The 57218-nt window shown below is 47.6% G+C and carries 57 protein-coding genes (1 of these 57 running past the window's edge); 30 read left to right on the forward strand and 27 right to left on the reverse strand.

Annotated features, from left to right (window positions below; genetic code table 11):
• The 5 genes from HMPREF2872_RS06990 to nagZ all read left to right on the forward strand — a co-directional run.
• Positions 1–126, forward strand: a 126-nt coding sequence (locus tag HMPREF2872_RS06990) for an IS3 family transposase (RefSeq protein ID WP_070632459.1), incomplete at its 5' end; no start/stop codon positions are given.
• Positions 127–286: 160 nt separating this feature from the next.
• The gene (gene hemA / locus HMPREF2872_RS06995; RefSeq protein WP_003684306.1) at positions 287–1540 is read left to right on the forward strand and encodes a glutamyl-tRNA reductase; all 1254 of its coding nucleotides are present in this window, start codon (positions 287–289) and stop codon (positions 1538–1540) included.
• Between the two features lie 245 nt (positions 1541–1785).
• Positions 1786–3285, forward strand: coding sequence for a DegQ family serine endoprotease (locus HMPREF2872_RS07000; protein WP_070632462.1), 1500 nt, complete (start codon positions 1786–1788; stop codon positions 3283–3285).
• 133 nt (positions 3286–3418) lie between these two features.
• Positions 3419–4939 carry a Na+/H+ antiporter NhaC family protein gene (locus HMPREF2872_RS07005; RefSeq protein ID WP_070632465.1) on the forward strand — a complete coding sequence of 507 codons (1521 nt, stop codon included), beginning with the start codon at positions 3419–3421 and terminating at the stop codon, positions 4937–4939.
• Positions 4940–5036: 97 nt separating this feature from the next.
• Positions 5037–6122 carry a beta-N-acetylhexosaminidase gene (gene nagZ / locus HMPREF2872_RS07010; RefSeq protein WP_070632468.1) on the forward strand — a complete coding sequence of 362 codons (1086 nt, stop codon included), beginning with the start codon at positions 5037–5039 and terminating at the stop codon, positions 6120–6122.
• A 75-nt stretch (positions 6123–6197) separates the two neighbouring features.
• On the opposite strand, the gene HMPREF2872_RS07015 is transcribed toward nagZ, so the two are convergent.
• Positions 6198–6944 carry an amino acid ABC transporter permease gene (locus tag HMPREF2872_RS07015; RefSeq protein ID WP_070632471.1) on the reverse strand — a complete coding sequence of 249 codons (747 nt, stop codon included), beginning with the start codon at positions 6942–6944 and terminating at the stop codon, positions 6198–6200.
• Between the two features lie 326 nt (positions 6945–7270).
• Here HMPREF2872_RS07015 and yegQ point away from each other — a divergent pair, with 326 nt between their 5' ends.
• Positions 7271–8626 carry a prephenate-dependent tRNA uridine(34) hydroxylase TrhP gene (yegQ, locus tag HMPREF2872_RS07020; protein ID WP_003679384.1) on the forward strand — a complete coding sequence of 452 codons (1356 nt, stop codon included), beginning with the start codon at positions 7271–7273 and terminating at the stop codon, positions 8624–8626.
• 63 nt (positions 8627–8689) lie between these two features.
• Here the strand turns inward: yegQ and hemC are convergent, their stop codons facing one another.
• Positions 8690–9625: a hydroxymethylbilane synthase gene (gene hemC / locus HMPREF2872_RS07025; protein ID WP_141752857.1), complete on the reverse strand. Its 936-nt coding sequence runs from the start codon at positions 9623–9625 to the stop codon at positions 8690–8692.
• Between the two features lie 256 nt (positions 9626–9881).
• Between hemC and HMPREF2872_RS07030 the strand changes: the two genes are divergently transcribed.
• From HMPREF2872_RS07030 to HMPREF2872_RS07055, 6 genes are all read left to right on the forward strand, one after another.
• Positions 9882–11189: a YadA family autotransporter adhesin gene (locus HMPREF2872_RS07030; protein ID WP_283119005.1), complete on the forward strand. Its 1308-nt coding sequence runs from the start codon at positions 9882–9884 to the stop codon at positions 11187–11189.
• Between the two features lie 297 nt (positions 11190–11486).
• The gene (gene ybeY / locus HMPREF2872_RS07035; protein ID WP_070632480.1) at positions 11487–12002 is read left to right on the forward strand and encodes an rRNA maturation RNase YbeY; all 516 of its coding nucleotides are present in this window, start codon (positions 11487–11489) and stop codon (positions 12000–12002) included.
• 1 nt (position 12003) lies between these two features.
• Positions 12004–12846 (forward strand): HlyC/CorC family transporter, encoded by an 843-nt coding sequence (locus HMPREF2872_RS07040; protein WP_049329553.1) that lies wholly within the window; start codon positions 12004–12006, stop codon positions 12844–12846.
• A complete protein-coding gene (locus tag HMPREF2872_RS07045) occupies positions 12843–13580 on the forward strand; it encodes a methionine ABC transporter ATP-binding protein (RefSeq protein WP_049329552.1) in 738 nt (245 codons plus the stop codon). Before HMPREF2872_RS07040 ends, HMPREF2872_RS07045 begins: the two co-directional genes overlap by 4 nt.
• Before the next feature lies 1 nt (position 13581).
• Positions 13582–14268 carry a methionine ABC transporter permease gene (locus HMPREF2872_RS07050; RefSeq protein WP_070632483.1) on the forward strand — a complete coding sequence of 229 codons (687 nt, stop codon included), beginning with the start codon at positions 13582–13584 and terminating at the stop codon, positions 14266–14268.
• 199 nt (positions 14269–14467) lie between these two features.
• Complete coding sequence (locus tag HMPREF2872_RS07055; RefSeq protein ID WP_070632485.1) at positions 14468–15379, forward strand: MetQ/NlpA family ABC transporter substrate-binding protein; 912 nt, start codon at positions 14468–14470, stop codon at positions 15377–15379.
• 591 nt (positions 15380–15970) lie between these two features.
• Here HMPREF2872_RS07055 and HMPREF2872_RS07060 read toward each other — a convergent pair.
• From HMPREF2872_RS07060 to HMPREF2872_RS07105, 10 genes are all read right to left on the reverse strand, one after another.
• On the reverse strand, positions 15971–16996 hold the full coding sequence (locus HMPREF2872_RS07060; RefSeq protein ID WP_070632488.1) for an FAD:protein FMN transferase: 1026 nt from the start codon (positions 16994–16996) through the stop codon (positions 15971–15973).
• A gap of 119 nt (positions 16997–17115) precedes the next feature.
• Positions 17116–17610: a nitrous oxide reductase accessory protein NosL gene (locus HMPREF2872_RS07065; protein ID WP_070632491.1), complete on the reverse strand. Its 495-nt coding sequence runs from the start codon at positions 17608–17610 to the stop codon at positions 17116–17118.
• Positions 17607–18437, reverse strand: a complete 831-nt coding sequence (locus HMPREF2872_RS07070; protein ID WP_070459269.1) for an ABC transporter permease — start codon at positions 18435–18437, stop codon at positions 17607–17609. The genes HMPREF2872_RS07065 and HMPREF2872_RS07070 overlap by 4 nt, the downstream gene beginning before the upstream one ends.
• Positions 18434–19327 carry an ABC transporter ATP-binding protein gene (locus tag HMPREF2872_RS07075; RefSeq protein ID WP_049329549.1) on the reverse strand — a complete coding sequence of 298 codons (894 nt, stop codon included), beginning with the start codon at positions 19325–19327 and terminating at the stop codon, positions 18434–18436. The genes HMPREF2872_RS07070 and HMPREF2872_RS07075 overlap by 4 nt, the downstream gene beginning before the upstream one ends.
• Positions 19328–19386: 59 nt before the next feature.
• Positions 19387–20754 (reverse strand): nitrous oxide reductase family maturation protein NosD, encoded by a 1368-nt coding sequence (locus tag HMPREF2872_RS07080; RefSeq protein WP_049350969.1) that lies wholly within the window; start codon positions 20752–20754, stop codon positions 19387–19389.
• 192 nt (positions 20755–20946) lie between these two features.
• Positions 20947–22914 carry a TAT-dependent nitrous-oxide reductase gene (gene nosZ, locus HMPREF2872_RS07085; protein ID WP_049350970.1) on the reverse strand — a complete coding sequence of 656 codons (1968 nt, stop codon included), beginning with the start codon at positions 22912–22914 and terminating at the stop codon, positions 20947–20949.
• Between the two features lie 106 nt (positions 22915–23020).
• Positions 23021–25297 (reverse strand): 4Fe-4S binding protein, encoded by a 2277-nt coding sequence (locus HMPREF2872_RS07090; RefSeq protein ID WP_283119006.1) that lies wholly within the window; start codon positions 25295–25297, stop codon positions 23021–23023.
• 487 nt (positions 25298–25784) lie between these two features.
• A complete protein-coding gene (porB, locus tag HMPREF2872_RS07095; protein ID WP_070632495.1) occupies positions 25785–26846 on the reverse strand; it encodes a trimeric porin PorB in 1062 nt (353 codons plus the stop codon).
• Positions 26847–27158: 312 nt separating this feature from the next.
• Positions 27159–28004 (reverse strand): tRNA pseudouridine(38-40) synthase TruA, encoded by an 846-nt coding sequence (truA, locus tag HMPREF2872_RS07100; RefSeq protein ID WP_070632498.1) that lies wholly within the window; start codon positions 28002–28004, stop codon positions 27159–27161.
• Positions 28005–28229: 225 nt separating this feature from the next.
• The gene (locus HMPREF2872_RS07105; RefSeq protein WP_083311760.1) at positions 28230–30224 is read right to left on the reverse strand and encodes a motility hub landmark protein FimV; all 1995 of its coding nucleotides are present in this window, start codon (positions 30222–30224) and stop codon (positions 28230–28232) included.
• Between the two features lie 353 nt (positions 30225–30577).
• Here HMPREF2872_RS07105 and HMPREF2872_RS07110 point away from each other — a divergent pair, with 353 nt between their 5' ends.
• From HMPREF2872_RS07110 to dtd, 6 genes are all read left to right on the forward strand, one after another.
• The gene (locus tag HMPREF2872_RS07110) at positions 30578–31111 is read left to right on the forward strand and encodes a septation protein A (protein WP_049329543.1); all 534 of its coding nucleotides are present in this window, start codon (positions 30578–30580) and stop codon (positions 31109–31111) included.
• Complete coding sequence (locus HMPREF2872_RS07115; protein ID WP_004519663.1) at positions 31111–31401, forward strand: YciI family protein; 291 nt, start codon at positions 31111–31113, stop codon at positions 31399–31401. Before HMPREF2872_RS07110 ends, HMPREF2872_RS07115 begins: the two co-directional genes overlap by 1 nt.
• Complete coding sequence (locus HMPREF2872_RS07120) at positions 31398–31670, forward strand: BolA family protein (RefSeq protein WP_070632504.1); 273 nt, start codon at positions 31398–31400, stop codon at positions 31668–31670. Before HMPREF2872_RS07115 ends, HMPREF2872_RS07120 begins: the two co-directional genes overlap by 4 nt.
• A 51-nt stretch (positions 31671–31721) precedes the next feature.
• Positions 31722–32594, forward strand: coding sequence for a peptidylprolyl isomerase (locus HMPREF2872_RS07125; RefSeq protein WP_070632507.1), 873 nt, complete (start codon positions 31722–31724; stop codon positions 32592–32594).
• 44 nt (positions 32595–32638) lie between these two features.
• Positions 32639–33403: a peptidyl-prolyl cis-trans isomerase gene (locus HMPREF2872_RS07130; RefSeq protein ID WP_070632510.1), complete on the forward strand. Its 765-nt coding sequence runs from the start codon at positions 32639–32641 to the stop codon at positions 33401–33403.
• Between the two features lie 96 nt (positions 33404–33499).
• On the forward strand, positions 33500–33961 hold the full coding sequence (gene dtd / locus HMPREF2872_RS07135) for a D-aminoacyl-tRNA deacylase (RefSeq protein WP_070632688.1): 462 nt from the start codon (positions 33500–33502) through the stop codon (positions 33959–33961).
• Positions 33962–34101: 140 nt separating this feature from the next.
• On the opposite strand, the gene tatC is transcribed toward dtd, so the two are convergent.
• From tatC to hisC, 12 genes are all read right to left on the reverse strand, one after another.
• Positions 34102–34878, reverse strand: a complete 777-nt coding sequence (tatC, locus tag HMPREF2872_RS07140) for a twin-arginine translocase subunit TatC (RefSeq protein ID WP_070632512.1) — start codon at positions 34876–34878, stop codon at positions 34102–34104.
• A 15-nt stretch (positions 34879–34893) separates the two neighbouring features.
• Entirely contained in the window at positions 34894–35562 is a 669-nt protein-coding gene (tatB, locus tag HMPREF2872_RS07145) for a Sec-independent protein translocase protein TatB (RefSeq protein WP_070632514.1), read from the reverse strand.
• A 3-nt stretch (positions 35563–35565) separates the two neighbouring features.
• A complete protein-coding gene (gene tatA / locus HMPREF2872_RS07150; protein ID WP_003679438.1) occupies positions 35566–35769 on the reverse strand; it encodes a Sec-independent protein translocase subunit TatA in 204 nt (67 codons plus the stop codon).
• A 35-nt stretch (positions 35770–35804) separates the two neighbouring features.
• Positions 35805–36128: a histidine triad nucleotide-binding protein gene (locus HMPREF2872_RS07155; RefSeq protein WP_049329536.1), complete on the reverse strand. Its 324-nt coding sequence runs from the start codon at positions 36126–36128 to the stop codon at positions 35805–35807.
• A gap of 118 nt (positions 36129–36246) precedes the next feature.
• Positions 36247–36570 (reverse strand): phosphoribosyl-ATP diphosphatase, encoded by a 324-nt coding sequence (locus HMPREF2872_RS07160; protein WP_003679440.1) that lies wholly within the window; start codon positions 36568–36570, stop codon positions 36247–36249.
• A gap of 32 nt (positions 36571–36602) precedes the next feature.
• The gene (gene hisI / locus HMPREF2872_RS07165) at positions 36603–37001 is read right to left on the reverse strand and encodes a phosphoribosyl-AMP cyclohydrolase (RefSeq protein WP_141752859.1); all 399 of its coding nucleotides are present in this window, start codon (positions 36999–37001) and stop codon (positions 36603–36605) included.
• 53 nt (positions 37002–37054) lie between these two features.
• Positions 37055–37822: an imidazole glycerol phosphate synthase subunit HisF gene (gene hisF / locus HMPREF2872_RS07170; protein WP_036472644.1), complete on the reverse strand. Its 768-nt coding sequence runs from the start codon at positions 37820–37822 to the stop codon at positions 37055–37057.
• A 40-nt stretch (positions 37823–37862) separates the two neighbouring features.
• Complete coding sequence (locus tag HMPREF2872_RS07175) at positions 37863–38180, reverse strand: hypothetical protein (protein ID WP_003684447.1); 318 nt, start codon at positions 38178–38180, stop codon at positions 37863–37865.
• 177 nt (positions 38181–38357) lie between these two features.
• Entirely contained in the window at positions 38358–39095 is a 738-nt protein-coding gene (hisA, locus tag HMPREF2872_RS07180) for a 1-(5-phosphoribosyl)-5-[(5-phosphoribosylamino)methylideneamino]imidazole-4-carboxamide isomerase (RefSeq protein WP_070589522.1), read from the reverse strand.
• Positions 39096–39167: 72 nt separating this feature from the next.
• On the reverse strand, positions 39168–39812 hold the full coding sequence (gene hisH, locus HMPREF2872_RS07185) for an imidazole glycerol phosphate synthase subunit HisH (protein ID WP_070632520.1): 645 nt from the start codon (positions 39810–39812) through the stop codon (positions 39168–39170).
• A gap of 169 nt (positions 39813–39981) precedes the next feature.
• Positions 39982–40938, reverse strand: a complete 957-nt coding sequence (gene hisB / locus HMPREF2872_RS07190; RefSeq protein ID WP_070632525.1) for an imidazoleglycerol-phosphate dehydratase HisB — start codon at positions 40936–40938, stop codon at positions 39982–39984.
• A gap of 19 nt (positions 40939–40957) precedes the next feature.
• Positions 40958–42043 carry a histidinol-phosphate transaminase gene (gene hisC, locus HMPREF2872_RS07195; protein WP_070632528.1) on the reverse strand — a complete coding sequence of 362 codons (1086 nt, stop codon included), beginning with the start codon at positions 42041–42043 and terminating at the stop codon, positions 40958–40960.
• A 218-nt stretch (positions 42044–42261) separates the two neighbouring features.
• Here hisC and HMPREF2872_RS07200 point away from each other — a divergent pair, with 218 nt between their 5' ends.
• The 9 genes from HMPREF2872_RS07200 to rplS all read left to right on the forward strand — a co-directional run bounded on the left by HMPREF2872_RS07200 (position 42262) and on the right by rplS (position 51169).
• Entirely contained in the window at positions 42262–42618 is a 357-nt protein-coding gene (locus tag HMPREF2872_RS07200) for a DUF2069 domain-containing protein (RefSeq protein ID WP_070632531.1), read from the forward strand.
• The gene (locus HMPREF2872_RS07205; protein WP_070632534.1) at positions 42615–44447 is read left to right on the forward strand and encodes a PglL family O-oligosaccharyltransferase; all 1833 of its coding nucleotides are present in this window, start codon (positions 42615–42617) and stop codon (positions 44445–44447) included. Before HMPREF2872_RS07200 ends, HMPREF2872_RS07205 begins: the two co-directional genes overlap by 4 nt.
• Positions 44448–44654: 207 nt before the next feature.
• A complete protein-coding gene (gene misR, locus HMPREF2872_RS07210; RefSeq protein ID WP_070632537.1) occupies positions 44655–45332 on the forward strand; it encodes a two-component system response regulator MisR in 678 nt (225 codons plus the stop codon).
• Between the two features lie 15 nt (positions 45333–45347).
• Positions 45348–46745: a HAMP domain-containing sensor histidine kinase gene (locus tag HMPREF2872_RS07215; RefSeq protein WP_070632540.1), complete on the forward strand. Its 1398-nt coding sequence runs from the start codon at positions 45348–45350 to the stop codon at positions 46743–46745.
• Between the two features lie 55 nt (positions 46746–46800).
• Positions 46801–49191, forward strand: a complete 2391-nt coding sequence (locus HMPREF2872_RS07220) for a bifunctional acetate--CoA ligase family protein/GNAT family N-acetyltransferase (RefSeq protein ID WP_070632543.1) — start codon at positions 46801–46803, stop codon at positions 49189–49191.
• Positions 49192–49266: 75 nt separating this feature from the next.
• Positions 49267–49515, forward strand: coding sequence for a 30S ribosomal protein S16 (gene rpsP / locus HMPREF2872_RS07225; protein ID WP_003684452.1), 249 nt, complete (start codon positions 49267–49269; stop codon positions 49513–49515).
• 15 nt (positions 49516–49530) lie between these two features.
• Positions 49531–50040, forward strand: coding sequence for a ribosome maturation factor RimM (gene rimM, locus HMPREF2872_RS07230; RefSeq protein WP_049329569.1), 510 nt, complete (start codon positions 49531–49533; stop codon positions 50038–50040).
• Entirely contained in the window at positions 50040–50789 is a 750-nt protein-coding gene (trmD, locus tag HMPREF2872_RS07235; protein ID WP_070632546.1) for a tRNA (guanosine(37)-N1)-methyltransferase TrmD, read from the forward strand. The genes rimM and trmD overlap by 1 nt, the downstream gene beginning before the upstream one ends.
• Before the next feature lie 14 nt (positions 50790–50803).
• Positions 50804–51169, forward strand: a complete 366-nt coding sequence (gene rplS / locus HMPREF2872_RS07240) for a 50S ribosomal protein L19 (RefSeq protein WP_003679470.1) — start codon at positions 50804–50806, stop codon at positions 51167–51169.
• Between the two features lie 211 nt (positions 51170–51380).
• On the opposite strand, the gene HMPREF2872_RS07245 is transcribed toward rplS, so the two are convergent.
• Positions 51381–52790 carry a PepSY-associated TM helix domain-containing protein gene (locus HMPREF2872_RS07245; RefSeq protein ID WP_070632549.1) on the reverse strand — a complete coding sequence of 470 codons (1410 nt, stop codon included), beginning with the start codon at positions 52788–52790 and terminating at the stop codon, positions 51381–51383.
• Positions 52791–53133: 343 nt separating this feature from the next.
• On the opposite strand from HMPREF2872_RS07245, the gene greA reads away from it, so the two are divergent.
• Together greA and HMPREF2872_RS07255 are read left to right on the forward strand one after the other, a co-directional pair.
• Positions 53134–53610 carry a transcription elongation factor GreA gene (greA, locus tag HMPREF2872_RS07250; RefSeq protein ID WP_003684304.1) on the forward strand — a complete coding sequence of 159 codons (477 nt, stop codon included), beginning with the start codon at positions 53134–53136 and terminating at the stop codon, positions 53608–53610.
• Positions 53611–53705: 95 nt separating this feature from the next.
• Positions 53706–54134 carry a DUF4149 domain-containing protein gene (locus HMPREF2872_RS07255; protein WP_003684397.1) on the forward strand — a complete coding sequence of 143 codons (429 nt, stop codon included), beginning with the start codon at positions 53706–53708 and terminating at the stop codon, positions 54132–54134.
• Positions 54135–54269: 135 nt separating this feature from the next.
• Here HMPREF2872_RS07255 and HMPREF2872_RS07260 read toward each other — a convergent pair whose 3' ends face one another.
• Complete coding sequence (locus tag HMPREF2872_RS07260; protein WP_070632551.1) at positions 54270–55031, reverse strand: OmpA family protein; 762 nt, start codon at positions 55029–55031, stop codon at positions 54270–54272.
• A gap of 443 nt (positions 55032–55474) precedes the next feature.
• On the opposite strand from HMPREF2872_RS07260, the gene HMPREF2872_RS07265 reads away from it, so the two are divergent.
• The gene (locus HMPREF2872_RS07265) at positions 55475–56425 is read left to right on the forward strand and encodes a CysB family HTH-type transcriptional regulator (RefSeq protein WP_070632690.1); all 951 of its coding nucleotides are present in this window, start codon (positions 55475–55477) and stop codon (positions 56423–56425) included.
• A gap of 86 nt (positions 56426–56511) precedes the next feature.
• On the opposite strand, the gene fnr is transcribed toward HMPREF2872_RS07265, so the two are convergent.
• Positions 56512–57218 carry the 3' portion of a fumarate/nitrate reduction transcriptional regulator Fnr gene (gene fnr, locus HMPREF2872_RS07270; RefSeq protein ID WP_039862092.1) on the reverse strand. It continues 28 nt past the right edge of the window, so 707 of the gene's 735 nt are visible here — the last part of the coding sequence; its start codon lies beyond the right edge, outside the window — the gene reads right to left on this strand; the stop codon is at positions 56512–56514.

The following is a 57218-nucleotide window of genomic DNA, read 5'->3' on the forward strand; positions in this document are numbered from 1 at the left end:
ACGGCGGACGAATTGATGAAACAGATAGATGATTATATAGACTACTACAACCGGGAGCGTTGCAGTCTGAAATTGAAAAAGCTGAGTCCTGTCGCATACAGAACCCAGCTTGCACAGAGTGCCTGAATAGGCTTTTATGAGTGTCCAAGATTTGGGGGCCAGTTCATCTTTTCAGACGGCCTTCTCGATGGTAAACCTCATTGTATCTTCATCCCCAACACATTCATTTTAAAGCCCACTTAAGCTATAATACCCACCACACACACTACCCAGTCATACCATAACCATGCAACTTACCGTCGTCGGACTCAATCACCAAACCGCGCCCTTGAGCATACGCGAAAAACTGGCATTTGCAGCTGCAAATCTGCCGGATGCCGTGTCCAACCTTGCGCGCAGTGAGGCGGCGGAAGAAGCAGTCATTCTTTCTACCTGCAACCGCACCGAGCTTTACTGCGTCGGTGAAACCGAAAAAATCATCGACTGGTTGGCGCAATATCACGACCTGCCTGCCGAAGAAATCCGCCCTTACCTCTATACCTTGGATAATAATGAAACCGTCCGCCACGCCTTCCGTGTCGCCTGCGGTTTGGACTCCATGGTCTTGGGCGAACCGCAAATTCTCGGTCAAATCAAAGATGCCGTCCGCGTTGCGCAAGAACAGGAAAGCATCAATACCCACTTAAACGCCCTGTTTCAAAAAACCTTTGCCGTTGCCAAAGAAGTGCGTACTGACACTGCTGTCGGCGAAAACTCCGTCTCCATGGCTTCTGCATCGGTCAAAATGGCAGAGCAAATCTTCCCTTCCATTTCCGATCTGAACGTTCTCTTTATTGGCGCAGGCGAAATGATTGAACTGGTGGCCACTTATTTTGCCGCCAAAAATCCCAAGCTCATTACCGTTGCCAACCGTACACACCAGCGCGCGCAGGAATTGTGCGACAAACTCGGCGTCAACGCCGAAGCCTGCCTGTTGAATGAATTGCCCGATATTTTGCACGATTACGACGTGGTCGTTTCTTCCACCGCCAGCCAACTTCCCCTCGTCGGCAAAGGCATGGTTGAGCGCGCATTGAAAAAACGCCACAACATGCCTGTTTTCCTTCTGGATTTGGCCGTTCCGCGCGACATCGAAGCCGAAGTCGGCGAATTGGAAGACGCATATCTCTATACCGTAGACGACATGATGGACATCGTCCAAAGCGGTAAAGATGCGCGCAAAAAAGCAGCGGCGGCGGCTGAAAGCATGGTGGAAGAAAAAGTCAGCGAATTTATCCGCCTGCAGAAAAACCGTCAAAGCGTTCCGCTTATCCGCGCCTTGCGCGACGAAGGCGAACGTGCGCGCCGCCAAGTATTGGAAAATGCCATGAAGCAACTGGCAAAAGGCGTATCCGCCGAGGATGTCCTCGAACGCCTCTCCATCCAGTTGACCAACAAACTGCTCCACTCTCCGACACGCACGCTCAATAAAGCCGGCTCGGACAACAGCGAATTAATCGATGCCGTGGCGCAGATCTACCATTTGGATCAACACGACTGACCACAATTTAAAGGCCGTCTGAAAGAAGCGAACCGACCGGCAGGTCATATTCCAAAGCTTTCAGACGGCCTTAAAACAATAAAATCCCAATCATCATTTTTTCATTTAAAATGAAATGCTTGAAAAAAAACTGTTAAAGTGTAAAAATCCTACCTTATACATTTAAACAGCATTCAAACAATAAAACTACCTGCCGGCTCAAACGCATACCGACAATACGATAGGCACCGGCAAAAGGAACTTTCGTGAATATTAAAACAAACACATATCTGGCTCTTGCTGTTCTCTCAGCTTCCCTTCTTTCAGGTTGCGACAAAGTCAGCACCTTTTTCGGTAAAGACGAAAACAAAGAACTCGTCCAACGCATAGAAACCAATACCAATGACGGAAAAATCGGTATGTTGCTGCCCGACTTCGCCCAACTGGTGCAAAACGAAGGACAGGCCGTCGTCAATATTCAAGCGACACCGGCGAAACGCACTGCGACACCGGATGACGACCACAGCATGGACCTGAGTCAATTCCCCGACAACGATCCGTTTTACGAGTTCTTCAAACGCCTCGTTCCCAATATGCCCGACATGCCGCAAGAAGATACCGAAAGCGACGCTTTGAATTTCGGCTCCGGCTTCATCATCAGCAAAGACGGCTATATCCTGACCAATACCCACGTGGTTGCCGGCATGGGCAATATCAAAGTCCTGCTCAACGACAAACGCGAATACACAGCCAAACTGGTCGGCTCAGACGCCCAATCCGACGTCGCCCTCTTAAAAATTGAGCCGCAAGAAGACTTGCCGGTTGTCAAAATCGGCAATCCGAAAGATTTGAAACCGGGCGAATGGGTAGCCGCCATCGGCGCACCTTTCGGCTTTGACAACAGCGTAACCTCCGGCATCGTCTCCGCCAAAGGTCGCAGCCTGCCGAATGAAAACTACACGCCGTTCATCCAAACCGACGTTGCCATCAACCCAGGCAACTCTGGTGGCCCGTTATTCAACCTCCGCGGCCAAGTAGTCGGCATCAACTCACAAATTTACAGCCGCAGCGGCGGTTTCATGGGCATTTCGTTTGCTATTCCGATTGATGTTGCCATGAATGTGGCCGATCAATTAAAAGCCAATGGCAAAGTCCAACGCGGTCAATTAGGCGTGGTTATTCAAGAAGTTTCTTACGATTTGGCCAAATCTTTCGGTTTGGACAAAGCAAGCGGTGCGCTGATTGCCAAAATCATGCCGAACAGCGCGGCACAACAAGCCGGTTTGCAGGTTGGCGACATCGTACGCAAAGTTAACGGCGAAGAAGTCCGCGCTTCCAGCGATTTGCCTGTTATGGTCGGCTCGATTATGCCGGGTAAAGAAGTGACTTTGAGCATTTGGCGCGGCGGCAAACAAACCGATGTCAAAGTAAAACTTGGCAGCGCAGCCGAGCAAACGGAAACTTCTGCAAAAGAAGCCGAGCATCCGCAACATGAAGGCGGCCATGACGGATTCACCGTTGAAAATGCAGGCGTTACCCTGCAGGTTGAAAACGCAGACGGTAAACAACGCTTAATCGTTCTGCGCGTTAGCGGTGCGGCCGAACGTGCCGGCCTCAAACGCGGCGACGAAATCATTGCCGTCAGCCAAATCAGCGTCAATGATGAATCCACTTTCCGTAGCGCATTGGAAAGCTCAGGCAAAAACGTACCGCTTTTGGTACAACGCGATGGCAATACTTTGTTCCTTGCGCTAAATCTGCAGTAGTCCGATTTTTCAGACGGCATGATGATGTGTTAAATGATAAAATACCCATCTGTCAGAGGCGGTGGGTATTTTGTTATCCGTCTTCCAATTTAGGCCGTCTGAAAATATTTTACCGCTTATATACAATATAATTATGCAACTTATTAATTATTCAAATTCTATTTTATCTATCGTCCCGGCAGCCATTGCTCTCGCCCTGGCCATTGCCACACGCCGTGTGTTGCTGTCCCTGGGTGTCGGCATTATCGTCGGCTCATTCCTACTGGTAGGGGGTAATCCACTCGATGCTTTGGTTCACTTAAAAGACATGGCAATCAGCCTGACTTGGGCGGACGGCGATTGGTCCTTGGGCAAACCCAAAATCCTGCTCTTTTTGGTGCTTTTGGGGATTTTCACTTCCCTGCTGACGCATTCCGGCAGCAACCAAGCATTTGCCGATTGGGCAAAACAGCACATCAAAGGCCGTCGCGGTGCGAAGCTGCTGACTGCCTGTCTGGTATTCGTTACCTTTATTGACGACTATTTCCACAGCCTTGCCGTTGGTGCGATTGCCCGCCCTGTAACCGACAAATTCAAAGTTTCCCGCGCCAAACTGGCTTATATCCTAGACTCCACTGCCGCGCCGATGTGCGTTTTGATGCCGGTATCCAGCTGGGGCGCATCGATTATCGCTACTTTGGCAGGCCTTTTGGTAACTTACAACATTACAGACTACACACCGATGGGCGCATTCGTGGCCATGAGCCTGATGAATTACTACGCCGTCTTCGCATTGATTATGGTGTTTGTCGTTGCCTGGTTCTCCTTCGACATCGGCTCTATGGCCCGTTTGGAACGCGCCGCTTTGAACGAAATTCATGATGAAACCGTTGAAACAGGCCATCCCAACGGCCGTGTATTTGCACTGATTGTGCCGGTTTTGGTACTGATTGTCGCCACTGTTTCCGCCATGATTTACACTGGTGCGCAAGCTTCTGAAACCTTCTCTTTGCTCAGCGCGTTTGAAAATACCGACGTGAACACTTCCCTCGTGTTCGGCGGCACTTGCGGCGTATTGGCCGTCATCCTCTGCACCATCGGCACCATCAAAACCAGCGACTACCCTAAAGCCATTTGGCAGGGCATCATCTCTATGCGCGGCGCCATTACCATCTTGATTTTGGCATGGATTATCAGCACTGTTGTCAGCGAGATGCACACCGGCGAATACCTCTCCACTTTGGTGGCAGGCAATATCCACGCAGGCTTCCTGCCCGTGATTTTGTTTATGCTCGCAGGCGTGATGGCCTTCGCTACCGGCACAAGCTGGGGCACATTCGGCATCATGTTGCCGATTGCCGCCGCAATGGCCGTCAAAGTCGAACCATCGCTGATTATCCCTTGCATGTCTGCCGTAATGGCCGGTGCCGTATTTGGTGACCACTGTTCGCCGATTTCCGACACCACTATCCTCTCTTCTACCGGCGCACACTGTAACCACATCGACCACGTTACCTCGCAATTCCCTTACGCGCTGACCGTAGCCGCGTCTGCCGCCTCAGGCTACCTCGCACTGGGCATGACCGGCTCTGCACCTTTGGGTTTTGTGGTAACCGGCATCGTGATGGTTATATTGATTTTTATCTTGAAAGACAAGAAAAAAGCAACTGCCTAATTCAAAACCAATATTCAGACGGCCTGAGATATTCCTACACTCTCAGGCCGTCTGAACATAACGATTATCCAATATATACATTATTCAGGACAAAACAATGAATACGCCTCATCTTCCACGCGGCCCAGTCATGGCCGATGTTGCCGCCTATCATCTGACCGAAGAAGAAAAACAACGCCTGCTCGACCCTGCCGTCGGTGGCGTTATTTTGTTCCGCCGCAACTTTGAAAACGTTTCCCAGCTCAAAGCTTTGGTTCAAGAAATCAAAGCCGTCCGTACACCTGAACTCATCATTGCCGTCGACCACGAAGGCGGACGGGTTCAACGTTTTATTGACGGTTTCACCCGCCTGCCGGCCATGAACGTATTGGGCGAAATTTGGGACAACGAAGGCAAAGAAGCCGCCTGCGCCCAAGCAGAACAAGTCGGTTGGGTTTTGGCAACCGAACTCTCCGCCTGCGGCATCGACCTATCCTTTACGCCTGTATTGGATTTAGACTGGGGTCAATGCGCCGTCATCGGCAACCGCAGTTTCCACCGCGACGCCAACATCGTTACCCAGCTTGCCCTTGCCCTGCAAAAAGGCCTGAACAAAGGCGGCATGAAATCTTGCGGCAAACACTTCCCCGGCCACGGCTTTGTCGAAGGCGACAGCCATCACGTCCTGCCTTGCGATGAACGCAGCTGCGAAGAGCTGGAAGCCGCCGACCTTATCCCCTTCCGCGCATTGAGCCAAGCCGGCATGGCCGCAGTCATGCCTGCCCACGTCGTCTATCCTCAAATAGACAGCCAACCTGCAGGTTTCTCCGAAAAATGGCTGAAGCAAATCCTGCGCCAAGAAATCGGATTTAACGGCGTTATCTTTTCAGACGACCTGACCATGGAAGGCGCATGCGGTGTCGGCGGTATTAAAGAACGTGCCCGCCTTTCTTTTGAAGCAGGCTGCGATATTGTACTGGTATGCAACCGTCCTGATTTGGTAGATGAATTGCGAGACGGTTTCCACGCACCGGCAAACGCCGATTTGGCAGCACGTTGGCAATACATGGCCAACACATTGACCGTACAAGAAGCTGCCGACATCATGGCAACCGAAGAATTCCAAGCTGCCCAACAGGCAACTGCCAAACTGGCAACGCCAAAAGACATCGCAGGCGGTATCAAAGTCGGCGAAGCATTCTGATTTCAGGCCGTCTGAAACATTGACGGCAAATAAAAAAGGAAGACTTGAAAAAGTCTTCCTTTTTTGTCTTCCTAATTAATGATGTTTTACGTTATAGCGACGTTCCAAACGTAAGAATACCCATCCTAATACACTCGTCAATACAAGGTAAATCAATGCAACCGTATAAAGTGGCTCTTGGAATATCGAATACTGGCCAGTAATCGCTTTTTGAACAGACATAAGTTCAGGAACTGCAATAACAGATAGCAAAGAACTATCTTTTAAAAGCGTGATAAATTCACCTGCAAGTGGCGGCAACATACGGCGAAGAGCCTGAGGCAAAATCACATAACGCATCGCCTGAGTATAGGTCAGACCCAAAGAACGCGCAGCTTCCATCTGGCCTTTATCAATCGACTGGATACCGGCACGGAAAATCTCACAAACATATGCACCTGAGTTTGCAATCAAAGCCATTACACCCGCAATCAATGGGCCATAAGAACGACGAAAATTAATTGCAGCTTCTCCGCTGATTAATGCACCATCGGTAGGATGTACAAAAAATGGGAAAATAACAAAAGCCCAAATAATAACTTGAGCAAGCAATGGCGTACCGCGGAACAACGCAACATACCAAAAAGAAATCTTACGCAACACCCAAGCCAAGGCACGCATCGGCACACCGGCTTTTTCCGGATTAATCAAACGCGCCAATGCCAGCAGCAAACCCAAAATCGAACCGCCTGCTGTTGCAACCACTGTAATTCCCAGCGTCGCTAATACGCCGTAAAAAAACATCCAGCGGTATTCATAAATAATGTCAAAACGAAAATCCATAACCCTTCCGTCGGTCAAAATCGGTAACTAATCCGAATATTTTTTAAAATGAAGCTTGATATTTTACAAGAAAATACATTGCTTGAACGGTTTTTTGTTAAATTATTCCGCCCAACCCTGCTTTTTTACATTTCCAATGAATTACAGCCCCTTTTCACCTTTGCTAATATAAGACATTTTCCGTATAAAAAACAAAGCGCAAACCCGATACAAAATTGACCGAAACACAAAAACAGCGGATAATCCGCCCATTCTTCAAACATCTTTCAGACGGCCTTCCCTCTTCCCTTGAGGGCCGTCTGAAAACATTTTAAAAAGCATAAAACATGAAAGCACCCGAACTCTTATTACCTGCAGGCGGCCTGGAACGCATGCGCGCCGCCTACGATTACGGCGCAGATGCCGTTTACGCCGGCAGCCCGCGTTACTCCCTGCGCGCCCGCAACAACGAATTTGCCAAACTCGACGTCCTCGAGCAAGGCATTAAAGAAGCGCACGAGCGCAATAAAAAATTCTTCCTGACCGTCAATACGCTGCCGCACAACTCCAAACTCAAAACCTTCGTTTCCGATATGGAGCCCTTGATTGCCATGAAACCTGACGCGCTGATTATGGCGGATCCGGGTTTGATCATGACCGTGCGCGAAAAATGGCCGGAAATGCCGATTCACCTGTCCGTTCAGGCAAATACCACCAACTACTGGGGCGTGAAATTCTGGCAAAACATCGGTGTCGAACGCATCATCCTGTCGCGCGAATTGAGCATGGAAGAAATCGCCGAAATCCGCCAAGAATGCCCCGACATTGAACTCGAAGTCTTCATTCACGGCGCATTGTGTATCGCCTACTCAGGCCGCTGCCTGCTCTCCGGCTATTTCAACCACCGCGACCCCAACCAAGGCACCTGCACCAATTCCTGCCGTTGGGACTACAAGGTTCACAACGCCACTGAAAGCGATGCGGGCGACGCCCAGCTTCTGCAAGGTTTCAACTTTGAAAAAGCCCAAGAAGAAGCCAACCAAAACTTTGAAGGTATCAACGGTCAAAAACGCCATCCCTACGCCGACAAAGTTTTCCTGATTGAAGAGTCCAACCGCCCGGGCGAAATGATGCCGATTATGGAAGACGAACACGGCACCTACATCATGAACTCCAAAGACCTTCGCGGCATTGAAGTGGTTGAGAAACTGGCCAAAATCGGCGTGGACAGCCTCAAAGTCGAAGGCCGCACCAAATCGCTTTATTATGTTGCACGCGTGGCCCAGTCCTACCGCAAAGCGATTGATGATGCCGTTGCAGGCCGTCCGTTTGATTACAGTCTGTTGAGCGAACTCGAAGGCCTTGCCAACCGTGGCTACACCAGCGGCTTCCTCGAGCGCCACCAAACTCAGGATTACCAAAACTACCTGACCGGCCACTCCATCGCCAAACAAAGCCAATATGTCGGCCACGTTACCGAAATCGATGAAAACGGCTGGGCAACAATCGAAGTCAAAAACCGCTTTGCCATCGGCGATTCACTCGAAATCATCCACCCGAGCGGCAACCAAACCATCAAATTGGAACAAATGACCCGCAAAGGCCAGCCTGTCGATGTCGCCCCAGGCAACGGTATTCAGGTCAAAATCCCCAATATGCAGGGCAAAGAAAAAGCTTTGGTTGCGCGGATTATGAATCCTTAAGCACCAACAAAACAAAGGCCGTCTGAAAGTTTCAGACGGCCTTTTTAAATTATCTATGCTGTTTTAAGCCTGTTCTTGCAATACGGCGGCAATCAACTCTTCCGCACCATCATCTGCCAGTTTTTTGGCGACAGCGCGACCCAAGGCATCGGCGTATTCGGCAGGGGCTTGCGCGTCCGCCTGCAAAATGACCGAACCGTCAGGATGACCAACCAAGCCGCGCAAGGTCAGCAAGCCGTTTTCTTCAGTGCAATATGCGGCCAGCGGCACTTGGCAGCTTCCGCCCAGAGCGCGCGCCAAAGCGCGTTCGGCAGTAACGCAGGCGTGCGTGGTATCGTGGTTCAAAGGCTTTAAGACTTCGTACAAATCTTCGCGATGCGCTGCAATTTCAATACCCAATGCGCCTTGTCCGGCGGCAGGCAGGCTGTCGGATTCCGACAAAATCATGCGGATGCGTTCGTCCAATTCCAGACGCTGCAAACCGGCGGCAGCCAAAATAATCGCGTCGTATTCGCCGTTATCGAGTTTAGACAAACGGGTTTGCACATTGCCGCGCAAAGGTTTGATAACCAAATGCGGATAGCGCGCACGCAATTGGGCTTCACGGCGCAGGCTGGATGTGCCGACGATGGCACCTTTGGGCATTTCTTCCAATCGCGCGTATTGGTTGGACACAAACGCGTCAAACGAATTGGCGCGTTCGCCGATGGCTGCAAGCGCGAAACCTTCAGGCAAATCCATCGGCACGTCTTTAATCGAATGCACAGCCAAGTCGGCCCGACCATCATACAAAGCCTGCTCCAACTCTTTGACAAACAAGCCTTTACCGCCGACTTTTGACAAAGTTCTGTCCAAAATCTGGTCGCCGCGCGTGGTCATGCCCAAAATCTCGACTTCGCAATCGGGATACAGGGCTTTCAGACGGCCTTGGATATGTTTTGCCTGCCACATGGCAAGCAGGCTTTCGCGACTGGCGATAACGAGTTTTTTCGGGTTCATAATGGTTGCCTGAAAGATGGAAAACGGCATGAAGTCTATCATAATTCTGAAAATGAGCGCTATTGAAAAGACTGTCTTCTTTTTGTGCCATTTTTACTTCTTTTAATTGCAATGAGAAGCATAAATTTAATATGCATAAAATATCAAATGGAGTAAAAAAGTTTAATTTTTATGCTAAAATCTTAAGCGAAGTGCAAGGGTGTATTTCTTATCATTGATGATAACTAGTCTATTTTTTAACTTTATGGTACCTATTATGAAAAATGTAAGTAAGTTAAATAAAAATACAAGCATGAAATTATCTACGGCAGCGGTCGTACTTCTTTCTGCATTGGGTGTTTCTACGCTTGCTAATGCAGCAGATAATTTTATTCGTGTTAGTGATGGCACTGAAGAAGCTACAGTTGGTATTTCAAAGGATGTCGCTGTTGGTCGCAATGCTAAGGCTAATGATGGAAACACTAGCGCTGCTATTGGTGGTGCGACAACAGTAGGTGCAGACACCGTTGCAAAAGGAAACGGTGCTAGTGCATACGGTTATGGTGCTAAAGCTGATGGAGCTAATGCTTCGGCTCTTGGTAATCAAGCTAATGCTACAGGGCTAGCTACAACTGCGGTTGGGGTATCTACCCAAGCAACAGGCGCTTATTCTGTTGCTGTAGGTTCAAATGCTAAAGCTACAGGCGTAGGGGCTGTAGGTATTGGTTTGGCATCTACAGCGGGTACTGGAGCAACTAAAAATTTTACTGTATCTGTCGGGGCATATTCAGGCGCTGATGTAGAAAATGGCGTTGCATTAGGTTCATACTCTAAAGCAACTGTTAATAAAGAGGCTGTAGGATATGATCCGTCAACTCAAGCTGCTACAACTGAGACAAGTGCAGCTTGGAAAGCTTCACATGCTGCGGTTTCTGTTGGTGACGTTGACAACAATATCACCCGTCAAATCACCAGCGTTGCTGCGGGTACAAAAGATACTGATGCAGTGAACGTGGCTCAATTGAAATCTTTAGACGGTAAAGTTGAGAAAAACAAAACCGATATTGCAACTAATAAAGCCGATATCGCAACCAACAAAACCAATATTGCGACTAACACGGGTAATATTGCGACTAATACAGCTAATATTGCTGCTAACACGGGTAATATTGCGACTAATACAGCTAATATTGCTGCTAACACGGGTAAGATTACGGCTAATACAGCTAATATTGCGGCTAACACAGCTAACATTCAGACTAACGCGAATAATATTGCGGCGATTAACACTCAATTAGCGGATAATAACGATTCCATCAATGAATTGCGTGGCAATGTAAACCTCTTAAATAAAGACTTGAGAGGCGGTGTTGCGAGTGCGATTGCTCACGCTTCTGTTCCTCAATCCACCAAAGCCGGTGCTATCGGTGTGGGCGTGGGTACCGGTTTCTATGGTGGTCAATCTGCGGTTTCTCTTGGTGTGTCCGGTGTTACCCCTAATGAAAACTGGGTGTTTAAAGCCAGCGTTTCTACCAACAGTCGTGGTAACTACGGTGTGGGTGCCGGTGCGTTTTACCAATGGTAATAAACTGTTAATTCCGAGTTAATCGGAGCATAATAAAAAAGCCATTCTGAAATAGAATGGCTTTTTTATTGCGATGAGAAATTATGCTAAGATTTTGTCTAATGCTTTGCTGACATCTTCTACTTTTTGCGTGCCGTCTAAGCGGAAATATTAGGTGTTGCCCGCTTTGGCTTCTGCTTGGTAGTAATCCACTAATGGTTTGGTGGTGTTGTGATACACTTTTTTTGGGCGGTTTTTCAGACGGCATGAGGGTGAATATGTTATATTTACGCCTAAAAACCCAATTTTCCGGACAACATGAAACGCGCCAAACAATATCCTTTTTTATCCTTACAGCGGCAACGTTTTCATCTAAACTTTGAAAACGCCTCTTCCGCCGCCAACCTTCCGAGCGAACGCGACTTCTACCGCTGGGCGTGGTCTGCCTTGAAAAACGAATACTGCCGCGCAGACATCAGCCTGATTCTTCTGGACGAAGAAGAAGCCCGCGCTTACAACCGCGACTACCGCGGCAAAGATTACGCCACCAATGTATTGAGTTTCGCGCTCAACGAAGGCGAAATCCTACCCGACCAGTTTTCAGACGGCCTGTATGGCGATTTGGTGATTTGTCCGCAAGTGGTTTTGAAAGAAGCCGCCGAACAAGGCAAAACACCCGAGCAGCATTTTGCCCACCTGACCATACACGGTACTTTACACCTAATGGGCTACGACCACATCGAAGACGATGAAGCCGAAATAATGGAAGCCGAAGAAATCCGCCTGATGCTGGCGGCAGGCTTCCCCAACCCCTACCAAGAGGACGAATATTAAAATGGACGGTACGCAGTCGAAACCCAAATTTTTCGAACGCCTAATCTCCCGACTTGCCGGCGAGCCCGACTCCGCCGAAGACGTATTGACCCTGCTGCGCCAAGCACACGAGCAGGAAGTTTTTGACGCCGAGACACTGACCCGGCTGGAAAAAGTATTGGACTTTGCCGAGCTGGAAGTGCGCGATGCGATGATTACGCGCAGCCGCATGAACGTATTGAAAGAGAACGACAGCATCGAGCGCATCACGGCCTACGTCATCGAAACCGCCCATTCGCGTTTCCCTGTCATCGGCGAAGACAAAGACGAAGTTTTGGGTATTTTACACGCCAAAGACCTACTCAAATATATGTTCAACCCCGAACAGTTCCACCTGCAATCCGTCTTGCGCCCTGCCGTTTTCGTTCCCGAAGGCAAATCTTTGACCGCCCTTTTAAAAGAGTTCCGCGAACAGCGTAACCACATGGCGATTGTCATCGACGAATACGGCGGCACATCCGGCTTGGTCACCTTTGAAGACATCATCGAGCAAATCGTCGGCGAAATCGAAGACGAGTTTGACGAAGACGACAGCGCCGACAACATCCATGCCGTTTCTTCCGAACGCTGGCGCATCCACGCGGCTACCGAAATCGAAGACATCAACACCTTCTTCGGTACGGAATACAGCAGCGAAGAAGCCGACACCATCGGCGGCCTGGTCATTCAAGAGTTGGGGCATCTGCCCGTACGCGGCGAAAAAGTCATCATCGGCAGCCTGCAATTTACTGTTGCACGCGCCGACAACCGCCGTCTGCACACCCTGATGGCCACACGAATTAAAGAAAACACGGATAAACCATGATTATTCTGGATCACGTTTCCAAACACTATCAAACACGCGACAAAAAAGACTTTGTCGCCGTCGAGCCGACCAGCCTCGAAATCAAACAGGGTGAAATCTTTGGCCTGATGGGCTACTCCGGTGCAGGCAAATCCACCTTGTTGCGTCTGATTAACTTATTGGAACGTCCGGATACAGGTACCGTCAGCGTGTGCGGCCAAGAACTGACCGCGCTCAACGCCACGCAACTGCGCCACGCCCGACAAAACATCGGCATGGTGTTCCAACAGTTCAACCTATTGAGCAACCGTACCGTTGCCGAAAACGTCGCTTTTCCTTTAGAAATTGCCAAATGGCCGTCTAAAAAAATCCAAGCGCGTATTGAAGAATGTTTGAAAATCGTCGACTTGCAAGACCGTGCCAACCATTACCCGTCCCAACTTTCCGGCGGTCAAAAACAACGTGTCGGCATTGCCCGCGCGCTGGCGCCGCAACCTCAAGTCATCCTCGCCGACGAACCCACTTCCGCCCTCGACCCCGCCACCACGCGCAGCGTTTTGAAGTGTTTGGAAGACATCAACCGACGTTTCAACGTAACCATCGTCATCGTTACCCACGAAATGAGCGTTATCCGCCGCCTGTGCGACCGTGCCGCTCTCTTGGACAAAGGCCGTCTGCTGGAAATCGTTGAAGTACACGGCAACCAAATCCATGCCCAATCCGAAATCGGGCAAGAGCTGATTCGAGAGGACTAATATGGCAAATTTGACATTTGAAAGTGCTGTTGAGACCATCGTCAGCATGAAGGGCGAAATTATCCAAGCCTTGGGCGAAACCTTTATTATGGTCGGTCTATCGACTACTTTCGCCGTTATCTTCGGTACGATTTTGGGCGTATTGCTGTTTGTGACATCAAGTCATCAGTTGCACTATAATAAACAGCTGAATTTATTTTTGGACAATCTGGTCAACCTGATGCGCGCATTCCCTTTCGTCATCCTGATGATTGCCATGATTCCTGTTACACGCGCCATCATCGGCACGACCATCGGCCCGGTTGCCGCCTCATTGGTATTGAGCGTATCCGGCCTGTTCTACTTCGCCCGTCTGGTCGAGCAAAACCTGCGCGAAGTGCCCAGAGGCGTGATTGAAGCGGCCTCCGCAATGGGTGCTTCGACCATGAGCATCATCTGTAAAGTGCTTTTAAATGAGGCGCGTGCAGGTATGGTTTCCAGCATTACCGTACTGGCTATCGGCCTTCTGTCGTACAGCGCGGCAGCAGGTATGATTGGCGGCGGCGGTTTGGGCGACCTTGCCATCCGTTACGGCTACTACCGCTATCAAATGGAAGTCATCATCTTCATCGTCGCCATCCTGGTTTTACTCGTTATCCTGATTCAAGGTATCGGTAACAGCTTGGCACGCAAACTGGATAAACGTTAAACAAACCAGGCCGTCTGAAATGGACTTACTATTTTTCAGACGGCCTGTTATCTGTTTAGAACATATTAGGATATATATTCCAAATAAATTTACAAAAAACATCCTCATATTTCCAAAATAGATTTACAATCCCTCTTTATTTTGACGGCGGCAGCTTGAGGCCGTCTGAAACCGCTTTATCATCCATCAGGAGCAAAATATGCAAATCAACACATTCTTCAAAACCCTTTCAGCCGCTACGCTGGCCATCGTACTGGCTGCCTGCGGCGGTCAAAAAGACAGCACGCCTGCTGCTTCTGCCGCTTCCTCTGCCGACAACGGCACAGAGAAAAAAGAAATCGTCTTCGGTACAACCGTCGGCGACTTCGGCGATATGGTAAAAGACCAAATCCAACCGGCTTTGGAGAAAAAAGGCTATAAAGTCAAACTAATCGAGTTCACCGACTATGTGCGCCCCAACCTTGCTTTGGCTGAAGGCGAATTGGACATCAACATCTTCCAACACAAACCTTATCTGGACGACTTCAAAAAAGAACACAAACTGGACATCGTTGAAGCCTTCCAAGTACCGACCGCACCTTTGGGCCTATACCCTGGCAAACTGAAATCTTTGGACGAAGTGAAAGACGGTGTCAGCGTTTCTGCACCTAACGACCCATCTAACTTTGCCCGTGCATTGGTTATGTTGAACGAATTGGGCTGGATTAAACTGAAAGCCGACGTTAATCCGCTGACTGCTTCTAAAAACGATATTGCCGAAAATCCGAAAAACATCCAAATCGTAGAGCTTGAAGCCGCCCAACTGCCACGCAGCCGTGCCGACGTTGACTTTGCCATCGTTAACGGCAACTACGCCATGAGCAGCGGCATGAAACTGACTGAAGCCCTGTTCCAAGAGCCAAGCTTTGCCTACGTTAACTGGTCTGCCGTCCGCACTGCCGACAAAGACAGCCAATGGCTGAAAGATGTAGCCGAAGCCTACAACTCTGACGAGTTCAAAGCCTACTCACAAAAACGCTTTGCCGGTTACAAATATCCTGCTGCATGGGGTGAAAACGCAGCTGCAGGTGCTCAAGCCGAAGCTGCTTCTACTGCTTCTGCAACCAAATAAGTAACTTTTTGAAAAAGGCCGTCTGAACATTCAGACGGCCTTTTTCTATTGATTATCTATTCCCAAAGCTTGAAACAAGTTTTTTGATTAACGCCAAATACTTACACAATTCCCTTTTTAAACCAAATCAATATGTTTTAAAAAAGTTCAATAAGGAATCATGTTTTTATTCAATATAATCAATCACTAAATGAATTATTCTACTTTTTTATAATATTCACTAGTAATGTTCCGCTTATCCTGATATTATACCGTTCATCTAAAGACATCCGGTTATCTGCATTACAGACCGTTCGTCTGAATTGCTTCAAACCACTTTGTCGGATTTTCCTATAGTATGTTGTGTTTCTCCGTATCGAAGGGGTTTGAGCGGTCGAAATACCGTATTGCTTAGATATTAAAGCTTCGTGCTTTGAAATGAGTGAATTTTTGTTTTAAGTGTCGTAATCTCTTGCTAATTACTCCCAGCTGCAAGAGTTTCAGGGTTGCCCCCTTGGGCAGCCCTTCTTTTTTATCTTCCATTTTTTCAGCAATCAAGCCTTCCCTGCCCTATACACATAGTCAAAATCGCAGGCAAGGCCGCCCTTCTCCTCAACTTCCAATCTTTTTCAATTCATTATTCGGCATCACCAGCCAAACCTGTGCCTTTTTAACTTGAGCCGCAGTACGGATGGCCGCCTCATCCATAATGGAGAACGCTGTAGAAAAGGCATCGGCAACCGCCGCACTCTCCGCCATGACGCTCATGCTTTTATAACGCGGTTGGCTTCCGCCTGTACGCGGATCAAAAAGATGGGTAAATTTGGCAGCTTCGTCCATTACCGTGCCATAGCCGCCCGATGTGGCAAAGGCTTGGTTTTTCATGGCAATGGTGGTCAGGATTTGGTCTTCTTGGTCAGGATTGCGAATGCTGACATTCCACTCGCGCTGGTTGGCATTATCAAAGCCGTAAATCTCCCCCATATCAATCAATGCTTGGGTAACGCCTTGCTTCTTTAATAATTCGACTACTTTATCAGTGATATAACCCTGCGCAATGCCGTTGAGCGACAAGCCCATGCCTTTTTGGGCAAAACGGATTTCTTTGGTATCAAAATCGACTTTGTTGAAATCCACTAATTTGAGCGTGTCTTTGATACTGCGTTCGGACGGCGGCGTTTCGGTTTTGGGGTTTCGTCTGAAATGGTCGGCATACAGATTCCACAAAGGCTGGATGCTGGGATCAAATGCACCCTGCGTCAGCTGATGAATATCTCGACTGATGCTGAGCAGCTGCAAAAAATCGGATGGCGGATTTTTCAGACGGCCTTCTCGATTTAAACGGCTGATCAGGCTGTCGTCCCGATACAGGCTGAAGATTTTTTCCAATCGTGAAACTTCCGCCAATACTTTGTTAACCAATATTTCCGCCTGCTTGCGCTCAACGCCGAACAACCGCAATTCCGCACCCGAACCCAATGCAATACCTCTCCAAATAACTGGCTGCTCTTCTTGATTCGGGCTGGCCGAATGAGTCGGCTGATTGGTTTTGCGGCTGATGGCAAAAGGAATGCCGACACCAGCGGCAAGTGTGGCGGCAATGGCAAAGAAACGGCGGCGCGTTAAAGGGGTGGACATGGAGTATTCCTTGGATTTTTTATCTTTACATTGAAAGCCGCATTCATTAAATCATCAATCGGCAGCTTCCAACACAAAGGCCGTCTGAAACTATTTCAGACGGCCTTTTATTGATTATTTTATTTAAAAATGTATTCGTCGGGCATCTCTGCAAAACCGACTACCCTGCCGCCTTTTTCTTTGGAAAATTTTTCAGCCTGAGCCTTGTCGGCAAACGGAAGCGCGTCTTCCGCACCCATGCCGCCGATAAAGCTGCTTTCGATGACATAATAGGCTTTTTTCGCATCTATCCATTCGGCGTCGGCATTGGGTTTTTCCCAATCTTTGACTTTGCCCATATCGGTAACATAGATGGCATTAATGCCTTTAGGCTCTTCAGGCAGCTTGGTGTAGCCGAACATCTGCTTGATGGTGGAAAACCAAACCGGTTTGTCAGGTTTGCCGTTCAAGAAGATTTGCGCTTTAGGACCGTTGTGTTCGGTCAAATTCATGCTGCAGTAATGACCGACTGCGCTGTCGCTGATTTGTTGGGGCGCAGGCGGAGGAGTATTTTCCTGTTTGCTACAAGCAGATAAAGCAAGGATGGTGAATGCTGTAAATAATATTTTTCTCATATTTGTCTCTTTCCGAAAATCCAGGCGGCTAAGACCAAGGGAATGATAACCCATAATACCTGCGCCGTCAGCAAAACCGGCATAGTCAGGCTGATTTGATCACTCAAACCGGCCATACCTGCGTACATGGCAGTGTTTTCATAACCGGTCAGGTTGAGCAGACGGTAAATGTCGGAAGGATTGAACAAGAGAATGGTTTCTACAACAGGCGCGGTAATGACTTGTTCGGTATCAGCAACCAAAACACCCAAAAGCGCCATATCGAAAATCACCACAAAAAACAGCCATACGCCGATGGCGATACCGGCGGCGGTACCGCGTTCTTTGACTTTCGCGCTGATCAAATAACCCATAGACAAAAAGGCTGCACCAAGAATCACGCTGGCGACAATCAGGAGGGCAAAAGGTTTCCATGCGGCAAGGTCAAAGCCGCCGTTGGCAAGCTGGAGGGTAATGCCCGCCAATCCGTAGCCAGCCGTGGTGGCAAGGGCAAGGATGATGAGATGGCCGATAAATTTGCCGGCAAGGATTTGGTTGCGCGAAATCGGATAGCTCAACAACAGCGCCATCGTGCCGCGTTCGATTTCGCCAATCAGCGCATCATAAGAGAGCAACATCGCAATCAGAGGAATCAGGAAAATCGACAGACTGGAGAGGCTGACAACGGTAACGGTCAACGGATCGACTTTGACTGTGCCGGTGGGCGAGCTGCCCAGGAAACCCAATGACAGGGCAAGCGCGGCAAGCAGGAGTGCGGCGGCGAGGACCCAACGGTTGCGCAGGCTGTCGCGGACTTCTTTGCCGGTAATAATCCAAACGGGGTTCATACGTCTTCCCTTTTTAAGAATTGTGCGTACATATCGTCAAGTGTCGGGGTATGGATATCGATATAGGCAAGGTTGCCCAAATCACCCAATTCGCTCAAAAGTCCCATACGTTCTTCGGCTTTACATTGCGCTTTATACGACAGGCCGTCTGAAAGCGGCTGCCAACGCTCGCTCAACGGGCGCGCTTCTTTCAAACGGACATTGACGGTCAACGGCAAACCACTTTGGACATGCAGCTCATCCATGCTGCCATCGGCAACTTTCACGCCATTTTTCATGACGATAATGCGGTCGGCGTGGCCATCGAGTTCGGCAAGCGCGTGCGTGCTGAGCAATACGGTTGCACCGCGTCCATTCAGCTCGCGCACGACTTCGTAAAACATTTGGCGTGAAGCCGGGTCAAGGCCCGTGGTCGGTTCGTCAAACAATAAGACTTTAGGCTCGCCCAATAAGGCTTGTGCCAAAGCGAGACGTTGGCGCATACCTTTGGAGTAAGTGCTGACACGGCGGCGTGCCGCTTGAGAAATGCCGACGCGTTCCAACAACTCACGGTTTTTACTCAAGGGCTGTTTTTTCAGCTTGGCATAGAAATCCATGGTTTCAATGCCGGTCAATGAAGGATGAAGCGCGACGGTTTCAGGCAGGTAGCCGATTTGACTGCGAAGCAGTGCGCCTGCCTTGCTGCCGGTACGCTCGCCCAGTAACATGACTTCACCTTCGGTCGGCGTAATCAGACCGAGTATCAGCTTCATGATGGTGGATTTGCCTGCACCGTTATGCCCTGCCATGCCGACGCTTTCGCCTGCTTTGAGGACTAAATCGACTTGGTTGACGGCTTTTTGACTGCCGAATTGTTTAGTCACGTTTCTTAATTCGACGTGGTTGGTCATGAATAATTCCTTTGTGCCGTTTCAGACGGCCTCATTCAAAAGGCCGTCTGAAAACATGTTTAATTCAAAGATCCGTTTTCGGCATTACTCCAATTGGATTGGCGCGTATTGGCTTCGTGCAACAGCTCATCCTTCATGGCTTCGTATTTGGTACTTGTTTTGTTGCTGATCGGTTTCATCAATGGCTTACTGTCGATGACGCCGCCCGGCAAAATAGCGGGGAACTGTGATTGCGCCCATTTGACAATACTGACGGCAGGACTGTTCATCAGCAAACGGGACACGGGAGCGCGCCAAATGATTTGATCGATGATGCCGTTCGGTCGATAGGCGTTGTCGCCAAAACCATCGCCATCAAGATCGAATGCGCTGTTGTCGCTCCAATAATTGCCTCGTCCGCCCTCTCCCCAATCAAGGAAACGGGTGCTGACGTATTTGACTTGGCTTTCGTTGTTGATAAACGAATTATTGAACAGGCTTGTGCCTTCAATGGCCGCGGTAAAGTGAATACCGATTTGACAGTTTTCAAAATGGTTGTCAAAAATTTTATTGAAGTTGGCGTTATAGGCGAATACGCATTTACCGGCTTTGTTGATAATATTGTCGTTAATATCGGAATAGTTGACGTAATTGAGCATGATACCTTGGTCACGGCTGCCCACGGCGATATTGCCATACACTTTAAGACGCTCTGAGAACATCAACACATAGCCCATATTGTTGCCAACGGAGATGTTGTTGCTAACCTCGCTGTCGTTGGTGTACATATAATGTACTGCAAAACGCAAATCGCTGAAACGATTGCCTTTATAGGTATTGTTTGTACTGGTATTGGAGAAAATACCGTCACGGCCTTTGGAAATATCGTTGTCGACTACTTGCGCACCCGGCGCATTCCAAACCGTTACGCCATTACCGCGCTCATTCACGCGCAATGTAGCTTCCCCGACAATCTTATTTTCGCGCACCATCGATTCTGCCGCTCCATGGATGTACACGCCGACAGAGTTGTCCAAGACATTATTGTGTTCAATCAATGCGCGCGGAGCCGTCTCCTCAAGATAAATCCCTGCATCCATGGCCGGCAGGCTCAAGCCTGAATTGGAAACAGTCAGATTACGCAGGGTCACGTCAGGCGCATGAACGGCAATGGTGCGCCCACTCCTATCACCGACGATCTTGGCGGAGCGGTCGGCCGGACCTTCAATGGTAATCGGTTTGTCGATATAAAGTTTGGTCTTGTATGTACCGGAGGCAAGCTTGAGCGTATCGCCAGCTTGGGCGCGCGCTAAAGCATCATTGAGATTGTCTTGTGCGGATACGTTGATGACTGCGGCAAAGGCCGTCTGAACCATACTGCCCAACAGCAATACGAATGCGGCACGTTGCCATTTGGAACGATGGGATGGTGTATGCGTCATAATCATATCTCAATTTCAGACGGCCTGTTTTCTACATGATAAACATATGCAGAAACAGGTATTTTGATGTTATAGCAAAGCTGTCTGATGATGGTTTATATTTCATTGACATATTGACTGACAAACAGCTTTGCTATAAAGGCCGTCTGAAAGAATGTCTTTTCAGACGGCCTAAAGGATTAAATCATCAAACCAAAATTATTTTGGTTTAACAATCATTTGGCCTGACATTTCCATGTGCAATGCGTGGCAGAACCATTGGCAGTAGTACCAGTGTACGCCTGGACGGACTGCTTTGAAGGTTACAGAAGATGTCGCTTGCGGACTAATCTCCATAGCGATACCGTAGCCTTCCAAAGTGAAGCCGTGAGTCAAGTCCTCAATAGTCTCAACGTTGGTCACGTATACGGTCACTTCGTCGCCTTGGTTCACTTCAAATTGAGGGATACTGAATGCAGGCGCAACGGCAGTCATGTACACGCGTACTTTGTTGCCTTCGCGTACGACTTTAGCGGCTTTTTCCAACTCAACGCCGTCTTTTTGCGCTTGTTCCAAAGCATCTTTCCAGAACCATGGGTCTTTGCGGTCCCAAGTTTTGCTTGGGTTCACTTTGGAAGCGGAAACCAGACAGAAGTCGTGCGGTTCTGCAAAAGTCGGGTTGTCGTGAACCAGACGCATTTCATCGCCGGAGATGTCGATCAATTGGTCACACTCAGGTTTCAGAGGACCTGCGTTCAGGAAGCGGTCTTTGGAGAATTTGTTCAAAGACACCAACCATTTACCGTCGGCTTCTTTGGTTTCGCCCATAGTAGTGTGGTTGTGGCCAGGTTGATAGTGAACGTCCAGTTTTTGTTTGATCGGATCGATTTTCTCGCCTTTGTAGGCTTTAATCGCATCATCGATGTTCCATTTCACCATTTGGCTGTCGATAAACAATGTTGTATAAGCATTGCCGCGACCGTCAAATGCAGTGTGCAATGGGCCAAGACCCAGTTGAGGCTCGGCTACGACAACATCACGCTCTTTGATTTTTCCTGCAAACAAATCGTCCAGTTTGCTAACATCCAATACGGTAACGGTTGGAGACAATTTACCGTTGAGCATGATGTATTTGCCGTCAGGGCTTGCATTACAGCCGTGAGGAGAGTTAGGAACCGGGATATAACGAGTGTATGGAGAGTTGGCTTCCGCACGACCATCCAACATTTTCACGCCGTTAACTTCTTTGAAGTCGCCTTTTTTGATGCCTTCTTCGATAGCAGCCAGGTTAAATACCACACACCAGTCTTGCTCGTTAGAAGAAGCACCTTGTACAGTCAGAGCGCGCTCAGAGTTATAGCAGGTAGAGAAAGAGTATTTACCTTGGTAGTCGGCATCGCCGTTGTCCAAGTTACCGTCTACCAAAACTTGCCATGCGATCTCCATGGTTTCGCCGTCAATTGCGGTATAAACGGCATTCCAAGTTTTAGGATCATCCCATTTGCCTACGCCGTCAACAGGAACGATATGCTCGCCGTTGGCAAAAACGTAACCGGTTTTCGGATAACGTTGCGGACGCAGGCCGTGGATACCTGAAGCATTAGGAATATCAATGATTTTATCGGTTTTCATCACATCCAAGCGGATACGGCAAACACGAGTGTTTGCTTTATCGTTGGCGTAAGCATAACGGCCATCGTAAGTTTGGTCGGTGAAAGACAAGTGTGGGTGGTGCAAGTCGCCGTTAGGGTAGCAACGCAAACCGCTGTCTTGCAAGAATTTACGGGTTTCTTCGGTAATATTTCCGTTGAGGACTTTCAAGCTCTCATTAGTACGACCCCAACCGGTAGCGCTGTCCATATTGAATACAGGGATACGCATCAGTTCGCGCATAGACGGCAAACCGATCAAGCGCATTTCGCCTGATTGACCGCCTGAGAGGAAACCGTAGTATTGGTCAAGTTCACCTGGACCCACTTCGGAAGTCATTTTGCCCGGCTCGGCAGAATGAGCAGCTGCTTTTTCAGCAGGAGCTGCGCCAGAAGCGGCAGCTTTGTCACCCTCACCGTTAGAGCAACCGGCCAAGCCCAACAAACCGGCACCGGCAATACCTGCACCGGAAGCAGCGGCAGTACCTAAGAATGAACGACGGCTTAAGCCGTTTTGTTCTAATTTTTCGTCTGACATACGACACTCCTTGGATAAAATCCGGCGGCCGATTTTTTTCAGACGGCCTACCGATGAAAAAATTTCTAAGTCGGGCTGCCGATACAGCCCTCTTTTTTATAAATAACTACTTATCAACACTAATTGCCGATTCTTTTTTAACAAACTGAACAACTTGTTCTTGAGCATTTTTCGTTGCTGCCGCATCGTACTGCTCAGATTTTGCCGCCGCTTGTTTTTGTTTTTTCTTATTCGTTGCCACTACTTGAGGACAACGTGTATCGTGGTGATACATTACCTGGCAATGCAGGCATTGGATACATTCGTTCGGATGAATATCGCCTTCTGGTGCAATGGCCTGAACCGGACATTCATGTGTACAAATCTGACAAGGGTTGCCACACATTTTATAGCGGCGCAGCCAGTCAAACACACGGAAGCGACCCGGCAATGCGATACCCGCACCCAAAGGACACAGATAACGACAGAAGAAACGTTCGATAAACAAACCGGCAATCAGCAAAGCTGCAGCAAACAATACAAACCACCATTCGCGCATAAACTTCAGAATAATTGCGGTTTTGAAAGGTTCAACTTCTGCAAATTTTTCAGCAGTACCCAAATCGTACAGGGAAATAGCCAGCAAACCGAAGAAGATAACGTATTTAATGGCTGTCAGGCGCGTATGCAACAAATGTGGCACAGTAATTTGTTTTACGCCCAGTTTTTTAGCAACGCGATTGGTCAACTCCTGCAATGAACCGAAAGGACACAGCCAGCCGCAGAACGTACCCCTGTTCCACAACAGCATGGTCGCCGCTGTAAAGAGCCACAGAATGAACACCAGCGGATCCATCAGGAAAAATTCCCAGTGGAACTCAGTCAAAATTGCGGAGAACAAGGTCAGCGTATTGACAACCGATAATTGTGCTTGCGCATACCAACCAATATAAACCAAGGTAAATGTCAAGAAGCATAGGCGGAAACGGTCATACCATTTTTCGTAACGTACAATCCAGTCTTGGAATAGGAATACCAACAGGAGAATTGTCAAAGCAATACCGACAACAATAATTTGACCTTGTTTAGCTTTCCAAACCTGTTTCCAAAGTTGGTTGGAAACACCATCATCACCGGCAGTCGCATCTTCGGCAATACCCGTACTTTCAGAAGCTGAAGCTACAGCCGCAACTTGCTCAACCGGCGCGCTGATTTCAACAGGTGGTGCTTTTGGATCATCGACATAGTAGCCTTTTGGCAATTCGTAATCCAAATCTGCAGTTACGAAAGCTTTATCGTTAACGCTCAACACACGTTGAATCATCAGTTGTAAACGCCATGGCTCGGCAGCATCAAATTCCACACCTTCAGGGATAGTAAACCAAGAAACCTCTTTAAATGCAGGCGCACCTTCCGCTGCCAAAGCAACCACACGCTCATGTTGTGCATCGGTAAAACGGAAGCTGGTATCGCCCTGAATCATTTCGATACGGTCAAAGATACCGCCACGCACATAGCCTGAGCCCTTCCAAGAGTATCGGCCTTCACCGGCAACCATAATTGCCTGTTGACCTGGTTGCAAACGTTTTTGCAGATTATTCCAACCTGCCTCACCTAAAAGGCTTTTACCGATAGAAGGTTGGCTGACCAAAGCGACATATAAATCAACGAATGTATCGTTACCATCACCCTGCTCTGCATGATCTGCAACACCGGCTTTACCGCCTTTTTCAAATAATTTGTTGATATCATCAACAGAAATATGCAGATGACCAACAGCTTTTTGTTCTAACAACGCATTCCAAGACTGAATGTCTTGTTTATCAGGATTCACAGCACGACGGGGACGGGTTTGAACCGCAAACTCATTTGCAGCCTGCTCACCAGAAGCGGCAGCAGCACCGGCTTGAGTCGCTTTATCAGTACCCAAATGATATTGATGAATAACCGATTTGACAGAACGCTGAATACTGTCGTTAATCACCATCAACGTTACAGTCGCACCACTGATGATATCCGCAGGAGCCACGCCAGGCTGCGGAGGATTTTTAATAAAATTTAAGCCAATATATTTATCAATGAATTTATCGACTCGGGATTGCGGAATACCAATCAGCATAATTGGTTCATGGTGCTCAACCAATTTTGCTCCCGCAATAGTGCCATCATTGGCCAATGCGATCATCGTATCAATCGGCTTACTCGAATAACCGCGCGTATTAACCACATCAGTCGTGATATAAACCAAACCAAGCTGCTCTTCGCCTTTATATACACGAGCAACCAAAGGCTTACCTTCAGGTTTGCCGTAGCGATCAGCACCAGGAAAAATTTCAGAAGGCTGAATTTTTGCCAAGAAATCAGGCAAGCGCTCCGCGTAAGCAGGCAGGCTTACTATCATCATAGAAAACACAGCAAAAAGCACAAGGATTCGTTTCCAAATGCCACCTAAGCACTTCATTTCAAGACAGGACATGGCTATTCCCGATATATCGATACTCTAAACACTGATATTATATGAATCATCTATCGGCAATAATTTGATTAAAATCAAATTTACAAATCTTAAAACCAAATTCCACATGCTAATAATACTTTAGAACTATAAAAATAAATCTTTTATTAGTAGACATGAAATATAGGAAAATCAACTTAATCCAATAATCATCCCTACATTATTAACTTATTTATAATAATACTCAAAACAATTTCTGAAATTTCATTTAGCATATATTAAATAGAATAGAACCTGACTTAAATTTCCATAGGCCGTCTGAAAACGAATATCGAAGATACTTTAACCTGCCCCTGCAATGACAAAATACATTTCTTACAAAAACAAAAAGAGCCTGTATAAAACAGGCTCTTTTTCAGACTAATCTTAAGTCAGATTAGAATTTGTGACGCAGGCCAACAGTACCAGCAGTTTTCTCGTATGTGTTGTCGCCTTTGCCTTCTTTCAACCAACCGGCTGACAACAGGGCAGAAGTACGTTTAGAGAAGTCGTAGTCAGCACCAACGATAACTTGGTTGTAAACGCTGTTCTCTTGTTTCACGCCTTTTTCTTTAGCTTTGAAACCGTGAGCGTAAGAAACACGAGGAGTTACGTTACCGAAGCGGTAAGCCGCAGTTGCACCAACTTCAACACGTTCGTTTTTCTTAGCATTTGCGACATCTTCTTTGAAGCCTTCGTATTGACCTACAACAGCAACCATCAGATTGTTAGCATCGTAACCAGCAGTCAGACGGTGAGCTTGGTGATCTTTGTAAGTACCAGCAGTCAAGGTAGTGTTGCCGTTGAATGTATCCAAGTAGCCAGCATCCAAGACAGCATGTTTAGCGAAAGAACCAGCGTAGCGACCGAAGAAGCCAGAATTTTCATAGTTCAAGCCCAAGTCGTAAGATGCACGGCTTTTCACAGCGTGATCGTATTTATCGCTAGGATTAGCATTGTCGCGAGGTTGGTATTGTACGCTTGCGCTGAAACCACCAAACACAGGAGTATCGTAACGTACAGATACTTTGCGACCATCTACACGTTTGATTTTACCCAGTTGCAGAGTGTCTGCGTTAGCATCACTAGACTCCCAAGGGTCGAAGCTGTCGCTGCTTTCGTTCAGAGCAGTATCCAAGTTACCGACACGAACTTTACCGAAACCACCTTCCAAACCCAAGAAAGATTCACGGTTTGCGAAACCAGAGTCACCACCGGCGATAGAAGTTCTTTGTTCAACTTGCCAGATAGCATTCAGGTTGCTACCCAAGTGTTCGTGGCCTTTGAAACCGATACGAGAGCCGAAGTCAGCAATCTCAGTAGCAGTTTTAGAAGAAGTCTTACCCTCTTTTACTTTAGAAACTTCCACGCCAGCTTTGATTTGACCGTACAGAGTTACATCAGCCATAGCTGCAACAGGCAAAGCCGCCAGAGTCAGGGCAATCAGGGATTTTTTCATTGCTGTATTCCTTTTCTATTGTGAAGAAATAACTTAAGCAGACCGGATAATCCGCTTAGGCTTACTTTATCGCTGGAATCAGCGATTCCATGACTGTCACTATAATTGTTCCTCTCTAAAAAAACAAACTTTATTCAACTCCCCCCACTACCGCAGAAACCAAATAAAGGTAGAGACAACCCCAAAAGTAGAAATTTATTATTTAAAATCAATGATCAATTTATTCAAAACCAATATTTGCACTTTTACAACACTTTATCAGTTTACACATCAATCACGCTATTTTGTTGCTTTTATACCAACAATCCACAGCTAGACCGTCTGAAAACCATTACCTAGAACGCTCATCCACTCGGGCAACGATAGCTGCGTCACTCCAAACTCATCAGGATAATCAACACCTGTTAGATACAGGCCATCAGACATAAAAGTTGGCGGAGCCTTCAATCTACTTTTTGCATGAAAGACCGACTCAAACTCATCCACACTGATTCTGCCACTACCCACATATACCAATGCACCCATAATATTGCGTACCATATGATGTAAGAATGCGTTCCCATGCAAATCAAGGCACAGATAGCGAGAAGTTCCACTAATCTTTGTACTATATAGTGTCTTTATAGGAGACTTCGCCTGACATTCAGCCGCTCGAAAGCTAGAAAAGTCATGTTCCCCCTCCAATAAGGCAGCAGCCTGCCTCATCAGATTCAAATCTAATTTCAAATGTGTCCACCCTACTCTGCCAACCAATAATGGAGAACGAACCGGTGAGGATTCCAATAAATAACGATAATGGCGGCCATAAGCATCAAATCGGGCATGAAAATGAGATGCAACTTTTTGCGCAACCAATACAGCAACACCATCAGGCAAATGCGCATTGACACCCCGCACCCATGCTTGCTCAGGACGGCTTACTGATGTATCAAAATGCACTACCTGGGCAGTTGCATGCACACCTGTATCCGTCCTTCCCGCAACAATAGTATTAATTTGCTCCCCTGCTATTGAAGACAACGCCTGCTCTAAGGCCGTCTGAACAGTTGGCAAATCTCCAGCCTGTTTTTGCCAACCATAAAAACGGCTACCGTCATAAGAGAGGGTCAAAGCCCAACGCTGCATCAGATGCCCTGTTGTATTTGCTTGTTCAGTCATTTCTTATACTTCTTGTAAATTGATATTGTTGCCTACACTCAGGTAACCAATATTAAAAAGGCGTGATCAACACACGCCTCTCATGTATTTCAGACGGCCTTTATCTTCAACCATCATATAAAGCTGAAATCTTACCCAACCAATCATAGACTCAGACAAAATCTTGCTTTTTAATTTACCATAAAAAAGATGCCGTCTGAAACGGCATCTTCATTTGACTGGCACTTATGCGCCAAGTTCTTTCATCAATTTTTGGGCTTTATGCAGAATATCGCCTTCAGCCTCTTCAATCAGCCCTTGCAATGTTTCTCGAGCCGCTTCAGGATCACCGATTTCGATATACATCTTAGCCAAATCATATTTGGCTTCAAGCGGTGCAGTCATGCCGACTGATTCTGAAACAAAGCCTCTTTCACTATTGCTTTTATCGGCAGCCACTGAAACATCTTCAGCTCCCCATTCCAATGCACCTTCTTCAATCACAAACTCAGAAGCAGCTTCTTCTTTCTCTACTTCTTCTTTGATTTCTTGAATTTGCAAGTCTTGATCTTGCTTGACATCGAATGGCAGCACATGGCTGTCTGAAACTTCAGGGGTTTCTACCGTAAACTCGAGTGGCTCTTCATTTCTTGACTCGGAGACTTTTTTCTCTGCCGCCAAATCAAACTCAGCAAATGTATTTACCTGCTCTTCTTTACGTTCCGGCATAACAACCGATACTGGCTGATACGGATTTTCTGGTTCAGGCTCGTACACGCTTTCTGTTGATTCGATACTATCCCAATCAGCATGGCGGCGTTGCTCTGTCTCAACATCATGCGTTACTGCACCTGAAAGAATACCTGCCTGACTATTGTCAATCTTACCCAAATCAAGTTTGACATCATCGATATTGGAAGATTCTTCTACTTCATTGATAACCACATCATCTTCGAAATCATCTTCGATAAACAGACCGTCTTGAGTTTTTTCAGACGGCGTTACTTTAGTTGCAGCAACCGCAGCAGCTGAAGCAGCAACATTTTTCTGTACAACCTTCTCTTCATCCTTACGGCTTACAGGTGCTTCTTCCAGCTCGTCATTACGTTTACCGGCAGCTTTCAACAACAACCAAGCAGCAATAAGGGCTGCACCGCCTGCCAATAACCATTTCCATAAATTGCCGTCTGATTCGCTTTCTGTTTGCTCCGCGACAGAATCCGTGGTTGCAACAGGCTCAGAAGCCACTACATTCTCTTGAGCATCAGAAGCCATAGCTTCTTGACCATCAGATGCAGGAACAGCCGATGCGGTGTTTTCATTGACCGATGCAGATGCTGCTTGTTCTGCTTGTTCTGCTTGTTCAGCTGAAGCTTGTTTCACTTCTTCCTGTTGCTGTGTATTTACACCAGCATCTTTAACCTGGGCTTCAGTTTGAGCCTCAGGCTGAACAACAGGTTTTTCTGTTTTAGCTTCTGTTGCATTGACGGCTTCATTGCCTTTCTCTGCCGCTATATTGGTTTTAACAGGAGCAGAAGCAGCCAAGCGTTGCAATTCGCTACGGTTTGGAATATTCAGTACTTTACCTGCCAACATACGGTTGGCATTATTATCAATAAACACATCCGGATTGGCATTTACCAAAGCCTGAATGGTTTGATCCAAGGTCATACCCTGCGGACGGATGCTGGACGCGATGGCAATCAGGGTTTCACCCGTACGCACCAAATGCTGCCTGCCTGAACGTGCAGCCGTGTCGTTTTTAGCAGAGGCCGTCTGAACTTGTTTTTTCTCAGCCTTACGCTGTACATCCTTACGCGCTTGAGCTGTCTGATTACCTGCTGCTTTATTGTTTTTAGTTGCAGGCTGTCGGGCATTGCGTGTCGGCTCGGAAGATTGAGATTCAGTGGCCGGACGGATACGAACAGATGCAGCATCTTTAGAATCATATCCGGCCGGATCGATAATAGCGGTGTACTCACGCGATTGCGCGCCAACACCTACTTGGAAAACCAAAACAGGATCTTTGATGGCTTTAGAAGAGCGGATGGTAACGACTGCCTTATCGCCTGATTTGCGTACCGCTGCGCGCAAATTGCCATTTGAAATAGTGGCCTTACCGCCATTAAGCAGAGCCTGAGCTTCCTCGCCAGTTACAGTGATACTGCCTGTAAAAGGCTCACCCAAATGAGATTGAACATTCAAGCCGCCCAAACCTGCAGAGGCACTGAGCGATGTCATTAAAGCGATAGAAGCTGTAATTAATTTAATATTGTGATGTTTTTTCAAAACTGATCCCCTGTTCGGAAATTATGGTACTAACCAATGTGCACGCATTTAACCATATATTTACTAGATATTACGCCATGATATATTTTTAACCCATTCCTGCCAAGCAATAGAGGCTATTCAGCCTAAAATTCCTTAGCAAATCTATTACTTTTGCATGCTTGTGTTTCTTTTTTACAAATTTCGCCAACCCAAAACAAATATTTCATATAAATATGTGCGATATTAAAGTCATGGTAAAACGTGCAAAAAAACACATCTCCCTGTATGATTAGCATTTACTCAATTAGTTTCATCATTAATATATGAAGATTTTGAGCGACTTATTCGCCGTATTCTTATTTTTCATCACATACATCATCACCAAAGACATGATTGCCGCAACAACTGTTGCGGTTATCGTCGGTATTGCCCAAGCTGCGCTGACCTTTTGGAAACACCGCAAGCTGGACACCATGCAATGGGTCAGCCTGATTTTGATTGTCTTTTTTGGCGGTGCAACGATTCTGCTGAAAGACAACCGCTTTATCATGTGGAAACCAACCGTTCTGTTTTGGATCGGCGCGATCGTCATGCTGTTCAGCCACCTGGCCGGTAAAAACGGGCTTAAAGCCGTCATGGGCAAAGAAATGCAGCTCCCTGATTTTGTATGGACACGCCTGACTTATGCATGGATTGGCTTCCTAATTTTTATGGGTGCGGCCAACCTCTTTGTCTTTACGTATTTTCCAGACCAATGGGTCAATTACAAACTGTTCGGCACATTGGGCTTCACAATCATTTTTTCCATCGCACAGGGTATGTATCTGATGCGTTTCCAGTCTAAGGAGGATCAATAATGGAATATTTCATGCTTTTGGCCACTGATGCCGAAGATGTCCACGAAGCACGCATGGCAGCACGCCCTGCTCATTTGGCACGCTTGGAAGAATTGAAAGCGCAAGGCCGTCTGCTGACTGCCGGCCCCAATCCTCTACCAGATAATCCGGAACGTGTTTCCGGCAGCCTGATTGTGGCTCAATTTGAATCTTTGGACGCTGCACAAGAATGGGCAGAACAAGACCCTTACGTTGATGCCGGCGTATACGCAGAAGTATTGATTAAACCCTTTAAAGCCGTGTTCAAATGAGCAATATTCGTCAAATTATCGAGGAACGCCTGCGAACGCTTGAGCCTGAGTTCTTCGATTTTGAAGATGAAAGCCATCTGCATGCCGGCCATGCCGGTAATAAAGGCGGCGGGCATTACGCCATAGTGGTGGTCAGCAACGCATTTGAAAACATTGGCCGCCTCCAGCGGCAACGTATGATTAAGCAGCTTTTACAGGACTTGTTTTCAGACAGCCTGATTCATGCACTCAGTATCAAAGCGGCCACGCCGGACGAATACTTCCATTAAGATTACTGCCCAAACTTTGATTTCCAATCATTAATTTAAATGAGAAATACGATGAAAAAAACCTACTTTGCTTCAGCCTTGATGTTTGCCCTGACTTCCGGCACCCTGTTTGCCCAAACTTTGGTGACCGTCAACGGTCAAGCCATCGACAGCAGCGTTATCGATGACCAAGTTGCTTCCGTACGCGCCAGCAACCCGAACGTTCAAGACACTCCTGAATTGCGTCAAATGCTGACTGAACGCCAAATTATCAGCACTGTTGTTACCCAAGAAGCCAAAAAATTAAAACTGGATCAAAGCGCTGAATTCAAAACAGCATTGGAGCAAGCGCGTGCCGATGCCGCCAAGCAAGGTGCAGATAAAAAAGCCACCTTCAAAACCGAATGGGCAGCTTTCGAAAATGATTTGTTAGGCCAAGCTTTCGCGGCGCATATCGTCCGTCAATATCCTGTTCAAGAAAAAGATGTCAAAGCCGCTTACAACGACTTCAGCAACTTCTATAAAGGTACTCAGGAAGTCCAACTGGGCGAAATCGTGACCGACAGCAGCAGCAATGCCCAAAAAGCCATTGCCGATTTGGATGCGAAAAAAAGCTTTGTTTCGGTATTGAACCAATACTCAATTGACGAAGCGGCCAAAAAAGCCGGCGGCATCCCTAAAGCTTATATTCCGCTTAAAGATTTGCAAGAATCAGCGCCTCCGCTTTACGCTGCTGTCAAAGACCTGAAAAAAGGTGCACACACTAAAACGCCACTGCAAAACGGTAATTTGTACGCCGTTTTCTATGTCAATGATCGTCGTAACGTTACCGTACCTTCTTACGAAGTCGCTAAAAACGAGATTGGCAGCGACTTACAGGCAGCCCGTGTTGATGCGGCTATTCAATCATTGCTGAAAAAAGCCAGTATCAAAGTCAACAAATAATATAACGTGCCCGCCGTGATAACGGCGGGCAATAAGGAACTCACATGAACATCAAGCCCAAAACTGCCGTTTTGGCTATCCTCACCCTATCGACCGTCGGCTTGGCAACCGCCAAAGCACCTGAAATCGATCCTGCCCGTATCGACAGCATGGTCGCCGAAGTATTGAGACAAGCCGATCAACATCCCAACCAGACTGCCAAACCCGATGGTCAGGCAATCCGCAAAGATGTGGTTACACGTTTGCAGACTTTGGAAGTTTTGAAAAATGAAGCCATCAAGGCTGGTTTGGATAAGGATGCAGAAGTACAGAATCAGTTTAAAAACGTTGAAGCTGAGTTTTATGCCAACCAATACGCTGCTTATTTAGAACGCCAAACTGTGGTTGACGATGCCGAGTTGCGCCGTTTCTACGACCAGCAAACACGCATCATCAAGCTGCAACAAGTCAGCTTTGCTTCAGCCGAAGAAGTCCGCGCAGCGCAAGAACTGCTGCTCAAAGGCTTGTCATTTGAAGAGCTGATGAAACGCTATCCCAACCCCGAACAAGAGTTCGACGGCTTCATCTCTCCGCAGCAGCTTTCGCCTCAACTGGCTTCCGCTTTTGCCGACATGAACCGAGGTGATGTAACGCATGAGCCGATTCAGATGGGAAACCGTTTTTATCTGTTTAAACTCAGCGCCGTAGAGCGTAATCCTAATGCCGAACCTTTCGAACTGGTACGCAATCAGATTGCCCAAGCTGTCAAACGACAAAAAGTCGAGAATCAGATCAAACGTATCTTGAAAGAAAACAGCATTAATCCGTAAATTAATTCAATGGTTTCAGGCCGTCTGAAACTATATTTGAACTCAGAGGGCGTATCTTACGCCCTTTTTTACAACTCCTTTTATTCACACAAGATTATGCGCGCTGTTATCCAAAAAGTTACCCAAGCCAAAGTTGACGTTTTGTCCAAAAACTCCTGTGAAACCTGCGGCGAAATCAACAACGGATTTATGATATTGCTCGGCGTTACCCACTCCGATACAGAAGCGGACGCCAAATACATTGCAGATAAAACCACCAATCTGCGTATCTTTGAAGACGAAAACGGCAAATTAAATTTATCGCTCAAAGATGTCGGCGGCTCGATATTACTGGTTTCCCAGTTTACCCTTTACGCCGATGCGCGCAGCGGCCGCCGCCCTTCTTTCTCCAATGCTGCGCCCGCAGAACAAGCGGATAAACTTTATCAATACACCGCACAACTTCTACGCGAACATGGATTGACTGTCGAAACCGGCAGATTCCAAACCCATATGCAGGTCTCCCTTTGCAATGACGGGCCGGTTACCTTATTGCTTGATTCGCAAAAAACATTCTAAATTCCATCAAAAAAGGCCGTCTGAAATTGGGGCTGTAGCGTTTTTGTACGATTCCCCAAACCTCCATCATACTTTATCTTAAAAACTGAAGTGCCATGATACAAAGGCCGTCTGAAAAATTCTTCAGACGGCCTTAATTCTTAAACTTCTGCCGGTGGTTGCGGTGTATCTTCATCTTCCTGCTGCGTTTTCACTTTGGCAAAGCGGCTGAACCAAATGCCTGCTTCGTAGAGCAGAATCAGCGGAACAGCAAGCAGGGTTTGAGAAATTATATCAGGTGGCGTGATGATTGCGGCCACGACAAACGCACCGACAATCACATACGGACGCGCATTCTTAAGCTGTGCAGTCGAAACAATGCCCATTTTTGCAAGCAACACCACAACGACGGGCACTTCAAACGTCGTACCGAATGCGACAAACATGCCCAAAATAAAGGACAGGTATTTGTCGATATCGGTCGCCATATTGACGCCGACAGGGGTTACACCGGCCAAGAATTTGAAAATCACGGGAAATACCAAAAAATAGGCAAACGCCATCCCAACGAAGAAGAGCGTCACGCTGGACAACACCAGCGGCGTAATCAAACGCTTTTCGTTTTGGTATAAAGCCGGGGCGACAAACGCCCAGACTTGATACAGCGTGTGCGGCAACGACAGCAGAAACGCCGCCATCAAGGTAACCTTTACCGGCACAAAAAACGGCGCAATCACATCGGTCGCAATCATGCTGGTATCTTTAGGCAGATTGGCCATTAATGGTTCGGCAACAAAGGTATAGAGCTGCTGGGCAAACGGCATCATGCCCAAAAAGCAGACAACAATACCGATGACGATCCACATCATGCGGCGGCGCAGCTCGAGAAGATGCTCGATAAGCGGTTGGACGGGTTGTTCGTGTTGAGGTTCGGACACCGGTTGACTCACTTTTTACTTACGGACGCGCAGTTTGGGCTTGGCGTGGAATTTCGGGCGCATATCGCGTTTGCGGCTCATCGCCTGCTTACGCAAAGAAGTCGTATGCAGCGGAGGAACATCGGCAACAGGGGATTCGATATAGCTGACTTCAACCGCAGGAGCAGAAGCAGGTGAAACCGAAGCCGTCAAATACTCACGCCAAGCGCGGTCTTGCTCGGACTCGGCATTTTCAGCCTCGACAAGCTCTTGGGTCTGTACTGCCCCACTCTGCTCAGAAGCCTGGATTGCACTTTCGTTCTCAGTGCTGTTTGAAGCCAGATCAGGCAAAGGATTGCCCAACTCGTCCACTCCAAAATCGGCAGGCGTTTTTTGTTCGGGCAGGCGTTCCCACGGCTTGAGGCCGTCTGAAATATCGCTCAGATTTTTTTGTGCATCGTTGCCCAAGTCTTTGATACCGTCGCGAAACTCAGATGCAGCGGTTTCAAATTCCTGCTTCACCTTGCGCAATTCGTCCAACTCAGCCTGAGTGTTGAGTTCCTGCTTGACGCTATTGACGAATCCTTGCAATTTGCCGACCAAACGCCCGGCCGTGCGCGCGGCTTGCGGCAGACGTTCGGGGCCAAGCACTATCAGGGCGACAACGCCGACCAGCAGCAATTCGCCCAAACCGAAATCAAACATGGATTATGCTTTGTCTTCGTCTTTTTTGTGTTCGATGACTTCATCTTTTTTGGCATCTTTGCCGTCTGTACCTTCGTTCAGGCCTTGTTTGAAGTCATGTACCGCACCGCCGAGGTCTTTGCCGACGTTGCGCAATTTTTTGGTACCGAATACCAAAACGACGATAATCAGTACGATAATCCAGTGCCAGAGAGAGAAGCTACCCATGATAAATCCTTGAATTTGTTAAAAATAGATAATAGTTATGCAGGCGTACCCATGATATGGATATGCAGGTGGAAGACTTCTTGTCCGCCGCCTTTGCCTGTGTTGATCAGGGTTTTGAAACCGTCGGTCAAACCTGCCTCATGGGCGATTTGAGGAACTTTCAACATCATTTTGCCCAACAGGGTTTGATGTTCGGCGGTTGCGTGTGCCAGTGAATCGAAGTGCACTTTCGGAATCAGCAGCAGATGCACCGGCGCGGCAGGACGAATGTCTTTGAAACAAAGCATCTCATCGTCTTCGTAAACGGTTTGTGCCGGAATATCTTTGGTTGCGATTTTGCAGAAAATACAATTATCCATAATGGCTCCAATGGCTGTCTAAAAATGGGCATAACGGGGTTCAACCAAAAAAGGGAAATCGTTTTTGCCCCAAGAGACGGATTCCGAAACAAGTCAAATACGAGATTGTAATATAAATTCAAGATTCTTTGCGAGAAGCTTTTTCCACTAATCCCGACAAACCTTGACGGCGCGCAAGCTCGTTGACCACATCTTCGGCGCGCAATCCGTGATGCGCCAATAAAACCATGGTATGAAACCACAAATCCGCCACTTCGTAAACCAAATGTTCGCCACCGCCATCTTTAGAGGCCATCAAGGTTTCACCCGCTTCCTCGATGACTTTTTTCAGAATCTTGTCTTCGCCTTTATGCAGCAGTTGGGCAACGTAAGAAGCATCAGGATCGCCGCCTTTGCGCGAATCGATGACGTTTTGAATTTGGGTAAGGATAGTATCGGTCATGGTCGGTTTCTCTTATTTTCTTTCAGACGGCCTTAAGGATGTTTATGTCCGTAGATTGCTTCTTCATCTTTCAACACGGCATCGACTGTCTGCCATGCGCCCTCTTGCCAAACTTTGTAAAAACAGCTTTCTCGCCCAGTATGACAGGCAATGCCGCCATTTTGTTCAATCAGCATGACCACCGCGTCGCCATCGCAATCCAGGCGCAATTCATGTACTTTTTGCGTATGTTCGGACTCTTCGCCCTTCATCCATTGTTTTTGGCGGGAACGGCTGTAATAGTGGGCAAAACCGGTTTCTACGGTTTTTTGCAGGGCTTCGGCGTTCATCCAGGCAACCATCAGCACACGGCGTGTCTGCCAATCTTGGGCAATGGCGCAAACCAAACCTTTTTCATCAAATTTTACGGCATTCAGCAGCGTTTCGTTTATATTCGACATGTGCGTCTTTCTCCCATATTTTTCAGACGGCCTTTGGATAGCAATCACAAACGCACTTCGATTCCTGCTTCACGCATGGCCAGTTTCGCTTCGCGGATACTCGCTTCGCCGAAGTGGAAAATACTGGCGGCCAATACCGCATCGGCCTTTCCTTCTTTAATACCGTCCACCAAGTGTTGAACCGAACCAACGCCACCGGAAGCAATGACCGGAATATCGACCGCTTCGCTGACCGCGCGTGTCAAAGGCAGGTTGAAACCTTGCTTGGTACCGTCCCGGTCCATACTGGTCAGCAAAATCTCGCCCGCACCGCGTCGCTGCATTTCGACAGCCCATTCCACCGCGTCCAACCCGGTCGGATTACGTCCGCCGTGGGTAAAGATTTCCCAACGGGTGTTTTCAGGGTTGACCGCTTTGGCATCGACGGCTACAACAATCGCTTGCGAACCAAAAAAACCGGCTGCTTCGTTTACCAAATCAGGATTGGTTACAGCGGCCGTATTGATGCTGGCCTTATCGGCACCGGCATTAAGCAGACGACGGATATCAGCAACCGTACGCACGCCGCCACCGACCGTCAATGGAATAAAAACTTGTGAAGCGACTGCCTCAATAACGTGCAAAATAGTGTCGCGATTGTCGCTGGAGGCAGTGATGTCCAAAAAGGTCAACTCATCTGCGCCTTCATCGTTGTAGCGTTTGGCAACGTCAACCGGATTACCTGCATCGCGCAAACCCAAAAAGTTGACACCTTTTACCACGCGACCGTCTTTTACATCCAGACAAGGAATTATTCGTTTTGACAATGCCATACTCAATACCTCTTATCCGTTATCAGGCCGTCTGAAACCGTCAGGCCAAAAATTTGCTCAACCAATCCGGCAAATGTTGCAACAGCTGAAAATAACCAATCCCCGCTATCATTGCCAAAATGCAGGAGATGATGAAATTGCTGTCGATGCGGCCGACTATGGAAAAAATCAAACCGGCAAATGCCCACACTATCCCATTGAAAATCATCCAATAGGTATCGATAATCGGCAAATCAAACGCCGTCAGCTGTCGCAGTATCACTGCAATCAGTGTAAACCACAAACTTTCGCTTAGCGGATACACTTCGCGATCGGATGACCAGATAATCCAAAAACCCAAAACAAACGCTTCAAGCATACCAATCCCTTAATAAAATAAGATATTGAGTGAGTTGTTTTTTATAATTATTTCAGACAGATTTTAAGTCTAAGGACTTTGCAAAATGCCGCTTTTGAAGGTATTTTCAGCTATGCGCCAACTCCTGCGCTGTTACCCCTTGCAAAGCCCTAATCTGCATAATTAAACGCACTTAGGTCAAGCCAAAGAATCGGCCAGTTTTTGTGCCTGTGCGAAATCAATACTTCCCTCATAAATTGCGCGACCAGTAATCGCACCGCTCACACCCTCTTTTTCAACGGCACACAATGCGCGGATATCGTCCAAATTCGTCAAGCCGCCGGAAGCGATAATCGGGATATTCACTGATTGAGCCAATTTGACGGTAGCCTCGATATTCACGCCGCTCATCATGCCGTCGCGGCCGATATCGGTATAAATAATGCTGTTGACGCCATCGTCTTCAAAACGCTTGGCCAAATCGACGACATGGTGCTCCGTTACCGTTGCCCAACCGTCTATCGCCACCATCCCGTCTTTGGCATCCAAGCCGACGATAATCTGACCCGGAAATGCCTTACATGCTTCGCGCACAAATTCAGGATTTTTTACCGCGGCCGTACCAATAATCACATCAGTCAGCCCTAAATCCAAATACTTTTCAATGGTGCCCAAATCACGGATACCGCCGCCAAGCTGTACCGGAATATCTTTGGCTACGGCGGCCAAAATTTCTTTAATTGCCGGAAAATTTTGAGGAACACCTGCAAATGCGCCGTTCAAATCAACCAAATGCAAACGGCGTGCGCCTTGATTGCGCCAATGCAAAGCCATCTCTGCCGGCGAATCGGAAAACACCGTCGCCTGCTCCATCAAGCCTTGTTTTAAGCGAACACAGCGTCCTTCTTTCAAATCAATGGCAGGTATCAACAGCATTTTCTTCTCCTCTACTCAATTTCAGTATATTTTACACAAATTAGCGATTTTTAGTAGATTTATGTTAAAGCCTCAAATCTGCCAATTTAAAAAATTACGCAGCAGCAGCAATCCTGCCTGATGGCTTTTTTCCGTGTGGAACTGTGTGGCAAACACATTGTCCTTACCGACAATGCAGGCAAATTCATTCGGATATTCGCTGACGCCTAAAACAATCTCTTCATTTTTCGGAGCAAAATAATAGCTGTGAACAAAATAAAAATACTCGTTCTGCCCAATGTCTTGAAATAAAGGGTGCGGACGGGTTTGGCACACTGTATTCCAACCCATATGCGGTACTTTCAGACGGCCTCCCTGCGCATCGGTTTGATTGGACAAAAACCGTTTTACTTGACCTTCAAACCAACCCAAACCATCTGTATCGCCTTCTTCGCTGTGTTCAAACAATAATTGCGCACCTACGCAAATGCCAAAAAACGGCTTGTTTTTCAGGCCGTCTGAAACTGCCTCGCCCAAACCGCTTGCCTTCAGCGCCGACATACAATCCGGCATGGCACCCTGCCCCGGAAAGATTACCTTATCTGCCGCCATCACCTCTTCGGGGTGCGAAGTCAGATAAACCTCGGCATGTTTGTCAGACAAGACCTGCGCCGCCTGAACAGATTTCAATACTGAGTGCAGGTTTCCCATTCCATAATCAACAATCGCTACTTTCATTGCTTCTCCTCAGGCCGTCTGAAAACATTTAATGATTAATATAATAATGAGAATGATTGTAGCAAAAGATGGTTTAAAACAAAATATTGCCGATATACAAGACAAATAATAAAAGGCCGTCTGAAATCCCAATCGGTTTCAGACGGCCTTTATTCATTCACACGATGCCTTATTCTTCAGATGCGGCTTCTGCTTCTTCTTGGACAGATTCTTCGCTCAGCGTGCCTTTGGTAGAAGGCGTTTGACCCATCATGCGCGGATCGTATTCGACCGCCATGCGCAGGGCGCGGCCGAAGGCTTTGAAAACAGTCTCGGCTTGATGGTGCGCATTACGGCCGCTCAAGTTATCGATGTGCAAGGTCATCATGCTGTGGTTCACAAGCCCATGGAAAAACTCTTCAAACAAATCAACATCAAAACGGCCGATCAGGGCGCGGGTAAAGTCGATGTTGTATACCAAGCCGGGGCGGCCGGAAAGGTCGATGACTACACGGCTCAACGCTTCATCCAGCGGAACATAGGCATGGCCATAGCGGGTAATGCCGGCTTTATTGCCAAGCGCTTGTTTCAGTGCCTGACCCAATACGATACCGATGTCTTCAACCGTGTGATGGTCGTCAATGTGCAAATCGCCTTTGCAGGTAATATCCAAGTCAATTAAACCATGACGCGCTACTTGGGCAAGCATGTGTTCAAGGAAAGGAACGCCGGTATCCAAGCGGCATTTGCCGGTACCGTCAAGATTGAGGCTGACGGTAATTTGGGTTTCGCAGGTATTGCGGGTAACGGTAACAAAACGGCCTTCGGTTGAAACACCAGCTTCGGCTGCTTCGACAGTTTGTTTTTCCAAACGCGCCGCTTCAACCGCTGCTGCTTTTTCTTGATCTTTACTGTGATCACGGTTCATCCAGCCTTTGCGTTTGTGCATACCAGATTCCAACTTCGCAGCCAGACTCGGACGAATGCCGCGTGCAGACTCATCGCCTGCCTGTTGTTCCAAACGGCGTTTGAGCTGAGACAAAGAGGCGGAGTTTTCATAACCGCATGCGCGTGCAAGCTTGGTCAATGAGCCGGCTTCTTCAACCAGTAACAAAAAATTGGTCAAATGCAATTGAGCTTTATTCATAATGGTAGTTTCCTTGAAATCAAAGATTGGGGTAAAGGTTTTTAATAACAGCCAAGACGGCATCATTTTGCGCTGCCGAGCCTATGGTTATGCGGACACACTGATCCAAAAGCGGATGGCTGCCATGCAGTTTTTTAATCAGTATGCGGTTTTGCTTCAATGTTTCAAACAGCTCGTTCGCATCAGGAACGCGAACGGTAATAAAGTTGGCTTCGCTCGGAAAAACTTGCAAACGGTTTAATTTCAACAATTCATTCATCACGCGCGAACGCTCATTTTTTAATGTATCAATGTTTTGCTGAATGATTTGATGATGTTTCAATGAGAATTTTGCCGCCGCCAAGCTTAATTGATTCATGTTGTAAGGCGGAAGAATTTTAGCCAGTTCACCCATAATGCTTGGACTTGCCGCCGCATATCCCATCCGCAAGCCTGCAAAGCCGATTTTACTGATGGTGCGCATTACGACCAGATTTTCGACTTCGCCCGCCCACAGAAGGAAACTGTCATGATGAAACGCGCCATATGCCTCATCGACAACCACAATGCCGGTAGCCGCACGAATGACCTCCTCTACTTCTTCTCGTTTAAAGCACACGCCGGTAGGATTATTGGGATAGGCAATAAAAATTAATGACGGCTGATGTTGCTCGATAGCGGACAAAACGGCAGGGAGATTTAAAGTGAAATCCGTATTTAAGGGAACGCTGACATATTCCATGCCATAAAGCGCGGCATTATGACGATACATAACGAAACTTGGCTCAATACCCAATACACGCGCATTTGGTTTGGCAACCAGCATAGTCAAAAATTGGATAAGCTCGTCGGAGCCGTTGCCTAACGCGATTTCCGCCTTATCGGGAATACCGAAAACCTCCCTCAATTCTTCATAAATACCGCTCTTGGCAGCATGAGGATACAAATGAATCGGTGCCTGCTTTGCCAAATCCGCCCATTCTGACAATAAAGATTCATACCCGGCGAAAGGATGATGCGGACACTCCATGGCGTCCAACTTAATAAAACCTTCCGGCAAATCGGCAACCTGATAGGCTGTCATTACTTTAATGTCATCACGGATAACATCAGCAACGCGATTCATGGTTTTCTATCCTCCTGAGATAAAGTGTTTATAATAGTAGCACAATCTTTACTAGATATATATATTGATAAGACTATAAAACAAGATAAAGTTTCATTCGTTTGAAGAAAAAACAATAAATCCTTTCTTCAGCATCTTTAAGCAATATTCTTGGCTTACCCTGCCTTTTTAGCGGTATAATTTTAAGTTTTCCAGTACGGCTTTACGCCCTCAATATTGTGAACAATACACGCTCCCCATTACCTTATCTTGCAACTTCCATAAGCCTTATCCTGCTGATTCTGCTTTCCTTGTCATGGGAATTGTGGATCGCACCATTGCGTGAAGGCGGCTCATGGCTGGCACTGAAAGCCCTGCCGCTGTGCCTGCCGTTGACCGGTATTTTGAAAAAACGCATCTACACTTATCAATACAGCTCCATGCTGATTCTGATTTACTTTGCCGAAGCCTGTATGCGCCTGGCCGACACAACCGTCGCCAGCCGGATTTGCGCCGCCGTTTCCGTATTATTGTGCATTGCCTTTTTCCTCGGCTGCCTTGCATTTATCAAACAACAAAAACATACATCAAAATGACCTACCACACACTTTCAGACGGCCTGACTGAATCTTCAGTGAAAACCTTTTGGCCTTTATGGCTCAGTTTTCTTTGGATTTGTGCCGTCCCTTTTCTTTCACTCTACCGAGTCGGTCCACTGCCCAGCTTTTATTTAGAAGCCATCTCGCTGAGTGGCTCATTGGTACTGACATTGATTAGCGCACACAAAGGCCTGTTGAATATCCGCCTTCCTGCACTCAGTATCGGCTTGTTTGCCATGGCCTCATTTTGGTCGCTCCAAGTGCGCCTCATGCATTCCATCTACCCCGGTATGAGCGACATCACCGCCTGGACCTTTGTCATTTTGGCACTGGGCGCATGGTCGGTGCGTGGCTGGATAGCAGCTTACGGACAGGAACGTGTCGTCAGCATCTTTGCTTGGTCTTTATTGATAGGTGCAACCATACAGGCTGCCATCGTTTGGTTGCAATTTAAAGGTTGGTCCAACGTAGAGTGGTTGAACGGCATCGTCGCCCGAAGCAACGGCACCGTAAACGGCCAACTCGGCCAGCGCAATCATTTGGGACATTATTTGATGTGGGGTATTTTAGCGGCATCCTATTTATGGACGGCGCGCAAAATGTCCAATGCAGCAGGTTTTCTGTTCGTATTGGCATTGACTGCGACCCTCGGCCTTGTCAACTCGCGCACCATCTTGGGCTACATTGCCGCCCTATTCCTGATTACGCCGTTATGGTTTTGGCGTACCCGTTTCCAACACAAACGCGCACTGTGCATTTTCCTTCTGACCGCCATCCTGGCCGCCGCTTTCCAATTCGGCATGGGCAGCCTGTTAGATTTGTTTGGCAACATCAAATACGAAACCGCTGTCGAACGCGCAGGCACCAGCGGTTTTGAAGGCTCCATGCGCCAAATCGAATGGAGCAAGGCATGGATTGCCTTTCAATCCGCACCTTGGTTCGGACATGGCTGGAACAGCTTTGCCCAGCAAACCTTCCTGATCAATGCCCAACAACAATACTTCCCCAACAATATTCTCGGCGTACTGTTTACCCATTCGCACAATATCGTCATGCAGTTATTGTCTGAAATGGGCATTGCCGGCACCTTGCTTGCAACCTTAACCCTGCTTGCAGCCGTATGGCGACTGTCGGGCCGCAACCAAACGCCGGCTTCCCTGTTTTTGCTGACCGCCGCCGCCGTCAGCCTCTGCCACAGCATGCTCGAATATCCGCTTTGGTATATTTATTTTCTCACCGTATTCAGCCTGATTCTATCGCTGACACCTTCTTATCCAAAAGATGTTTCAGACGGCCCTTTATCTACCCGAATCAGACAGTGGGCAGGCGGTATAGCCGCTTTATCGATTTTAATCGGCATGGCAAACCTCAGCTGGGAATATCAAAATCTGACCCAATATAGCCGTATAGGGAAAACCGACGATCCGCAAACAGTCCAAAACAAAATCGACGGTTTGCAGCAGCTTTCCAAAGAAAGCCCTATGCTTGCCTATTACGCCGATTTAAGTTTGAGCAAACGTGCCGACCCGACCGATGCCTACATCCGCCCATGGGCAGAAGAGGCCGCACTTAAAGCCCTGACCTACCGCCCCTACTCTAACGCCTATCAAGTTGGCCTCTACCTCTACCGACAAGGCAAAAAAGAAGAAGGTGCGCAATGGATGCAGGCAGTGCAATATTATTACCCCTATATGATGTATTTCTACGCCGACAAAATACGCAGCCATCCGGCATTCGCCCCACTGCTGCCCAAACTTTTGTCTGATTGCAAAGATTTCATCAATGCACCGAAACACCAAACTGCCAAATCTTGTGATAAACCCTAAACAAAACTCACTCAATTGTCAGTTTGTCCTTACAGGCCGTCTGGAAATGTAAAGAGCGACAAGTTTCTATGCAAAAAAGCGCAAAAGCACAGAAAATTACGCTATCAACAAAAGCAGATTGCATGTTAAGATTGAATACAACTCTATTTTAATCGCCGCACCGCCTATTTAGTGCCACGGCGCATACAATCACGAAAAGGAAATTCCATGAGTCGCGTATTACTCGTAGATGACGATGCCCTCTTGACCGAATTGCTGACCGAATACCTGACTGCCGAAGGCCTCAACGTTCACAGCGTTCCTGACGGCGAAGCCGGCGTTCAAGAAATTCTGACCGGACAATACGATGTCATCGTATTAGACTCCATGATGCCTAAAATGAACGGTTTGGACGTACTGAAAAACGTACGTACCCAAAGCACTGTGCCCATCATCATGCTGACCGCAAAAGGTGACGACATCGACCGCATTATCGGTTTAGAAATGGGTGCGGACGATTACGTACCGAAACCATGCACACCGCGCGAACTCTTGGCACGTATCAACGCCATCTTGCGCCGTGCACAACACAGCAACGAACAAAACAACGCGCCGAACAGCATTTCTGTCAGCGACGTTGTCCTCTACCCTGCCAAACGCCAAGCCAGCATCAAAGACACTCCGCTTGAATTGACCAGCACCGAGTTTAATCTGCTTGAAGTTTTGATGCGCCACGCCGGACAAGTTGTCAGCAAAGAAACTCTATCTATCGAGGCACTCGACCGCAAACTGGCTAAATTTGACCGCAGCATCGACGTACACATCTCCAGCATCCGCCACAAATTGGGCGATGCTTCCCTGATTCAAACTGTACGCGGCTTAGGCTACCTGTTTGTTAAAAACTAAAGATTAAACAGATCAATGAAACTGTTTCAACGCATCTTCGCCACATTTTGCGCAGTCATCGTCTGCGCAATCTTTGTGGCGAGTTTTTCATTTTGGCTGGTACAAAACACCCTTGCCGAAAACCAATTCAACCAACGCCGCACCATCGAAACCACATTGATGAGCAGCATCATTTCCGCATTCAACTCACGCGGAGACAGCGGTGCGCGCGAAATTCTTTCCGAATGGAAAAACAATCCGGTTTCCAATGCCGTTTATGTCATTACCGGCGACGATAAAAAAGATATTTTAGGCCGAAACATCGACAGCCTCTCCATTGAGCGCGCCCGTATCTTTGCCATCAACAACCCCGAATCTGATTTGGCACACATCGAATACGACCGTTTCGGCGAAGAATACCTCTTCTTTATTAAAGGCTGGGACAATCATCAAGCCCAACGCCCCCCTAGCCCACTCTTCATTCCCGGCTTGCCGCTTTCGCCTATTTGGCACGAATTTATCATTCTGTCTTTTATCATCGTTGTGGGGCTCTTGATGGCATACATCCTTGCCAACAACATTACCAAGCCTATTAAAATTTTGGGTGGCGGCATGGACAGAGTAGCCAACGGCGAACTTGAGACCCGCATTTCCCAACAAGTTGACGACCGTGACGACGAATTGTCCCACCTCGCTGTGCAGTTCGACAAAATGGCCGAAAAACTTGAAAAACTTGTTGCCAAAGAGCGCCATCTACTTCACCACGTTTCGCATGAATTGCGTTCGCCGCTGGCGCGTATGCAGGCGATTGTCGGCCTGATTCAAGCTCAGCCGCAAAAACAAGAGCAATACCTCAAGCGCCTTGAAGGTGAACTGGTACGCATGGATACTTTGGTCGGCGAATTGTTGACCCTCTCCCGCTTGGAAACTTCCAATATTCCTTTGGAAAAAGAAAACCTCAAACTCGTTCCTTTCCTGACTAACTTGATTGAGGACAACCAAAGCATTGCACACCAAAACAACCAAAGCGTTACCCTGAGCATTGATCCAAAAATCCCTGAAAATGCCGTGGTCAGCGCCAACGAAGGCTATCTATACCGTGCCTTTGACAACGTTATCCGCAATGCCATCAATTACAGTCCGGAAGGCAGCACCATTCAAACCCATATTGGACAAGATGGCAAAAACTGGATTATCGATGTTACCGACAACGGGCCTGGCGTAGATGAAATGCAACTTCCGCATATTTTCACTGCCTTTTATCGCGCCGACTCCAGCGCACACAAACCCGGTACAGGTTTAGGGCTTGCCTTGACGCAGCACATTATGGAACAGCACTGCGGTAAAATCATTGCTGAAAATGTCAAACCCAACGGCCTGAGGATGCGCTTTATCCTTCCCAAAAAGAAAGCCGGAGACAAAAAAGAAGTCTAAAAATAAGGCCGTCTGAAACTTTTCAGACGGCCAAAAACACAAATAAGGAACCCTCATGAGTGCAACTGCCCAAACCGGCTACTTCTTCATGCCTGAACACATCATCCTCGTCGGCGCCAGCGAACGTCCGCACAGCCTTGGCGAACGCATTTTCAGCCACCTGCTCGGTTCCTCATATCAAGGCAAAATCACCCCCGTCAATCTTCGACACAGCAGTGTCGCAGGCATTCCCTCCTACTCCAGCCTCAGCAAAATCCCGGGACAAGCCGACTTGGTTGTTGCCGTTATCCCGCCCGACCATTACGACTCGCTGTTCAAAGCCTGCCGTAAAAAAGACCTGCGCCACATTATCCTGATTCAAGATTGGGAAAACCTGCCGCCCGAATCCTGCAAAAACGCCCGCTCCATCATTCAAAAACATCACGGTGACGAATTGAACATCAGCGTGTGCAACAGCGCAGGCATCCAACTCCCCTCGCTCAACCTCAACATCAGCACCCAAGCCGACTATCCAGCCGGCCATATCGCGTTACTGACCGGCCACAGCACCGTCAGCCGCAACATCAACCACCTGCTGAACACGCTGCACCAAGGCGTATCACGCCACATCAGCCTCAACTATGACCTAAGCCCCACCACATCCGCCGACTGGCTCAACCGCTTCGGCCACAACCGCCATACCAAAGTTGCCGTTATCCACTACAATCCGGCCGAAAACCAACGCGAGCTGTTCAGTGCCATCCGCCACTTTACACGCCACACCCCGCTTATCCTGTTGTCCACACACTACACCGACGACACAGACAAAGCCATCCTGCGCAGCCTCAGCCGCCACTGCAATTTCCAACCGGTATTCAATACCGCCGAACTGGAAGCAACCCTAAAAGCCCACCTTTCCGGCATTCCCGTCATTACCAACCCCACCATTCTATCCGACACGCCGATAGAATGGCTGCGAAGTACCGCCGATGCCTGCGAATTGACCCTCGACCTCCCAACCGATGCACCATTCATCCGACAAGGCTGCATCGGCAGCAACCCAACGCCTGCACGCATCCACCGTCTGGCACTCGAACAATTACAAAATCCGCATACTCAAGCCCTGCTCGGCATTATTTCGCCAGATACGCCGGATGCGTACAGCATTCATCAAACTCTGGATAATTTGGCACAAAAAACCAGTAAGCCCATTCTCGTCAGCTATCGTTTTTCAGACGGCCTGACACGGTTTAACACGCCGGAAGAAGCCTTACTGACACTTTATTTCCGCAATCAAACAGCCTATTTGCAACAAGTGCAAAATACCCCTGCCCAAGCCAAAACAGGCCGTCTGAAAACACCTAAAAGCAAAAATATCGATAAAGCCATTGCATCCGGCCAAACCGAACTGATGGCGGAAGCCCTATACCTGCCTCCGTGCCAAACCCAAAAACACCATGCCGTCCAATTCCGGTTCAGCCGTCATGCCATTTACGGCAACATCCTTACCGCCAATTACAACGGCCAAACCGAAGCCGCATTACCTCCCTTTACCACGCTCGATATCCAGCGTTTAAGCCAGTTTGTAGAACTCGACAACACTTCCGTTCTCAATCAATTCCTGCATTCCCTAAACACGCTTATCCACAACAACCAGCATATCGGCGACATTATCCTCAACTACAACGGCAGCCAATACAGCAGCACTATTATTCCCGAAATCGTGGAAAAACCGGTTGCACCAACAACCAAAATCCCCAAAAAAGCCGTCCAAACCTTGGAACAGGCCGCCGCCAAAATGCAAAGCGCCGCCGCTTACCTCCAACAAAAAAATCCGGCCGCAGCCGAATTCCTACGCAACACCGGCGAAGCTGCATCCGAACTGCTTCACCCTAAAACCGAAACGCCCAAGATACAAAACGTACTTGCACCCTATCCGAACCAAACCGATACCTTTACCCTGCCCGACGGCAGCACACTGCACATCCGCGCACTAGAGCCTGAAGATGCCGAAGCCAAACAAAAATTTGTCCGCCAATTACCCGCGGCCGACCGCTATACGCGCTTCATGACCCATACCAACGAGTTGCCGCTGCCCACACTTGCACGGCTGACCCGTCCCGATTTCCATACCGAATGCGTATGGGCAGCCTTCACTTCAGACGGCCGTATCGTCGCAGTCAGCCGCTACAGCCGCATCAATCGCAATGAGTGCGAGTTCGGCATTACTTTAGCGCCTGAAGCACGCAAAACCGGCTTGGCCGGCAAAATGATGAGCCTGATTATCCAAACTGCCACACAGCAAGGTTACCAAACCATGAATGCGAAAATCCTCAAAGAAAACACACCGATGCTCAAACTCGCTGAAAAATCAGGCTTTACTGTCACACCATCTGAAACCGACCGCGGCCTGTATCAAGCCAGCCTCGATTTGAACGAATGGCAAAACAGCAACAAAAACAAATAAAAACTTGCATAACCCGTGTGAAATATCCTAAAATTAGCGGTTTCTATATATCCGCATTTTTCAAAAGGACTCAAAATGGTAGTTATCCGTTTGGCTCGCGGCGGCTCAAAACACCGCCCTTTCTTCAACGTAGTCGTAACCGACTCTCGCAACCGTCGTGACGGCCGCTTCATCGAGCGCGTAGGTTTCTACAACCCCGTTGCCAACGAAAAACAAGAACGCGTACGTTTCGACGCAGACCGCATCAACCACTGGGTTGCTCAAGGCGCGAAAGTTAGCGACGCAGTTGCCAAACTGATTAAAGAGCAAAAAATCGCTGCTTAATCAGCCAAAATGACCATGACAGACACTCAAAAACGGGTAGCCATGGGCTACATCAAAGGCGTATTCGGTATTAAAGGCTGGCTTAAAATTGCCGCCAATACCGAATATACCGACAGCCTGCTGGACTACCCCGAGTGGCAGTTGTGCAAGGATGGCAAAACCCTGAATGTTGTGCTTGAGGCAGGTAAAATTGTCAATGGCGAACTTCAGGTCAAATTTGAAGGTATAGACGATCGCGACCAAGCATTTGCCTTGCGCGGCTATACCATCGAAATCCCCAGAGAGTCATTCGCCCCTACTGAGGAAGACGAATACTACTGGGCAGATTTAGTCGGCATGACCGTCATCAACAAAGAAAACATCGTCCTCGGCAAAGTCAGCAACCTGATGGAAACCGGTGCAAATGATGTTTTGATGATTAAAGGCGAACACGGACAAATCCTGATTCCCTTTGTCTCCAACTATATCGAATCTGTCGATACCGACAGCAAAACCATTATCGCCGACTGGGGTTTGGACTACTGATGCTGATTCAAGCCATCACCATTTTCCCAGAGATGTTCGACAGCATTGTCGAATATGGCGTTACAGGCAGAGCAAGAAAACAAAATCTTTGGCAGTTTCAAGCCATCAATCCCCGAAAATTTGCCGACAACAAACTTGGCTATATCGATGATCGCCCCTTCGGAGGTGGTCCGGGAATGATTATGATGGCGCCGCCGCTTCAAGCGGCAATTGAAGAAGCCAAAGCAAACTCGCAAAAACCTGCCAAAGTAATTTATCTCAGTCCGCAAGGTCAGCCGCTGACACATAAAAAAGCTGCAGAACTTGCCGAACTGCCCCATCTTGTTCTTCTATGCGGACGCTATGAAGGCATAGATGAAAGACTGCTGCAAAGCAGTGTGGACGAAGAAATCAGCATTGGCGACTTTGTCGTCTCGGGCGGTGAATTACCCGCCATGATGTTGATGGATGCCGTCTTAAGATTGGTTCCGGGTGTATTGGGCGATATACAGTCAGCCGAACAAGACTCGTTTTCAGACGGCCTTTTAGACTGTCCTCATTACACCAAACCCGTAGAATTCCAAGGCATGATGGTTCCCGATGTCTTACGCTCAGGAAATCATGGCTTGATTGCCGAGTGGCGATTGAAACAATCGCTGCGACGCACTTTAGAGCGCCGACCTGATTTATTGGAAAAGCGCAGTTTAATCCCAAAGGAATCCCGCCTCTTAAAAGAAATCTTGCAAGAGCAACAGGAAATCCAATCATAACTTAGGAAAAACAAATGAACTTGATTCAACAATTAGAGCAAGAAGAAATCGCTCGCTTGAACAAAGAAATCCCTGAATTCGCTCCAGGCGACACCGTTGTCGTATCTGTACGCGTGGTTGAGGGTTCTCGCAGCCGTCTGCAAGCATACGAAGGTGTTGTTATCGCTCGCCGCAACCGTGGCCTGAACAGCAACTTCATCGTTCGCAAAATCTCTAGCGGCGAAGGTGTAGAACGTACTTTCCAACTGTACTCTCCTACCGTAGAAAAAATCGAAGTTAAACGCCGTGGTGACGTACGTCGCGCCAAACTGTACTACTTGCGCGGCCTGACCGGTAAAGCAGCTCGCATTAAAGAAAAATTGCCTGCTCGCAAAGGTTAATAGCTTTCATCAAAAACCCACTTCAATGAAGTGGGTTTTTTGTTTTTTATACAAAAACTCCTTGTCTTTCTTACACAATCCTGCAAGCTAATCACAATAAACACCTCACGCATAAACTGAAATAGAATCATAATCCCCTAATTCTTTTGACCTTTATAACAAAGGCCGTCTGAAACAAAAGATTCAGACGGCCTTTAATCACATCGGACGGTTATTTAAACCATCTTGCCAATGCCGGGATACGCGACAACAACAGTGTATCCAAAATCCAAATAACAGCGATTGCAGCAATGGCTGTTGGGAAAATCACAGCCAAAATCAGAAGTGGCACAGCCATTGCCCACCATACCGGCAATTTGATTTTCTGTGCAGGAGGAACCAAACCACGTGCTTCCGAAGGACGGCGTTTCCACCACATTACACAGCCGCTGACACAGATAAAGATAATCGCCAGACAGAACAAGACATTTGCCAATACGCTCCACCAGCCCAATGTACCCATATGCAAAGCAATGCTTGCCGCCATGAATTTACCAAACCAGTTGTAATCGTCGAAATGAATATCAGCCAGAATTTTACCGCTGTATTGATCGATGTGTACCGTGCGGTCAGCGGTCGGACTAATCATATCGTAACTCATTGAGTCTTGCGACAACGTCCATACACCGGTCTCACCTTTGGGTAAATTGAGCTGATAACGGCCTTTAAAGCCAATTTCACGTGCAAAGCGGTCAACCGTCTCCAAAGTCATCGGCTCGCTTGGATTAATGCCGTTTTCACCCATTGTCGTACCGGAAACCGGCATAGGCGTCAACTCCAAAATCCATGGCACTTCTTTAGATTTACCGTCGTTCAGCACATCACCATGGGTTGGAACGGAAGATACCGGATTAGGCTCGACGCCCCATTTACCCGCAGGAAATTGGCTCCACGCCTGAACCGCTTTACCCCCCCAAATACCTGCCCAAGCAATACCTGACAGACAGAACAGCAACAAAATCAAAGAAACCCAAGAGCCAAATGCGCCGTGCATGCTACGCCACCATGTGCGTCCTTTGCCTGCTTTCGGCACAAGCATGGATTTCAGGCTGCGCTGTTTCGCCCACCACAAATAAATCCCCGTGATTATCATCAGGATGGTCAGCGACGCGGCAGTTTCCAGCAGATAGTCGCCCACCGGGCCGATCATCATATCGCCGTGGATTTCGTCCATCGTGTGATACCAGCCTTGACCGCGCGGCATCGTATTCACAACTTTTGCCGTATAGGGATCAACGGCAACCATAGTGGCTTTATCATCATTGTTCACGCGGAATACGGCAACCATATCATCTGCGCGCGGCGCAATATATTGCACTACAGAAGCAGTTTCCGGATTCACAAACTGTCTGGCGGCCTCAGCCTGAGCCGACAAAGGCTGCACCACTGCCTGCGGCGTAATATGTATGCGTTCGCCTTCTTTACCGGTAATATTGGCGAATAGCAGCATTCCCAACCCTGTAACAGCCAGCAGGGTTAAAAACGGCGCAACCAAAAGTCCGGCATAAAAATGCCATCGCCAAACAGTCAAATAACGGCGGTTAGCCTGTTGTTCATTTTGGGAAGTTGGTTTTGTTTCCATATTTTCTCTTTATATAGTTAAAGCAGACTAATCACTACGAATTAGCAACAGGTATTTTAATCAAAAACATTCATTTAAGAAACCGTTTTTCCAATGCAGCGTTGAAATACTTCAATATTTAGTTTTTAGGCCGTCTGAAAAACAAAATAGACAGAAAACAACACTTTACTGAAAATCCGTTTTAATCATTGCGGTTTCGGCAGAATTTGGTAGAATACAGACATTACTTATTTATTCATCAAGCCGCCAAGCTTTGGCGGCTTGTATTTTTATTTCCAATCCGGCTACCGCGCGTGGCCGGATAAAATTTTAAAAGCATCATCATGCTTTCATGGAGAATTCAATGCAAAAAATCCCTTTGACCGTCCGTGGTGCAGAATTGTTGAAACAAGAACTTCAACACCTCAAAAGCGTAGCACGCCCAGAAGTCATCGAAGCCATCGCCGAAGCACGTTCGCACGGCGACTTGTCTGAAAACGCAGAATACGAAGCCGCCAAAGAGCGTCAAGGCTTTATCGAAGGCCGAATCGCCGAGTTGGAACACAAACTCTCTATGGCACACATCATCAACCCTGCCGAAATCCATGCAGAAGGTAAAATCGTGTTCGGCACAACTGTAACACTGGAAGATTTGGAAACCGAAGAACAAGTCACCTACCAAATCGTTGGTGAAGATGAAGCAGACATCAAAGAACGCAAAATCTACGTTGGCTCCCCCATTGCCCGCGCCCTAATCGGCAAAGAAGAAGGCGATGTTGCAGAAGTTCAAGCACCCGGCGGCGTACGTGAATATGACATCATTGCCGTGCAATATATTTAAATAAACAAAAGGCCGTCTGAAAACATTTTCAGACGGCCTTTTGTTGTACCAAAACATCATAATAGAAAAAGTGAAATATTCCCAGGAGAAACATAATGAATCTACTGTACAAAATTATCCAAACCGCTGCCGCTATGTGGCTCGGTATGCAGCTAACAGCAGGTTATGTTACCGCCCCTATCCTGTTCCGCCTTCTGCCTAAAATGCAGGCGGGAGAAATTGCCGGCATTTCATTTGCCATCACAGCACTATGTGGCTTAGTTATTTTTGGCGCAGCCTATGCCTTTTTCAGACGGCAACTGGCCTCACTTTCTTGGTGGATCTTGGTACTTTGGCTACTCTTAGCCTGCAACCATCTTTTGGTTACGCCGGTTATCGAAGCACACAAATATGGGCTGGATAACTGGCTGCTGTCCCTAGTAGGTGGAACATTCGGTGTTTGGCACGGCTTATCCAGTATTATCTTTTTGATTTGTACGATACTGGCAGCCATCTGCGTATGGAAATGGCCCAAGCCAAACTAATCCGTCTTAATAAAAGGCCGTCTGAAAATAAATTTTTCAGACGGCCTTTTATTTTGAATCATAAATTCCCCGACTCTTCAAATATAAACTATAAAAAAATGCCCTGCATATTGCAGGGCATTTTTCACAAACCGATTAAGGTTTAGCGTAACCGTGAACGCCATTGTAAGGAGCTGGGATCCAACCTTCATCAGTAGCAGGCAATTCGCCTTGACCTTCGATAGTTTGGCCTGGAGCAACTTGACGAGTAACAACGCTGCGAATTTTAACATCAACGCGACGGTCAGGTTCGATACAAGCGATAAGAGCAGCACGTTTCTTAGCTTTAGAAACTTTTTTGCCCAGTTTAGCAACTTCAGCTTCACAAGTAGCAGTCATTTGAGCTTGAGACTCGCCCAGACCTACTGCAGAGATTTTGCTAGAAGCAACGCCACGGCCTACCAAGTAGTTAGCAACTACGTTAGCACGACGCTCAGACAGAGCTTGGTTGTATTGCTCAGAACCCATGAAGTCAGTGTGACCTTCAACACGTACAGTTTCTACGTTTTTGTTGCTCAGGCGTTGAGCCAAAGCGTCCAGGTTTTCTTGAGCTTCAGGACGCAGGTTGTCTTTGTCGAAGCCGAACAGAGTTTTAGTAGACAGAGAAACAGTTTCATCAACATACTCAGGAGCTTGTTGTACAGGAGCAACTGCTTCACGATCACCACATTCAACACGGCCTTGGGTAGCTTTGTCGAAGTAGCTGTTTTTCCAGCATTCGCCGTAGTTGTTACGGACGATTTCTTGAGATTGGCTGCTTACGGTGTAACCGTGTTTGGTGTGCGCTTCGCTGGCCATAGCGGTGCCGGAGGCAACCAAGGCAACGAACAATGCGCTTAATTTCAGCTGTTTGGTCATTTTATTCCCTCATCAAAATTGTTATGCGGCGGATACAGGAAGCAGCCGCAGCAAATTACCAATATACAGGCCGCAGTATCAAAACAGCGGCAAATCGGATATATCAGGTTGCACTATAAAGAAGCGCAAGGCAAACTGTCAATACTCGATGCCTTCAAACAATCATGAAGTGCCTGCTTCCTAGTAGTTAATCATGCCGAAAAATCAATCTTGTGTCATTAATTTAGGGCAAAATCAGACAATTCATCCACCTTAAGTTGTACAAAAACAACAAAACCCCTTTCCCTCTTCTTTCCTGAATTTCCCGTTTTCATATCGTTAAAAGATATTTTCATTAAAAACAACCATTTTCAAAACTCGGGGCAAAACTGGGCAAAATATGTTAAATTACATGCCGTTTGTCGCACAAAATCCACATTAACAACGTATTCGGTACTGCCACCATGAAACTGCAACAATTACGTTATGCCCTTGAGGTTTACCGACACAATCTGAATGTCTCCGAAGCCGCCGATGCGCTTTTCACATCCCAGCCCGGCATTTCCAAACAAATCCGCCTGCTTGAAGAAGAATTGGGTATTCAAATTTTTATCCGCAGCGGCAAACGTGTGGTTTCCGTTTCGCAGCCGGGCAAAGCCGTATTAGAGATTTCGGAACGGATTCTGCGTGATGTACAAAACATTAAAAATATCGGCAGCGAGTTTACCGATCATGACAGCGGCTCGTTGACCATCGCGACAACGCATACCCAGGCGCGTTATGCTTTGCCCAAAATCGTTGCGGAATTTGTCAAAAACTACCCTAAGGTCAATTTGACCATCAAACAAGGCAGCCCTTCTGCCATTGCGCAAATGGTCAGCAGCGGCGAAGCTGATTTGGCAATTATTACTGAACGCATTGATGATCATCCTGAGTTGGGCAAGCTGCCCTGCTACGAATGGAACCATGCCGTCATTGTTCCGCACGACCACCCTCTTTTGGACTGCCGCAATCCTTTAAGCCTTGAAGATTTAGCTTCTTTTCCGCTGGTTACTTACGAATTTGCTTTTAATTCCGGCAGCAGCATTGCGCGTACATTTAATAAAGCGCATATTGAGCAACCTGATGTTGCCTTATCGTCTGCCGATACGGATGTACTGAAGACGTATGTCCGCTTAGGCTTGGGCGTTGGTTTGATGGCCAAAATGGCGTACGATCCCGTTATCGATCAAGATTTACAGCTTATTGATGCGGCACACTTATTTGAACCGTCGCCCACTTGGATAGCCTTACGCACCGATACCTACCTGCGAGGTTACGCGTATGACTTTATCCAGATGTTTGCACCGAAACTGACCAGAGAAGTGGTCGACCGCATTCTGTACACGCCGGTTGTTGAAGATTTTTCAATTTAATATCTGACTATCACTTTCGTAACTTAACAATTATTCTTTAATTCTTGTTAAAAAGGCCGTCTGAAATATTTCAGACGGCCTAAGATTCAGATAGCGTGCGAACAACCGGAAACCATTTTCTTCAAGGTTGTCGCATCTAAGATTTTGATGTGCTTGTGTTCAACCGAAATCAAGCCTTCATGATGGAATTTAGACAAGGTGCGGCTGACTGTTTCCAGTTTCAGTCCCAAATAGCTGCCGATTTCCTCACGCGACATCCGTAAGATAAAATCATTGGCGGCAAAACCTCGTGAATAGAGACGCTGAGACAGGTTAAGCAAGAATGCTGCCAATCGCTCTTCGGCGCGCATATTGCCTAAAAGCAGCATAACGCCCTGATCTCGGACAATTTCGCGGCTCATCAAGCGGAAAAAGTGAGAGCGGAGGCTAGGAATATCCTGACCGAGTTCTTCAATATGCGTAAATGGAAGCTCGCATACCTCGCTGTCTTCCAAAGCCACAGCATCACAGCTGTGAATATGGGAACAAATCCCATCCATACCGATCAGCTCGCCAGACATAAAAAAGCCGGTTACCTGATCTCGTCCATCTTGGCTGGCGACTGTTGTTTTAAAGAAGCCCGCACGGATGGCAAACAAAGAGGTAAACGGCTCGCCGGCACGGAACAGGTATTCACCTTTTTTCAGACGGCGGCTTTGACGAATAACCGCGTCTAATTGTGAAAATTCGTTAGGCATCAGTCCGACAGGCAAACACAGCTCGCGTAAAGAACATGTGGAACACAAGGTTTTCA

It is taken from the genome of Neisseria sp. HMSC069H12, from assembly GCF_001812735.1.
GTDB classification, from domain to species: domain Bacteria; phylum Pseudomonadota; class Gammaproteobacteria; order Burkholderiales; family Neisseriaceae; genus Neisseria; species Neisseria subflava.

Excerpts from the sequence above, each read along its gene's own strand:
- hemA (WP_003684306.1), top strand. The coding sequence starts at position 287 with ATGCAACTTACCGTCGTCGGACTCAATCACCAAACCGCGCCCTTGAGC.
- HMPREF2872_RS07005 (WP_070632465.1), top strand. The coding sequence starts at position 3,419 with ATGCAACTTATTAATTATTCAAATTCTATTTTATCTATCGTCCCGGCA.
- nagZ (WP_070632468.1), top strand. The coding sequence starts at position 5,037 with ATGAATACGCCTCATCTTCCACGCGGCCCAGTCATGGCCGATGTTGCC.
- HMPREF2872_RS07015 (WP_070632471.1), bottom strand. The coding sequence starts at position 6,944 with ATGGATTTTCGTTTTGACATTATTTATGAATACCGCTGGATGTTTTTT.
- yegQ (WP_003679384.1), top strand. The coding sequence starts at position 7,271 with ATGAAAGCACCCGAACTCTTATTACCTGCAGGCGGCCTGGAACGCATG.
- hemC (WP_141752857.1), bottom strand. The coding sequence starts at position 9,625 with ATGAACCCGAAAAAACTCGTTATCGCCAGTCGCGAAAGCCTGCTTGCC.
- HMPREF2872_RS07030 (WP_283119005.1), top strand. The coding sequence starts at position 9,882 with ATGAAAAATGTAAGTAAGTTAAATAAAAATACAAGCATGAAATTATCT.
- ybeY (WP_070632480.1), top strand. The coding sequence starts at position 11,487 with ATGAAACGCGCCAAACAATATCCTTTTTTATCCTTACAGCGGCAACGT.
- HMPREF2872_RS07040 (WP_049329553.1), top strand. The coding sequence starts at position 12,004 with ATGGACGGTACGCAGTCGAAACCCAAATTTTTCGAACGCCTAATCTCC.
- HMPREF2872_RS07045 (WP_049329552.1), top strand. The coding sequence starts at position 12,843 with ATGATTATTCTGGATCACGTTTCCAAACACTATCAAACACGCGACAAA.
- HMPREF2872_RS07050 (WP_070632483.1), top strand. The coding sequence starts at position 13,582 with ATGGCAAATTTGACATTTGAAAGTGCTGTTGAGACCATCGTCAGCATG.
- HMPREF2872_RS07055 (WP_070632485.1), top strand. The coding sequence starts at position 14,468 with ATGCAAATCAACACATTCTTCAAAACCCTTTCAGCCGCTACGCTGGCC.
- HMPREF2872_RS07060 (WP_070632488.1), bottom strand. The coding sequence starts at position 16,996 with ATGTCCACCCCTTTAACGCGCCGCCGTTTCTTTGCCATTGCCGCCACA.
- HMPREF2872_RS07065 (WP_070632491.1), bottom strand. The coding sequence starts at position 17,610 with ATGAGAAAAATATTATTTACAGCATTCACCATCCTTGCTTTATCTGCT.
- HMPREF2872_RS07070 (WP_070459269.1), bottom strand. The coding sequence starts at position 18,437 with ATGAACCCCGTTTGGATTATTACCGGCAAAGAAGTCCGCGACAGCCTG.
- HMPREF2872_RS07075 (WP_049329549.1), bottom strand. The coding sequence starts at position 19,327 with ATGACCAACCACGTCGAATTAAGAAACGTGACTAAACAATTCGGCAGT.
- HMPREF2872_RS07080 (WP_049350969.1), bottom strand. The coding sequence starts at position 20,754 with ATGATTATGACGCATACACCATCCCATCGTTCCAAATGGCAACGTGCC.
- nosZ (WP_049350970.1), bottom strand. The coding sequence starts at position 22,914 with ATGTCAGACGAAAAATTAGAACAAAACGGCTTAAGCCGTCGTTCATTC.
- HMPREF2872_RS07090 (WP_283119006.1), bottom strand. The coding sequence starts at position 25,297 with ATGATGATAGTAAGCCTGCCTGCTTACGCGGAGCGCTTGCCTGATTTC.
- porB (WP_070632495.1), bottom strand. The coding sequence starts at position 26,846 with ATGAAAAAATCCCTGATTGCCCTGACTCTGGCGGCTTTGCCTGTTGCA.
- truA (WP_070632498.1), bottom strand. The coding sequence starts at position 28,004 with ATGACTGAACAAGCAAATACAACAGGGCATCTGATGCAGCGTTGGGCT.
- HMPREF2872_RS07105 (WP_083311760.1), bottom strand. The coding sequence starts at position 30,224 with ATGACATCGCTCAGTGCCTCTGCAGGTTTGGGCGGCTTGAATGTTCAA.
- HMPREF2872_RS07110 (WP_049329543.1), top strand. The coding sequence starts at position 30,578 with ATGAAGATTTTGAGCGACTTATTCGCCGTATTCTTATTTTTCATCACA.
- HMPREF2872_RS07115 (WP_004519663.1), top strand. The coding sequence starts at position 31,111 with ATGGAATATTTCATGCTTTTGGCCACTGATGCCGAAGATGTCCACGAA.
- HMPREF2872_RS07120 (WP_070632504.1), top strand. The coding sequence starts at position 31,398 with ATGAGCAATATTCGTCAAATTATCGAGGAACGCCTGCGAACGCTTGAG.
- HMPREF2872_RS07125 (WP_070632507.1), top strand. The coding sequence starts at position 31,722 with ATGAAAAAAACCTACTTTGCTTCAGCCTTGATGTTTGCCCTGACTTCC.
- HMPREF2872_RS07130 (WP_070632510.1), top strand. The coding sequence starts at position 32,639 with ATGAACATCAAGCCCAAAACTGCCGTTTTGGCTATCCTCACCCTATCG.
- dtd (WP_070632688.1), top strand. The coding sequence starts at position 33,500 with ATGCGCGCTGTTATCCAAAAAGTTACCCAAGCCAAAGTTGACGTTTTG.
- tatB (WP_070632514.1), bottom strand. The coding sequence starts at position 35,562 with ATGTTTGATTTCGGTTTGGGCGAATTGCTGCTGGTCGGCGTTGTCGCC.
- tatA (WP_003679438.1), bottom strand. The coding sequence starts at position 35,769 with ATGGGTAGCTTCTCTCTCTGGCACTGGATTATCGTACTGATTATCGTC.
- HMPREF2872_RS07155 (WP_049329536.1), bottom strand. The coding sequence starts at position 36,128 with ATGGATAATTGTATTTTCTGCAAAATCGCAACCAAAGATATTCCGGCA.
- HMPREF2872_RS07160 (WP_003679440.1), bottom strand. The coding sequence starts at position 36,570 with ATGACCGATACTATCCTTACCCAAATTCAAAACGTCATCGATTCGCGC.
- hisF (WP_036472644.1), bottom strand. The coding sequence starts at position 37,822 with ATGGCATTGTCAAAACGAATAATTCCTTGTCTGGATGTAAAAGACGGT.
- HMPREF2872_RS07175 (WP_003684447.1), bottom strand. The coding sequence starts at position 38,180 with ATGCTTGAAGCGTTTGTTTTGGGTTTTTGGATTATCTGGTCATCCGAT.
- hisA (WP_070589522.1), bottom strand. The coding sequence starts at position 39,095 with ATGCTGTTGATACCTGCCATTGATTTGAAAGAAGGACGCTGTGTTCGC.
- hisH (WP_070632520.1), bottom strand. The coding sequence starts at position 39,812 with ATGAAAGTAGCGATTGTTGATTATGGAATGGGAAACCTGCACTCAGTA.
- hisB (WP_070632525.1), bottom strand. The coding sequence starts at position 40,938 with ATGAATAAAGCTCAATTGCATTTGACCAATTTTTTGTTACTGGTTGAA.
- hisC (WP_070632528.1), bottom strand. The coding sequence starts at position 42,043 with ATGAATCGCGTTGCTGATGTTATCCGTGATGACATTAAAGTAATGACA.
- HMPREF2872_RS07205 (WP_070632534.1), top strand. The coding sequence starts at position 42,615 with ATGACCTACCACACACTTTCAGACGGCCTGACTGAATCTTCAGTGAAA.
- misR (WP_070632537.1), top strand. The coding sequence starts at position 44,655 with ATGAGTCGCGTATTACTCGTAGATGACGATGCCCTCTTGACCGAATTG.
- HMPREF2872_RS07215 (WP_070632540.1), top strand. The coding sequence starts at position 45,348 with ATGAAACTGTTTCAACGCATCTTCGCCACATTTTGCGCAGTCATCGTC.
- HMPREF2872_RS07220 (WP_070632543.1), top strand. The coding sequence starts at position 46,801 with ATGAGTGCAACTGCCCAAACCGGCTACTTCTTCATGCCTGAACACATC.
- rpsP (WP_003684452.1), top strand. The coding sequence starts at position 49,267 with ATGGTAGTTATCCGTTTGGCTCGCGGCGGCTCAAAACACCGCCCTTTC.
- rimM (WP_049329569.1), top strand. The coding sequence starts at position 49,531 with ATGACAGACACTCAAAAACGGGTAGCCATGGGCTACATCAAAGGCGTA.
- trmD (WP_070632546.1), top strand. The coding sequence starts at position 50,040 with ATGCTGATTCAAGCCATCACCATTTTCCCAGAGATGTTCGACAGCATT.
- rplS (WP_003679470.1), top strand. The coding sequence starts at position 50,804 with ATGAACTTGATTCAACAATTAGAGCAAGAAGAAATCGCTCGCTTGAAC.
- HMPREF2872_RS07245 (WP_070632549.1), bottom strand. The coding sequence starts at position 52,790 with ATGGAAACAAAACCAACTTCCCAAAATGAACAACAGGCTAACCGCCGT.
- greA (WP_003684304.1), top strand. The coding sequence starts at position 53,134 with ATGCAAAAAATCCCTTTGACCGTCCGTGGTGCAGAATTGTTGAAACAA.
- HMPREF2872_RS07255 (WP_003684397.1), top strand. The coding sequence starts at position 53,706 with ATGAATCTACTGTACAAAATTATCCAAACCGCTGCCGCTATGTGGCTC.
- HMPREF2872_RS07260 (WP_070632551.1), bottom strand. The coding sequence starts at position 55,031 with ATGACCAAACAGCTGAAATTAAGCGCATTGTTCGTTGCCTTGGTTGCC.
- HMPREF2872_RS07265 (WP_070632690.1), top strand. The coding sequence starts at position 55,475 with ATGAAACTGCAACAATTACGTTATGCCCTTGAGGTTTACCGACACAAT.